The sequence below is a fragment of the Streptomyces sp. V1I1 genome (assembly GCF_030817355.1).
Classification (GTDB): Bacteria; Actinomycetota; Actinomycetes; order Streptomycetales; family Streptomycetaceae; genus Streptomyces.
In genome coordinates this window covers 4,487,406-4,543,446 of record NZ_JAUSZH010000001.1, presented here as the reverse complement: position 1 = coordinate 4,543,446, position 56,041 = coordinate 4,487,406, and the positions used below count along the sequence as shown (strand labels likewise).

The following is a 56,041-nucleotide window of genomic DNA, read 5'->3' as shown; positions in this document are numbered from 1 at the left end:
CCATCGGGGTCTTCGCGCCGTGGGACTCCTCCCAGCGGTCGGCCGCGATGTGCAGCCCGTACCGGGACAGGACCCTGGCCCGGCGCATGCCGAGCTCTTCGGCGAGCGCCGCGATCGCGCCGCGGCCGTTGTCGGCGGTGGCGTCGACGGGCCTGCGGTCGGTGAGCTCGGCGTCCTCCGCCTCGACGCGCTCGGCGAGGTCGTGCGACGGCACGGACTCGGCCACCACGGAGTTCGGCGGGGGCGCGTCCTCGCCCGTGAAGCCGGGCTCCAGGCGCAGATCCTCCGCCTCGGTGGGCAGCAGATCGCCGGGGCCCAGGTCACCGGGCCGCAGACGCTCGCTCCACGGCACCCACTCGGGCGCGAGCAGCGCGTCGGGACCGGGCAGCAGGACGGTTTCGTCGAGGGTGACGACCTTGGCGCGGGAGGCCCGGGCGACGGTCACCGCCCAGCGCCAGCCCCGGTAGGCGAGTTCCGTGCACTCGAAGAAGTGCGTGACGACGCGGTCTCCCTCCGCGACGACAGACACATGCTCGCCGACCACTCCCGGGGCCGCGGCCTCCTCGGCCGCCGCCCGGGCGAGGTCTACCGCCTCGGCGCACTGGCGGTCAGGGGTACGGCTTCGCGTCGCAGCACTCACAGGTCTCGCTTCTCTCCTACGCCGTCTCACGGGTGCGCCGGCCGATTCACGAGGTACGGGCCGCAGGCGGAGCGGACCAGAGGGCCGCATCGACGTCCGCGCCCAGACCAACCTGTCTCGGGCACACCTACCGTCATCCATTCTGCGGGATGCCGAAGAGGCGCGCGGCCGAGAACAACCGCCGGTGGCGCGCTACGCACGCTACCCCCTCTGCCGCTCCCCGCCCACCTGCCCGCCCCAACAAGGGGCGAACAACCCGGCACCTCGGTTCGGCTCGGCGGGGCTTGGGGCACTATGACGGGGTGACAGCCGTGAGGTCGTCAGAGGGAACCGGCCGGCTCGGAAGAGCAGGCCGGGCGGTCGGCCGTGCCCTGCATCTTCCGTTCACCGGCACCGCGCGCGGCATCCGCAAGGCGACGCATGCGCACGGCGCGGGCGAGTCGGGCCTGGGAAAACTGATCGAGCTCCACGCGGTGAACGGCGCGGGCGATGTCATGATCACCGTCGCGCTCGCGTCGACGGTTTTCTTCTCCGTGCCGACGGACGAGGCGCGCGGCCGGGTCGCGCTCTATCTCGCCGTCACGATGGCGCCCTTCATTCTGCTGGCCCCCGTCATCGGCCCGCTTCTGGACCGCATCCCGCACGGCCGCCGAGCGGCGATGGCGGGCGCGATGCTCACCCGCGCGCTGCTCGCGCTGACGATGTCGGGGGCGGTGGCGACGGGCGGGCTCGAGCTGTACCCGGCGGCGCTGGGCGTGCTGGTCGCGTCGAAGGCGTACGGAGTGGTGCGCAGCGCGGTCGTGCCGCGGCTGCTGCCGCCGGGCTTCTCGCTGGTCAAGGCGAACTCACGGGTGACGCTGGCGGGGCTGCTCGCGACGGGTATCGCGGCGCCGATCGGGATCGGGTTGCAGCAGATCGGGCCTCAGTGGCCGCTGTACGGGGCGTGCGTGCTGTTCATCCTCGGCGGGTACTGGGCGTTCACGATGCCGCACAAGGTCGACTCGGCGAAGGGCGAGCGCAAGGCACACATGCTCACGCACGGGGAGAAGAAGCCCAGTCTGCGTACGGTCGGGCCGTCCGTACTGCACGGGCTGCAGGCGAACGCGGCGCTCCGTGCGCTGTCCGGGTTCCTGATCTTCTTCCTGGCCTTCCTGCTGCGGGAGCATCCGCTGGCAGGGCAGAGTGCGGCGGTCTCGCTGGGGATAGTTGGCGTCGCTGCGGGCGTGGGCAACGCGCTCGGCACGACGGTGGGGGCGTGGCTGAAGGCCCGCGGCCCGGAGGTGATCATCGCGACGGTGCAGGCGGTGGTGCTGACCGCGGCGATCACGACGGCGGCGTTCTTCGGCGCGGGCATGGTGGCGGTCCTGGGCGCGACGGCGGGCCTGTGCCAGGCCCTGGCGAAGCTGTCCCTGGACGCGCTGATCCAGCGGGACGTCCCGGAAGAGGTCCGCACGTCGGCGTTCGCGCGCTCGGAGACACTGCTCCAGATGGCCTGGGTGGCGGGCGGCGCGATCGGCATCGCACTGCCGCTGAACGGCACGCTGGGCATGTCGGTGGCGGCGGGAATCTTGGCACTGGGATTCCTGACGACGATCCGCGGCCTGCTGGTGGCGGCCCGCCACGGCAGCCAGGCGCGCCCGCGGCTCGCCTAGTCACCGGGACTTCGCCCCGGACCCCGATGCGGGTCCGCCGTGGGCCCGGCGGGGACGCGGCGAGGACGCGGCGACAGGCTCCGCGCCCGCGGCTCGCCTGCGGCGCTTTCCCCACCCCGCCCTCCCCCAGAGCTTCGCCCGGGTGGGGGTGCCCCCGGCGAAGCCAGGGGGAGTACCCCCATCCCGTAACCGGGGCTCCGCCCCGGACCCTCCCCCTACGCCCTGCGGGCGTGGGGGGACCCTCACTCCTCAAACGCCGGAGGGGCTGAAAAGGTCGGCCGAACATTCAAGCCCGTTGGGGTCCCCCCGGACGAAGTCTGGGGAGAGATTGAGGACAGACCCGCACACCGGGACGGCCCGCCCCGGCGTGACGCGCGGCAAGGTGACCCCCGCGTGGCGAGAGCCGGTGCGACCGATAGCCTTCGAGCCATGACCGTTGCGTTCTTCTCGGGCAAGCGCCGCCGGGCCGCTGCCGCTCTCGGTGCCGTCTCCGCCGGGCTCCTCGTCCTTTCCGCATGCGACAAGCCGACCCCGCTCGCGACCGTGACTGTCGGGACGGAATCGGTCCACACCGAGGCGGCCTGCTACAACGACGGCAAGCCGATCAAGGAATCGCTGCTCCAGCGCTGCCTGACCCAGAAGCCCGCCAAGACCGTCAAGGTCGCCTTCGACGACAAGGTCCGCATGGGCGTCGACCCGGAGATCGCGGACAACGGCTGGACCCTGCTCTTCGGTGGCCAGCCCGTCGAGCAGGAGCCGTACAAGAACTCGTACCGGACCATCCCCGGCAACGCCTTCTTCTCCTCGCAGACCGGCGAGCCCACCAGCAAGACCGCGGTCAGCATCATGGAGACCAAGGGCAAGAAGGTCATCGGTATCTGGCACTTCCAGTTCGAGAAGGCCTCCTGACCCGGAGGGTCGTGCCGTGCGCGTACTGGTGGTGACCGCAGTGGCGGCGGAGGCCGACTCCGTCGCCGCGGGGCTCACCGGTCCCGTACGTGATGCCCGGCAGCTGCCCGGCGGGTACCCGCTCTCCCGCCACGCCGGCATCGATGTGCTCATCGCCGGCGTAGGACCCGCGGCCGCCGCCGCGGGCACCGCGACCGCCCTCGCCACCGGTGCGTACGACCTCGTCGTCTCCGCCGGGATCGGCGGCGGCTTCCCGGCCCACGCCGCCGTCGGCGCCCTCGTCGTCGCCGACGCGATCGTCGCCGCCGACCTCGGCGCCGAGACGCCCGACGGCTATCTCCCCGTCGACGAACTCGGCTTCGGCCGCTCCGCGCACGTGCCGCCCGCCGAGCTCGCCGCCCGCATCGCCAAGACCCTCGACGCCGTGCACGCGCCCGTCCTCACCGTCTCCACCGTCACCGGCACCGCCGCCCGCGCGGTCGAGCTGACCCGCCGTCATCCCCGCGCCGCCGCCGAGGCGATGGAAGGCTTCGGGGTCGCGGAGGCCGCCGCCGCGCACGCCGTGCCGGTCGTCGAGATCCGCGCGATCTCCAACCCCGTCGGCCCGCGCGACCGTGCCGCCTGGCGTATCGGGCAGGCGCTGGAGTCGCTGCGGTACGCCTTCCAGCAGCTCGCCCCCGTCCTCGATGAGGAGCCGACCCATGAGTGACGCTTTGCAGATCGCGTACTCGCCCTGCCCGAACGACACCTTCGTCTTCGACGCGTGGGCGCACGGCCGGGTGCCCGGCGCGCCCGCCATCGATGTGACGTTCGCGGACATCGACATCACCAACGGCATGGCGGAACGCGGCGAGTTCGATGTGCTGAAGGTGTCGTACGCCGTACTGCCCTGGGTCCTCGACGAGTACACGCTGCTGCCCTGCGGCGGGGCGCTCGGCCGCGGCTGCGGTCCGCTCGTACTGACCAAGGAGCCGGGGAGGGACTTGGCTGGGCAGACCATCGCTGTGCCGAGCGAGCGCTCGACGGCGTATCTGCTGTTCCGGCTCTGGGCCGCGGACGTCGTCCCGGGTGGTGTCGGCGAGGTCGTCGTGATGCCGTTCCACGAGATCATGCCGGCCGTGCGGGACGGCAAGGTCGACGCCGGACTCGTCATCCACGAGGCGCGGTTCACCTATCAGAACTACGGGCTGCACTGCCTCGCCGACATGGGCGAGCACTGGGAGTCGACGACCGGCCTCCCGATCCCGCTCGGCGCGATCATCGCGAAGCGCTCGCTGGGCGCCGAGACGCTGAAGCTACTGGCCGAATCCGCTCGCACGTCCGTGCGCATGGCGTGGGACGACCCGGAGGCCTCCCGTCCGTACGTACTCGAGCACGCCCAGGAAATGGACCCTGCCGTGGCTGACCAGCACATCGGGCTCTACGTCAATGAGTTCACCGCGGACCTCGGCGATGACGGGCTTGCGGCGGTACGGGGACTGCTGACCCGCGCCGCGGCCGAGGGACTCGTACCGCCCCTCGGCCGCGATGCGCTCAGTTTCGGATAGCTGCTAGACGTCCAGCTGGTCCGCCACCGCCCGCAGCAGGCCCGCGATCTTCTTGCCCTGCACCTTGTCGGGGTACCGGCCGCGCTCCAGCATCGGCGTGATGTTCTCCAGCAGGGTCGTCAGGTCCTGCACGATGGAAGCCAGCTCGTCCGGCTTGCGCCGCTGGGCCGCCGCCACCGAGGGCGTCGGGTCGAGAACTGTCACCGAAAGCGCCTGGTCACCGCGCTGGCCCGCTACCACGCCGAACTCGACGCGCTGGCCGGGCTTTAGCGACTCGACCCCTTCGGGGAGCACCGACGAGTGAACGAAGACGTCGCCGCCGTCGTCGCGGGAGAGAAAGCCGAAGCCCTTCTCGCTGTTGAACCATTTGACCTTGCCGGTAGGCACGTCTGTCCTCGTCCTCGTACTCGTTGGGGCGCTGGGGCACCGGAACTTGGGCACCGAAAAACGGTCCTGGATAGCACTACAGCGGGTCGCCTGACCCGCCACCCCCAAGGCTAATGGTCCCGGGGCTGGTGACAAGACGTCGCCGAACGGTTCCTACGCGCAAGGAACTACCCTGGCCGAATGACTGCTACTCCTCCCGCCCCTGGTGACGGGCTGGTGCGCGTCGGCGTGATCGTCTTCATCGTCGGCGCCGTGGCCACTCTGGTCACCGTGGCCCCGCTGTTCCTGGGGACCGAGCCGTTCCCGTCGGTCGCGTACGCGGTGTGCATGCTGATGGGCGTCGGGTTCCTGATCGCCGCGGCGGGCGTACTGCGCTCGATCGCGGCGCAGCGCCGTCAGGCCAAATCCGCACTGTAGGCGCGTAGCCAGGCGGGGAACGCGGTCAGGTCGTCGATGATCACGTCCGCGCCGGCCGCGCGCAGTTCGGCCGCGTCGCACGGCCCGGTCGGCACGGCGACCGAGAGCGCTTCGGCCGTGTGCGCGCCCCGTACGTCTCCGGCGTGGTCACCGACGTACACACTCGCGCCGTGCTCACGCTGGGGGTCCCCCCGCCGAAGGTAGGGGGAGCCTCCGCCTTGGCCTCCGCCCACAGCCAGCCGATGACCTCGTCCGGGGCTATCCCGAGATGGGCGAGGTGCAGCTTGGCGTTCGGCTCGTGCTTGGCGGTGACGACGATCGCGCGGCCGCCGAGCTCCTGTACGGCGGTCACGGCCTCGCGGGCGCCGGGCAGGGCGAGGGTCGGCTCGATCGCGTATGTGGGATAGATCTCGCGGTACCGGTCACCCATCCCCTGGACCCGCTCATCGGGGAACCAGTGCGCCAACTCCTGCTCCAGGGGCGGCCCGAGCCTCGTCACAGCCAGGTCGGCATCGATCCAGACACCGGTCTCGGCGGAGAGCGCCCGGTAGGCGGCGTGGATGCCGGGCCGAGAGTCGATGAGCGTCATGTCGAGGTCGAAGCCGATGGTGAGCGGGTGCGTAGCCATAGGGGCCATTGTGCCCATCCGGGCTCCAAGACCCCGCCGTTTAGACTTAGCCAAGCCTTACCAACCGTGGGGTTTTTTTGTCCTTCTTGTCCCACTTGTTCTTCTGATTGGTCTTCATGTCAGCCAGACGCGCGCTCGTGGTCCGCCGCATCGGCTGGACGGCGGCAGCCGTCGTGGCCCTGTTGTTCGCGGTCCTGCTCAGCCTCGCGGTCGGAGCTCGCGCCATCGCGCCGTCCGCCGTCCTCGACGCCCTGCTGCACGGCGGGCACGGTGACGCCGAAGTCGTACGGCAGTTGCGGGTGCCGCGCACGCTGATCGGCGTGATGGTCGGGGCGGCGCTGGCCCTCGCCGGCACGGTCCTGCAGGGCATCACCCGCAACCCGATCGCCGATCCCGGGATCCTCGGCATCAGCCAGGGCGCTTCGGTGGGTGTGGTGCTGGCCATCGCCTTCGCCGGGATCCACACGCTGACGGGGTACGTGTGGTTCGCCTTCGCCGGCGCCGCTTTCGCGTCGGTGGCGGTGTACGCGATCGCGTCGAGCGGCCGCGGCGGCGCGACCCCGGTGAAGCTGGCGCTGGGCGGCGCGGCGATCAACGCGCTGCTGGTGTCGGTGACGATGGCAGTGCTGACGACGAAGGCCGCGGCGCTGGACGAGTTCCGCTTCTGGCAGGTCGGCTCGGTGGCCGGGCGCGACGCCGAAGTGGTCGGCCAGATCTGGCCGTTCCTGATGGTGGGCGTGGTGCTCGTGGCGTCGGTCGCGCGCGGCCTTGACGCGCTGGCGCTGGGCGAGGACGTGGCGAAGGGGCTGGGCCAGAAGGTCGCGACGGTACGGATCGTGGGCGGCGTGGGGGCGACGGTCCTGACGGGCGCGGGCGTGGCGGCCGCGGGCCCGATCGCCTTCATCGGCCTGGCGGTCCCCCACATCGCCCGCGCGATCGTGGGCGGCGACCACCGCTGGGTGCTGCCGATGGCGGCGCTCATCGGCCCGGTGATGCTGCTGGTGTCCGATGTGATCGGCCGGGTGATCTTCCCTCCGAGCGAGATCCCGGCGGGCGTGATGACGGCGCTGATCGGGGTGCCGTTCCTGGTCACGCTGGTCCGGCGGAAGGCGGTGCCGGCATGAGGATCGGTGAGCGCGGGGGTCGGGGCGCCGGTGCGGGGGTGCGGGTTCCGCTGCGCGGAGCGGTTCCCCTACCCTCCCCCTACGCCCTAGCGGGCGTGGGGGGACCCCCACTTCCCGAACTTGGGGCTCCGCCCCGGACCCCGTACGGCCTTCGGCCGTGTCCTCAATCGCCGGACGGGCTTATCAGCCTCGCCGGGCACAATCCAGCCCCGCCGGCGATTGAGGCGCGGCGTCTGGGGCAGCGCCCCAGCATGGGCCCGCGCCCTGTCAGGAGCGCCGCATGAGCGGTGAGACCGTGACCGTCCGGCCCCCCGGGTACGGGCTCGTACGGGCAGGCCGCGGGACCTTCCTCGTTCATCGACGGGCCGCCGTCGCCGCCGGCGTCCTCGGCGTCGTGCTCGCCGCCGTCTGCGTCGCGTACCTCTGCGTCGGCGAGAGCTTCGTCGCGCCCGGGGAGGTGCTGAAGGTCCTCGCCGGACAGGACTCACCCGACGAGCTCGTCGTCGGCACCCTGCGGCTGCCCCGCATGGTCACCGGGCTCCTCGTCGGCACCGCCTTCGGTGTCGCGGGTGCGCTCATCCAGACCGTCGCGCGCAATCCCCTCGCCAGCCCCGACATCATCGGGATCAGCCAGGGCGCGAGCGCCGTCACCGTCGGGGCGATGACCTTCGGGGTCACCTCGTACACCGTGCTGCCGTACCTCTCCGTCGCCGGCGGCATCGTCGCCGCCGCGCTCGTGTACGTCTTCGCCTGGCGCGGCGGGCTGCATGCCACCCGGTTCGTGCTCATCGGCATCGGCTTCGCGATCGCGCTCCGGTCGGTCACCACCCTGTTCATGACCAAGGGCGACTATCTCGTCGCCCAGCAGGCCCAGATCTGGATGACCGGCTCGCTCAACGGCCGTGGCTGGGAGGAGGCGGCCCCGCTCGGCTGGACGCTGCTCGTGCTCGTGCCCGCGGTGCTGTGGGCCGCCCGCGCGCAGCGGACCGTGAGCATGGACGACGACACGGCGACCGCGCTCGGAGTGCGGCTCGGGCGCGTACGGCTCGGGCTCGTGCTCCTCGGAGTCGTCCTGGCGTCCGTGGCGACCGGCGCGGCCGGACCCGTCGACTTCGTGGCGCTGCTCGCACCGCAGATCGCCCGCCGGACGACCCGGACCGCGCAGATCCCGCTGCTCTGCTCCGCGCTGATGGGCGCGGTCATCGTCGTACTCGCCGATCTGCTTGCGCGAAAGCTCCTGGCGCCCACCGAGCTGCCGGTGGGCGTGCTGACGGCCGCCGTCGGCGCCCCGTATCTGATCTGGCTGATCGTCCGTAGTCGTACCGCTGGAGGCAAGGCGTGAGCAGGCTCACCGCGCGCGAGCTGACGCTCGCCTACGAGGACCACAGGGTCGTGCACGAGCTCGACCTGGCCGTCCCTGACGGGCAGGTGACGGTGATCGTGGGCCCGAACGCCTGCGGCAAGTCGACGACCCTGCGCGCCCTCGGGCGACTGCTGAAGCCCCGGGGCGGGGCCGTGCTGCTGGACGGCCAGGAGCTGTCGAAGATCCCCACGAAGAGGATCGCGCAGTCGATCGGGCTGCTGCCGCAGTCCCCCGTCGCCCCCGAGGCGATCACCGTCGCCGACCTCGTCTCCCGCGGCCGCCAGCCCCACCAGCACTGGTGGCAGCAGTGGTCGCAGGAGGACGAACGCGCGGTCACCGACGCCATGGAGCGTACGGACGTCCATGCGCTCGCCGAGCGGTCGGTGGACGAGCTGTCCGGCGGGCAGCGGCAGCGCGTCTGGATCGCGATGGCGCTCGCGCAGCAGACGGATCTGCTGCTCCTGGACGAGCCGACGACGTATCTCGACATCGCCCACCAGGTCGAAGTGCTGGATCTCGTACGGCAGTTGGCGCATCCGACTCCTGTCGGTTCGCGCGGGCGCACCGTCGTCGCCGTGCTGCACGACCTCAACCAGGCCGCGCGGTACGCCGACCACCTGGTCGCCATGAAGTCCGGCCGGATCGTCGCGGAGGGCCACCCGAAGGAGATAGTCACCGCGGATCTCGTACGCGAGGTCTTCGGCCTTGACTCGGTGGTGGTCCCGGACCCGGTGACGGGGTCGCCGCTGGTCGTGCCGGGCGCGCCGTACTCGCCCTCCCGCGTCGCCGATGTCCCCGCCCCTGCCACCTCCCGCTGAAAGGCTCCGTCACCCATGACCGGAAACCTCCGCCGCCGCACCCTCGCCGCCGGCTCCGTCGTCCTCGCGGGGGCGCTCGCCCTTACCGCGTGCGGCTCCGGCTCCGGCAACGACAGCAAGGACACGTCGCCGGGCGCCGGCGGAACCCACACCGTCAAGACGGCCATGGGCGACGTCCAGGTCCCCGACGCGCCGAAGCGCGTAGTCGTACTCGACACGGCAGAGCTGGACTCCGTGATCACTCTGGGCGTGAAGCCGGTCGGCGCCGCGCACGCCGACGTCGAGTCGGGCTTCCTCAGCTACCTGCCCAAGGACCAGGTCGCGGGCGTCAAGGACGTCGGCGCGATCACCCAGCCCAATCTGGAGGCCGTCGCCGCGCTCAAGCCGGATCTCATCCTCACCAGCAAGGTCCGCGACGGCGACAAGTACGACAAGCTCAAGGCGATCGCTCCGACCGTCATGACCGAGAGCACCGGCCACCCCTGGAAGGAGAACTTCCAGGTGCACGCCGACGCGCTCGGCAAGAAGGACGAGGCCGCGAAGGTCGTCTCCGCGTACGACGCCCACGCGAAGAAAGTCACCGACGCCGTCGGCGGCAAGGAGAAGGCCGCGGCCACCAAGATCAACGTGGTGCGCTTCGTCGAGGGCGCGGACATCCGCATCTACGGCAAGCAGAACTACATCGCGACGATCCTCGCCGACGTGGGCCTCGGCCGCCCCGCCATCACCGACAAGGCCAAGGACGGCTTCTCGTACGACGTGAGCCCGGAGAAGATCGACCTCGCGGCGGCGGACGTCATCTTCCACTCCACGTACGGCGACCCGAAGAAGGCCAAGCAGACGCAGACCCTCGGCAGCGGTCTGTGGAAGAACCTGCCGGCCGTCAAGAACGGCACGGTCTTCCAGGTCGACGACCAGCTGTGGATCCAGGGCATCGGCTACACCGCGGCCGGCAAGATCCTCGACGAACTGCGGGCCGACCTCACGAAGTAGGCGCGCCCTAACGCCTCCGCGCCCGCCACACCAGAAAGAGCGCGGAGGCGACGGCAGCCCCCTTCACCACCCACGGCCAGGTGCCGGCGAGCGCGTCGCGCATCCCGTCCTGCGGGATCGGCTCGCCCCAGCGCCCGTTGACCCGGCCCCACAGCCAGACGAGTCCGCCCGCCACGACCGCCCCGGGCAGGCCGACGACCGCCCACTTCGCCTCGGTGCGGGACAGCCGGCGCGAGGCGTAGGCGAGGAGCCAGCCGCCGCCGAGGGCGAGCCAGGAGCCCAGCACGGCGCCGGCGACCAGCAGAGCGGCGGCGAGCAGCAGGAACGGGTTGGCGAGGGCGGGCCTCGGCCCGGCCGCTTCGGTACGGCGGCGAAGCCGCGGACGCCACCGGCGCGGTGCGGCGTCCGCCTCCACCGCGTCGACGCCCTCGTCCCCGTCCTCGTACTCCTCGTCCGGATCCTCCGCCTCGGCGGCCGCGGCCAAGTCCTCCTTGGACGGCGGGGGTTTGAGTATTTCGGGGATCTCCACGCCGCCGACGAACCCGGCCACGCTCTCGCCCGCCCCGAACGGCCCCGGGTCGATCCGCCACCAGTCGGGCTCGCTGCCGGAGGGGCCGAGCTCGTCCATTCCCGCGAGGTGCGGGGGCGACGCGCCGGTGGAGGCTCGTGGGGCCTCGGGCTGCCCGGGAGCCGCGGACTTGCGCGGCCGCGGGATCCGGCGGCGCACGCGCTGCTCGGGCACGGCGGCCCACGGCGGCGCCGGTACATGTGCCTGTGATCCTGCCGAAGGTCCGTCCTCGGACGCGGACGCCACGACCTCGTCCGGCGTACCGATCCGCCCGAGAATCCGGCGTACCGCCGCCGGGCTGTCCGAGCCGAACTTCGCCCGCTGCCGGTCGATCTCGTTCCGTAGCGACGAGACCAGCCGCATCCGGGTGTTGGACGGCAGCTGATGCTGCTGGGCCAGGTCGCCGACCCGGCTCAGATAGTCGTAGACGAGCTGATCGCTCTCGATCCCCACCGGCGTTTCCCCTGACGTTCCTGCCCGGCCGCCCTGTATCCCCGGGCCCGCCCTGTCCCCGACCGTAGCGCTCCAGGGACTACCGTGGGGCGGATGGGGACCATGCCCGAAGGAAGCAGTCCGAGCACTCCGCGCACGCTCGCCGAAGCGCTGCGCACCCGCGGTGACGAGGATCTTGCCGCACTGCTGCGCGCCCGCCCCGACCTGCTGAGCCCCGTGCCGAACGATCTGACGCAGCTCGCCACGCGGGCCGGCACGCGTGCCTCCGTCGTACGCGCGCTGGAGCGGCTCGACCGGTTCACGCTGCAGACCGCCGAGGCGCTGGCGGTGGCCCCCGACCCCGCCCCGTACGAGACGCTCGTCGCACTGCTGACCGGCGACGAGGGCGACCCGGCTATCGAGGCGGCCCTGCCGCGGGCGGTGGACGTGCTGCGCGGGCAGGCGCTGGTGTGGGGCGGCGACGACCGGCTGCGGCTGGTGCGCACCGCGCGCGAACTCCTCGCCCCGTCGCCGAACCGTCCGTCCCCGACCGGCCTCGGCCCGACCGTCGCCGAGGCCACGGCCGGGATGTCGCCGGGCCGGCTGCAGGAGATCCTCGCGGCGGCCGGGCTGCCGACCACGCACGATCCGGTCTCCGCGGTCGCCGCGCTGACCTCGCTGTTCACCGACCGCTCGCGGATGGCGGCGCTGCTCGACACCGCCCCGTCCGAGGCTCTGACGGTGCTCGACCGGCTGGTCTGGGGCCCTCCGTACGGAGAGGTCACGGCGAACCCCACGCCGCCCGTGCAGTGGCTGCGCGACCGCGGGCTGCTGCTGCCCACGTCGCTGCGGACGGTCGTGCTGCCGCGCGAGGCGGCGCTGCATCTGCGCGGCGGCCGCACCCACCGCGCGCCGGAGCCGGAGCCGCCCGCGGTCAGGCCGGCCGCGACGGCGTCGATGACCCAGGGCCGTCCACAGGTTGTGGACAGTACGGCGGCGGGCCAGGCCTTCACCGCGCTGTCGACGGTCGAGGACCTGCTTAAGGACTGGCACGAGGGCGGGCCGGCCGTGCTGCGCTCGGGCGGCCTTTCGGTACGTGACCTCAAGCGCACCGCGGCCGCGCTGGACACAACCGAGCAGATGGCCGCGTTCTGGCTCGAACTCGCTTATGCGGCGGGCCTGTTGGCGGCGGACGGCGAGGCGGACGAACGGTACGCGCCGACGCCGGCGTACGACGACTGGCTCACGCTTCCGGCGGCCGAGCGGTGGGCGCGGCTCGCCGCGGCCTGGCTCACCGCGACGCGCACGGCGGGCCTGATCGGCGGCCAGGACACGAAGGGCCGTACGCTCTCGGCCCTCGGCCCCGACCTGGACCGCTCAGCCGCGATCGAGGTCCGCCGCCGCATCCTCGACCTGCTCGCCGGGCTCCCCGCGGGCACGGCCCCCGACCCGGAAACGGTCCTGGCCCGCCTCCGCTGGGAACGCCCCCTCCGCGGCACCGGAACACAGGACCTGGACACGAACGCGGCCCGGAACGCGGCGACCGCCGTCCCGACAGACCTGCGCTCCCGCATCGCGGCCTGGACCCTGACCGAGGCGGAGGTCCTGGGCGTGACGGGCCGCGGGGCACTGTCGACGCACGGGCGTGCGCTGCTGGGGCACGCGCAGTACGGTCTCGACGCCCAAGCCGCCTCCGCGGGGAACGGGGATGCCTTCGCGGGGAACGGGAAACCCGCCCCGGGCGCCCAAACCGCCTCCGCCGCCGCGCTCGCGCCGCTTCTCCCCGAGCCCCTCGATCACATCCTTCTCCAGGCCGACCTCACCGCCGTCGCCCCCGGCCCCCTTCAGCGGCCGCTCGCCGAGACCCTCGCCGTGCTCGCCGACATCGAGTCCAAGGGCGGCGCCACGGTCTACCGCTTCACACCCGCCTCCGTACGCCGCGCGCTCGACGCCGGAAAGTCCGCCTCCGACCTGCACACCTTCCTGGCCACGCACTCCCGCACACCCGTGCCGCAGCCGCTCAGCTATCTCGTCGACGACGTGGCCCGCCGCCACGGCCATCTGCGGATCGGCTCCGCGTCCGCCTACGTACGCTGCGACGACGACGCGCTGCTCGGCGAGATCCTCGCCGACAAACGGTCCCAGGGCCTGCGGCTGCGCCGCCTCGCCCCCACCGTCCTGGCCGCCCAGGCCGACCCGGCGACGCTGCTGGAAGGGCTGCGCACCATGGGGTACGCGCCCGCCGCCGAGTCCGCGGAGGGCGACGTCCTGATCACCCGAGCCCACGCCCGCCGCACCCCGCCCCGTACCGCGCCCGTCCCGGTCCCGGACGGCCCGCCGGTGCCGGACGGGACGCTGCTCGGAGCGGCGGTGAAGGCGATCCGCGCGGGCGACATGGCCGCCACGGTCGTACGCAAACCCGTCCCGGAGCCCGCGAGGAACGGCGAACTCCCCCGCACCACGTCCGCCGAGACCCTGGCCACCGTGCAGGCCGCGGCGATGACCGGCGCCGCCCTCTGGATCGGCTACGTCAACGCGGACGGCGCCGCCAGCCAGCGCGTCATCGCGCCGGTGCGCGTGGAGGGCGGGTTCGTCACGGCGTACGACCACACGGCGGACGAGGTCCGCACATACCCCCTGCACCGCATCACCGGCGTCGCCGAACTCGCGGACGACCCCGCCTGACGGCTTTCTCGGGCCTGACGGCTGTCGCGTGCGCGAACCGGCGCCCCAGCAGCAGATAGCCGAGCAGCGCACCCGACGTGTTGAGGATCACGTCGTCCACGTCGAAGGCCCGCCCCTGCACCACCGCGCCCTGCGCCAGCTCCACCAGCGCCATCACCACCACGGTGAGCGCGATCACCCGCACCAGCCGCATCGACCGCGGTACGAAGACGGGCAGCAGCACCCCGAAGGGCACACCGAGCAGAAGATTGCCGCCGACCTGCTTGCACGCCGCGAGGAAGGTGTACTCCTCGGCGTACTGCCTCAGCGACGAGCCCGGACGGAGGTTGGCCGTGGCGATGTCCGCCGAAGCGTGCGAAGGGGCGAGGGTCAGCCGGGCCAGTACGGCCGAGAAGACAACCAGTGCCACAAACGCCACCACCATGGCGCAGACGCGCAATGCTGTTCTGCCCCTCGCCGTACGGGGCTGTGCTCCCGTAGTCATGGAGGTGCGGATACCCCCGCCGCCCCCGGACAGGCCCGTACGTCGGCGGTGAACAGCGCCACACCTGGCCTGCTGGACCGCTCGATGCGGCAGACTGGAGGTTTGGCCTTACCGAAAGGGCGCAGGTGTGAACGGTCCCCTCATCGTCCAGAGCGACAAGACTCTCCTCCTCGAAGTCGACCACGAGCAGGCGGACGCCTGCCGTCGCGCCATCGCGCCCTTCGCGGAGCTGGAGCGTGCCCCCGAGCACATCCACACCTACCGGGTCACCCCGCTCGGCCTGTGGAACGCCCGGGCCGCCGGGCACGACGCCGAGCAGGTCGTCGACGCGCTCGTGGCGTACTCCCGCTACCCCGTCCCGCACGCCCTCCTCGTAGATGTCGCCGAGACGATGGCCCGCTACGGCCGGCTGACCCTGAGCAAGCACCCCACCCACGGGCTCGTGCTCACCACCACCGACCGTCCCGTCCTGGAGGAGATCCTCCGCTCCAGGAAGGTCCAGCCGCTGGTCGGGGCCCGGATCGACCCGGACACGGTCGCCGTGCACCCCTCCGAGCGCGGGCAGATCAAGCAGACGCTGCTGAAGCTGGGCTGGCCCGCCGAGGACCTCGCCGGGTACGTCGACGGCGAGGCGCACCGTATCGAGCTCGACGAGACCGGCTGGGCCCTGCGCCCGTACCAGAAGCAGGCCGTCGAGGGCTTCTGGCACGGCGGCTCGGGCGTGGTCGTGCTGCCCTGCGGCGCCGGCAAGACGCTCGTCGGGGCCGGTGCGATGGCACAGGCGAAGGCGACCACCCTGATCCTGGTCACCAACACCGTCTCGGCCCGCCAGTGGAAGCACGAGCTGGTGAAGCGGACGTCACTGACCGAGGACGAGATCGGGGAGTACAGCGGTACGCGGAAGGAGATCCGCCCCGTCACCATCGCCACCTACCAGGTGCTGACGACGAAGCGGAAGGGGATCTATCCCCACCTGGAGCTCTTCGACTCGCGGGACTGGGGCCTGGTCGTCTACGACGAGGTGCATCTGCTGCCCGCGCCGGTCTTCAAGTTCACCGCGGACCTTCAGGCCCGTCGGCGGCTGGGGCTCACCGCCACGCTCGTACGGGAGGACGGCCGCGAGTCGGACGTCTTCTCGCTCATCGGGCCGAAGCGATTCGACGCGCCCTGGAAGGAGATCGAGGCGCAGGGGTACATCGCGCCCGCGGACTGTGTGGAAGTACGGGTCAACCTCACCGACGCGGAGCGGCTCGCGTACGCGACGGCCGAGACGGAGGAGAAGTACCGCTACTGCGCGACGACCGAGACCAAGCGGAAGGTGACCGAGGCGCTGGTCGCCAAGCACCGCGGCGAGCAGACGCTGGTCATCGGCCAGTACATCGACCAGCTCGACGAGCTGGGCGAGCATCTGGACGCGCCGGTCATCAAGGGCGAGACGTCCAACGCACAGCGCGAGAAGCTCTTCGAAGCGTTCCGGCAGGGCGAGATCTCCGTGCTCGTCGTGTCGAAGGTGGCGAACTTCTCGATCGACCTGCCGGAGGCGACCGTCGCCATCCAGGTGTCGGGCACCTTCGGGTCCCGCCAGGAGGAGGCCCAGCGCCTCGGACGCGTGCTGCGGCCGAAGGCGGACGGGCACGAGGCACGGTTCTACTCGGTGGTGGCGCGCGACACGATCGACCAGGACTTCGCGGCGCACCGCCAGCGGTTCCTGGCGGAGCAGGGGTACGCGTACCGGATCGTGGACGCGGACGAGTTCCTGAGCCCGAAGTGACGAGTTCCTTCAGCCCGAAGCAGCGCCGGGCTGAAGCACGCCCTAGTCGAGGCCGACCAGCACCGGGCCCAGCACCGCAAGCACGTACTGCACCTTTACGGTGTGGGCCCGGGCCGCGCGGGTCATCGCGCTCTGCGGGACGAATACGCCGCCGAGGCCGGTGAGGCCGGACAGGGCGAGCGACCACATGCCGGCGTTGAACAGCGCTCCGGCGCGGCCGTCGCCCCCGACCGCGTCGGTCAAGGCGAGTACGAGACAGAGCGCGAAGGCGAAGAAGAGCAGGACTAGCCCGATGCCGGCGCCGAAGCGGACGGAGCGGCTGGAAGGGGCGAAGGGGTCGTCCTGGGTCTGTGCGTCGAGTACGGGCGTCGTCGTCATGCTCTCCATCCAAGGGGGCGGGGTAGGGCCGGAGCCTCCGTGGACGTACTCAGACCGCGCCCGTGCGCGTACTCACGTCGCGCCCACTCAAGTCCTTCGCGGCAGTGACGCGCAGGCCCGGCACGAGAACCGGCGCCGGCGGCACTCGCTCGTGCCGCACGGCCAGTGCCAGCAGCGCCAGCCCGAGCAGCGGATACGGCGACGCCAACGCCTGCTGCCACCAGGGGAGTTGGAGGTCGGCAGCGCCCTGGTGCGGTACCAGCCACAGGGTGCGCGCCAGGAAGACCGCGGCGACGGCCGCCGCCGTGCGGTGCCGGCCCTCCGCGATCAGCACCGCCAGCAGCGGTACGCACCACACCCAGTGGTGCGACCAGCTGATCGGCGAGACGAGCAGCGCGGTGAGCGCGGTGAGCAGGACGCCCCGGGCCCCGCCCGCCGCGCGGCGGGCGATCCACAGGCCCGCAACGGCGGTGAGGGCGGCGGCCAGTGCCCAGAGTGGCCCCGGCTCCGGGGTGTGCAGCGCGCGGGCGAACAGTCCTTGCAGCGACTGGTTGTCGACGATCCACGCCTTGCCCACCCGGCTGGTCTCGAAGATGCGCCGGGTCCAGAAGTCGACGCTGGCGTGCGGGAGTACGAGCGCGCCCAGCAGCACGGTGCCGATGAAGGAGGCGAGAGCGGTGAGCCCGGCCCGTACCCGCCCGGTGATCAGCAGATAGAGGATGAACACGGCGGGCGTGAGCTTGACGCCGGCCGCGACGCCGAGCGCGAAGCCCTTGCCGATGGCTTCCTCGTCCCGGGACAGGTCCCACAGGACGAGGCAGACGAGGGCGAGGTTGATCTGCCCGAAGAGGAGCGTCTGGAAGACCGGTTCGAGCCAGAGGCCCGCGGCGACGGCGGCCATGACCAGCGGCGGGCGCGCGGGCAGTCCGGCGAACCGGCAGGAGAGCCGCACCAGCAGGGCGAGCAGCAGCACGTTCCCGACGACGAAGACCACCTTGAGCGCCGGGACGGGCAGCCAGGTGGTCGGTACGAAGAGGATGGCCGCGAAGGGCGGATACGTGGCGGGCAGTTGCCACTCGGTGACGGTGAATCCGTAGAGATCGGTGCCGTTCGCGACGGCTGCCCCCTCGGCCCGGTACACGAGGGTGTCGGCCATCGGGATGCGCTGGTCGATGCAGAGCGCGGCGAGCGCGGTGAAAGAGAGGGCGAGAGCGAGGGCGGTTACTGCGGTGAGTAAACGCGGGGTCACGTTCCGGTACTTCACGGCCGCGACCCTACTAGGGGGTCGGTGGATCCGGTGTCAGGACCAAGGGGTCGGTGGATCCGGTGTCAGCGGCGGCGGACGCCCGCCTCCTCGGCGTACTCCCCAAGGACGGCGACGCTGAACACGGCGCTTGCATAGACCTTGACCGCGCGCAGTGCGTTGCCGAGGAGGTGCGGGGAGTGCGGGGTGGAGCCGGTGGCGGTCGCTCCGTGGTGTGGGTGGGGGATGTGGGCTGGGGTAAAGGTTGCTGTACTCATGTCTCCATGATGGGCTCCGGGCCTGCTGAGCACATCGATCTGCGGACTGAACCGGGCGCCTGCCCGCGTACGACTCCAGGCATAGGCCGTCCCCTACGGGGAGGACGCGGGGGTGGGCCCGCGGAAAAAATCATTCGCCCGCCACCGGCCCGCTGACTAGAATCGCCGCTCTTGCCCGCCTCCCCCGAGGAGCGCCGCCGCCCGGACGGAAACCGGCCGGTCCGCCATGTCGTGATCCACGCAGCACCCGCCGGAGGCAAACCCGTGCCCGCGCACGCCCCAAACCCTGCCCCACCCGCCCCTGATCCGCTCGCGGACCCGCTCGCGCGTGAACGTGCCCACCTCACCGCCTCGCGTGCCGCGCTCCGCGCGATGCGCGAGGACGTCCAGGCCCTCGACATCCGCGACGTTACGGCGAACTGGGTCAACGCCGCCGTCCTGCAGGCGCAGATCGAGGGGCGTATCAAGGCGCTGGCCGACCTCTCCCACACCCCGCTCTTCTTCGGCCGCCTCGACTATCTGCACACCACCCAGGAAGGGCAGCGCTTCTACATCGGCCGTCGGCACGTCCATGACGCGGACGGCGACCCGATGGTCATCGACTGGCGCGCACCCGTCTCGCAGCCCTTCTACCGGGCGTCCAGGAAAGACCCGCTGGACGTCGGTCTGCGCCGGCGCTTCGGTTACACGAGCGGCGAGCTCACGGCGTACGAGGACGAGCATCTGACCGACCCCGCGGAGCAGAACCGGACCAGCAAGCTGCTCCAGGCGGAGATCGAGCGCCCGCGCGTGGGCCCGATGCGGGACATCGTCGCCACCATCCAGCCGGAGCAGGACGAGATCGTACGGTCGGGCCTGTCCGGCACGGTGTGCGTGCAGGGCGGCCCGGGCACCGGAAAGACGGCGGTGGGCCTGCACCGGGTCGCGTATCTGCTGTACGCGCACCGGGAGCGGCTGGCCAGGACGGGCACGCTGGTCATCGGCCCGAACAAGTCCTTCCTGCACTACATCGAGCAAGTGCTGCCCGCGCTGGGCGAGTTGGAGGTGAAGCAGGCAACGGTCGACGACCTGGTGGCGCATGTGGAGGTCCGGGGCGCGGACGAGGCCTCGGCGGCGGTCGTCAAGGGCGACGCGAGGATGGCGGAGGTGCTGCGGCAGGCGGTGCGTTCGCATGTGACGATGCCTGCGGAGCCGCTGATGGTGGTGCGGGGCTCGCGGCGCTGGCGGATTCCGGCGTACGAACTCGAAGAGATCGTACGGGAGTTGCTCGACCGGGACATCCGCTACGGCGCGGCCCGCGACGCCCTTCCGCAACGTATCGCGCACTCGGTGCTGGTCCGGATGGAACAGGCAGGCGAGGCGCCGGACGACCGGGTGCAGGACGCGGTGGCGCGCAATCCCGCGGTGAAGACGGCGGTGAAGGCTCTCTGGCCACCGGTGGACCCGGCGAAGCTGGTGCTCCGTTTGCTGTCCGACCCCGACTTCCTCGCCACACACGCCGAGGGTGTCCTGAGTCCGGACGAGCAGAAGACGATCCTGTGGACGAAGCCGGCGCGCGGTGTCCGGTCGGCCAAGTGGTCCCTGGCGGACGCGGTGTTGATCGACGAGGCGAACGACCTGGTGCAGCGCACGCACTCGCTGGGCCATGTCGTGATCGACGAGGCGCAGGACCTGTCGCCGATGCAGTACCGCGCGGTGGGCCGCCGCTGCACGACCGGCTCGGCGACGGTCCTGGGCGACCTGGCGCAGGGCACGACCCCGTGGGCGACGGCGAGTTGGGCGGAGGCCCTGTCCCACCTGGGCAAGCCGGACGCGACGGTCGAGGAGCTCACTGCCGGCTTCCGGGTCCCCCGAGAGGTGATCGCGTATGCGTCGCGGCTGCTGCCGCACATGTCACCTGGCCTGGCGGAGGTGAAGTCGGTCCGCGAGTCGCCGGGCTCGCTGTCGGTCCGCGAGGTCGAGGCCACGGACCTGAACGCGGCGGTGGTCGCCGCGTGCGCCGAGTCACTGGACAACGAGGGCTCCATCGGCCTGATCGCGGCGGACGCCCGCATCCCGTCGCTGGCCGAGGCCCTGACGTCGGCGGGCCACTCGTATCTCTCCCCCGGCGAGGAAACAACGGCCGAGTCCCGCCTCACCCTGGTCCCGGCGTCGCTCGCCAAGGGCCTGGAGTACGACTACGTAGTACTGGACGAGCCCGCCGCGGTCGTCGACGGCGAGCCCGACGAGCGGACCGGCCTGCGCCGGCTGTATGTCGCCCTCACCCGAGCCGTGTCAGGGCTGATCCTGCTGCACGCCGCCCCGCTGCCCGCCCAACTGGGCCGGTAGGGGCGGCTCATACCGCGGGCGGCGGGGCTGGGCGGGCCGACCGCTGCCTGCTGTTACGCGGCGCACGAGTGTCGTGCCCGGCACCTGGCCGGTACCAGACACGACACTCGACTTCAGGTTTCCGACAGAGGGTTTCCCGGCCGTCGGTGCCTCTCGCGCCTCAGGGGGTGGGCTGCGGGACGATCAAGGTCCAAGGAGTGGTCCAGGTGAGGCGGTAGCAGACTCGCGATCCGGGCGCCGCGGCATCCGGGGAGCAGTTCGGCGTCCGTCTCCGCCGCCAAGGCAGGCGAACCGACCGCCTGAGAACCAGCTACATCAGGCGAGCGCCTCGCGCCACTCCGCCACCGCCGCCGGGTCCACCGGGCCGTCCCAGCCGCCCGGCCGGGCCGCCCCACCGATGTGGAACCCGTCGATGCCCGCCGCCCGGAGCACGGGCAGGTGGTCGAGGCGGAGGCCGCCACCCACCAGAATCCGCGGGCCGTAGCCGGGCTCGTTCCGCCGCGCGGCCTCGGACAGCAGCGTGGGCAGGCCGTCGTCCACACCCTGTGCGGAGCCGGCGGTCAGATAGGTGTCCAGGCCCGGCAGGTCCGCGAGCTCCTTGCGCAGCGCATCGCGGTCCGCCGCCCGGTCGATCGCCCGGTGGAACGTCCACCGGCATCCCCCAAGCGCCGCCACGACCCGTTCCACCGTCACCAGATCCGGGTTCCCGTCCTCGTCCAGGAACCCGAGTACGAACTCGTCCGCGCCCTCCGCCCGCAGCTCCCCCGCCGCCCGCACCAGCGCGTCGACGTCGCCCGCCGCGAACCCGTCGGACTGGCGCAGCATCACGCGCAGCGGGATGTCGACGGCCGCCCGGATCCGGGCGAACGTCTCCCTCGACGGCGTCAGCCCGTCCGCCGCCATGTCGGTGACCAGCTCGAGTCGGTCCGCCCCTCCGGACTGGGCCGCGACCGCGTCCTCCGCGTCGAGAGCGATCACCTCCAGGACTGCACGGTTGCTCATGTGACCCCATTCCTTCAGGAAGACGACTACAGGGACTACAGGCCTTACAGGTCTAGTCCAATACCCAGCCTAATGCGCATGTACCGCGAAGGCATCAGCGCGATCCAGCCCGCCCGTCCCCTCTGTGCGGAGCAGCTCATAAAGTCAGCTGCATGACCGACGACTCCGTGGACCTGCGCGCCCGCTGGTCCCAGACGCTGCTCGCCGCCCGCGAAGGCGCGAGCGGGCCGGACCCGCTGCCGTACGCCGAGAATCTGCTGGCCCGCTGGTCGGAGCCGCAGCGCCGGTACCACACGGTCGACCACCTGGCGGCGGTCCTGAGCCACATCGACGTACTGGAGGAGTACGCCACCGCCCCGGACCTGGTCCGCCTCGCGGCCTGGTTCCACGACGCGGTCTACCTCCCCGACCGCTCGGAGAACGAGGAACGCTCCGCCCGCCTGGCCGAACTCGCCCTCCCCGAGGCGGGCCTGTCCCCCGCGCATACCGCGGAAGTCGCCCGTCTGGTCCGCCTGACGATCACCCACGCGCCCGATCCGGGCGACGCCAACGGCCAGGTCCTGTGCGACGCGGACCTGGCGATCCTGGCGTCGGGCCCGGAGCGGTATGCGGCGTACACGGCGGCGGTACGGGAGGAGTACGGCTTCGTCCCGGACGAAGCCTTCCGCGAGGGCCGCGCGGCGGTGCTGCGCCAACTGCTCGACCTGCCACGGCTGTTCCGCACGCCGCACGGGGAGCGGGAGTGGGAGTCCGCCGCCCGTCAGAACCTGTCGCTGGAACTGGAGTTGCTCACACGCTGACGGGGCTAAGGTGACCCCTTGCGTCTGCGCAGCCCCGCCATCGTCAGCAGTTCGACCACCTCGCGGCTCGACACCTGCACCGCGCCCGCTGCCACCGCGTCCCCGTACCGGTGCGACGGCACGTCGTAGTGGTCCCGCTCGAAGGCGCGCGGCGGGCAGCCGATCGACGCCGCGAACGCGTGCAGTTCCTCGTACGAGACATCGCTGACCAGGTGCGACCACATCTGGCCATGGCCCGGCCAGGTCGGCGGGTCGATGTAGACAGTCACGAAAGGCCGCCTACGGGGGCCACCACGACGCCCGCCTTCGCACAGACCCAGTGCGGGTCCGGGCCCAGTTCCGGTTCGACGTCCAAAGCGTGCGGATCGCCGGCGTCGCAGACCGGGCACAGCGGCCACCGGCCGTACCGCTCCAGCAGCGCGTCCTGGACGTCCTGGGCGACCAGGCCCGCGACGTACTCGACGCCCTCCGGCCACTGCTCGACCCACCAGCGGCGGTGCGTCACCGCCTCCTCGACCAGCGACACGACCCCGGCGTCCGCCACATCGCGGGCGGCCAGATCGGCGAGGACCAGGGCGCGCGCCGCGTGCAGAGCCTGCTCCAAGGGGTTCGCGTCTTCCATGGAGCAATTGTCACCCCATGCGCCACGGCTGTGACCTCAGGGGGTTGACGATGAACGAAGGGCGAAAATATCTTTCAAGGGTGACCAATCCAGTGAAGGAAATTTTCAGCGGCGACGCTCCACCCGCCCCCGCCGCCCTCGCGGCCAAGGTGCGCACCCTCGCGCCGTCCATGACCCGCTCCATGCAGCGGGTCGCCGAAGCCGTCGCCGACGATCCGGCCGGCTGCGCGGCCCTTACGGTCACCGGTCTCGCCGAGCTCACCGGCACCAGCGAGGCCACCGTGGTCCGCACCGCCCGCCTCCTCGGTTACCCCGGCTACCGCGATCTGCGCCTCGCGCTCGCCGGGCTCGCCGCCCACCAGCAGTCCGGCCGGGCCCCCGCCGTCACCGCCGACATCGCCGTCGACGACCCCATCGCGGACGTGGTCGCCAAGCTCGCGTACGACGAGCAGCAGACCCTCGCCGACACGGCCGCGGGGCTCGACACCGTACAGCTGGGCGCGGCCGTCGCCGCCGCCTCGACCGCCCGCCGCATCGACATCTACGGCGTCGGTGCGTCCTGTCTCGTCGGCATGGACCTCGCCCAGAAGCTGCTGCGCATCGGCCTGATCGCGCACGCCCATGCCGACCCCCACCTCGCCGTCACCAACGCCGTGCAGCTCCGCTCCGGCGACGTCGCCATCGCCATCACCCACTCCGGCTCGACGGGCGACGTGATCGAGCCGCTGCGCGTCGCCTTCGACCGCGGCGCGACGACGATAGCGATCACCGGCCGCCCGGACGGACCGGTGTCGCAGTACGCCGACCATGTGCTGACCACCTCCACCGCGCGGGAGAGCGAGCTGCGCCCGGCCGCGATGTCGTCCCGCACCAGCCAACTCCTCGTCGTCGACTGCCTGTTCATAGGCATCGCGCAGCGTACGTACGAGACGGCGGCGCCTGCCCTCGCCGCTTCGTACGAGGCCCTCGCCCACCGGCACAGCCCTCGCACCCGCTAAGCGCTCCCAACCCCCCACGGACCGAGAAAGCAGAGCCGCTTTTCATGACCTCCGCCCAGGACTACTCCAAGCTGCGCGCTCAGCTGGCCACCCTCACCACCGAGGCGTTCCGGCCCGAGCTCGCCGACATCGACCAGCTGCCCACCCTCGAGATCGCCCGGATCATGAACGGCGAGGACGAGACCGTCCCCGCCGCAGTCGCCGCGCAGCTGCCGCGGATCGCCGCCGCGATCGACGGCACCGCCGAGCGGATGTCCCGCGGCGGCAGGCTGATCTATGCGGGCGCGGGCACGGCGGGGCGGCTCGGCGTACTGGACGCGAGCGAGTGCCCGCCCACCTTCAACACCGATCCGGACGAGATCGTGGGCCTGATAGCGGGCGGCCCCTCCGCCATGGTCAAGGCGGTCGAGGGCGCGGAGGACAGCAAGGAGCTGGCCGCCGCCGACCTGGACGCGCTGGAACTGACCGCGGACGACACGGTGGTCGGGATTTCCGCGTCGGGCCGCACGCCGTACGCCATAGGCGCGGTCGAGCACGCCCGCGCCCGCGGCGCGCTCACCATCGGCCTGTCCTGCAACGCGGACAGCGCGCTCGGCGCGGCCGCCGACCACGGCATCGAGGTAGTCGTCGGACCCGAACTGCTCACCGGATCAACGCGGTTGAAGGCCGGTACGGCGCAGAAGCTGGTCCTCAACATGATCTCGACGATCACGATGATCCGGCTCGGCAAGACGTACGGAAACCTGATGGTCGACGTCCGCGCCTCCAACGAGAAGCTGCGCGCCCGCTCGCGGCGGATCGTCGCGCTCGCCACCGGCGCGTCGGACGAGGAGATCGAAGCCGCGCTCGCGGCCACCGACGGCGAGGTGAAGAACGCGATCCTGACCATCCTCGGCTCGGTCGACGGCCCCACGGCGGCCGACCTCCTCGCCAAGTCTCACGGCCATCTCCGCGCGGCGCTGCAATCAGCCGGTACGCATTGAACTTCCCCCTGAACTTCCCCCCACAGCAAGGCACCCCCCACCCATGGCAACCGACTCCGCAGACAAGAACAGCGCCATCGCCGCCGCGATCCTTCCCCTCGTCGGCGGCGCCGGGAACATCTCCTCAGTCGCCCACTGCATGACCCGCCTCCGCCTCGGCCTGCACGACCGTTCCCTCGTGCAGGACGAGGCTCTCAAGGCTCTCCCGGCCGTCATGGGCGTGGTCGATGACGACACGTACCAGATCGTGCTTGGCCCGGGCACGGTCGCCCGGGTCACCCCGGAGTTCGAGGCACTGGTGGCGGCGGCGCCTGGGACCGCCGCCGGTGCCGGACCCAGGACCGCCGCCGGTGCCGGACCCGGGACCGCCCCGGGGACCTCACCCGGGACCGGCCCCAGGACCGGGCCCAGGACCGCCCCCGGGACGGCCGAGGACCTGGCCGCCCACGGCGCCGCCATCAAGGCGGCCCGTAAGGCGAAGAACTCAACGCCCTTCAAGCTCTTCCTGCGCCGTATCGCGAACATCTTCGTACCGCTGATCCCAGCCCTCATCGGCTGCGGCATCATCGCCGGTCTGGGCGGGCTGCTGACCAACCTCGGCCTGCTGCCGGCCCTGGTCCCCTCGCTCGCCGCGATGGCGTCCGGCTTCATGTCGCTGATCGCGGTCTTCGTCGGCTACAACACGGCGAAGGAGTTCGGCGGTACGCCGATCCTGGGTGGCGCGGTCGCCGCGATCATCGTCTTCCCGGGCGTCGCGAACATCGAGGCCTTCGGCCAGAAGCTCTCCCCGGGCCAGGGCGGCGTGCTCGGCGCGCTGGGCGCGGCGGTGCTCGCGGTGCACGTGGAGAAGTGGTGCCGCCGCGCGGTGCCTCAGTCGCTCGACGTCCTTCTCACCCCGACCCTCACGGTCCTCGTCTCCGGCCTGGTCACCATCTTCGGCCTGATGTTCGTGGCCGGTGAGGTCTCCACCGCGATCGGCGACTTCGCCGACTGGCTGCTGGCCAACGGCGGCGCGGGCGCGGGGTTCGTACTCGGCGGCCTCTTCCTCCCGCTGGTCATGCTCGGCCTGCACCAGGCGCTGATCCCGATCCACACCACGCTGATCGAGCAGCAGGGCTTCACGGTCCTGCTGCCGATCCTCGCGATGGCGGGCGCGGGCCAAGTCGGCGCGGCGGCGGCGGTCTATCTGCGGCTCCCCCGCAACACCTCGATCCGCAACACCATCAAGTCCGCGCTCCCGGCCGGTTTCCTGGGCGTGGGCGAGCCGCTGATCTACGGCGTCTCGCTCCCGCTGGGCCGCCCGTTCGTCACGGCCTGCGTCGGCGGGGCGTTCGGCGGCGGCTTCGTCGGCCTGTTCAACATGCTGGGCGACAAGGTCGGTTCCACGGCGATCGGCCCTTCGGGCTGGGCCCTGTTCCCGCTCCTCAACGGCAACAGCGGCCTGGGCGAGACGATCGCGGTCTACGCGGGCGGGCTGCTGGTCGGCTACGCGGGGGGGTTCGTCGCGACGTACTGGTTCGGCTTTACGAAGCGGATGCTGGATGAGCTCAACGGCGCGGAAGCGCCGCCGCGGACCGCGCCCACGAAGGAACCGACCCCGGTCAACCCATAACCGGGGCTCCGCCCGGTTCACCTTGCGAGAGACTAATAGGTCTGACCTGGGGAAACGGGCAGTTTTCGAGGTAGCGTGCACCCCTGGGCGCCTGACATCGAGACCGGACCGTTACCGTTCCAGGGTCAGGCGCGTCAGTGCTCGCGCGGCCGGACAGGTGCGCGGGTGGCAGCGTTGCGCCACCACCACAAGCCACGGCAGGCAGGCTCAGAGAGCGCGAAGAATGCCCCGCACTGTGCGCACCAGGGCAGCCCGTTCTCAGGGTCCACAGGGCATCCGGCGCGACAGTGGGGGCACTCTTCCATGCGTCCTACCTCAGATCGAACTCTCCGGCCTTGACGGCTGCGGCGAGCGTCGCCCATCCGTCCGTCGTCATGGTGACGATGGTGTCGGGCCGCTCAGAGTCCCGCAACGCCACGACACCCGGAACGTTCAATGCAACCTGCGGGCAGTTGTTCACCTTGGCGTCACGGCACGCCTGCGTGCCGATGAACTCGAAATCGGGTGCGTCCATGGTGCCTGTCCCTTCCCTCTGAAGGCGGGGAATCGGTCCCCGCGCCGTATTGCAGAGCGCCCCCAACTGCGGTAGCAGCAAGCACAGTTGGGGGCGCGGCCCGTACCGGACGGCGGCGACCGGTACGGGGGCATTCGTTGCGGCCCTTGCCCGGAATGGCCGCCATCGGGCTTCTTGCTGGGGCGCCTGGGCGCCTACTCGTCGCGCGTCACGCGCGCATGGTCGGTCACGACACGGCGGAACACGTCATGCCCAGTGCTGCTGGTATGGCGTAGACACCAGGCCTGTGCCGCTTCCTGGTCGTCCAGGGGGCCGGAATTCTCGGCACAGTTGGGCGCAGTGCAGAACGCCTCGAACGTGACTCCGCCTTCCGGCACGTGCCGGATGGTGTGGTTCACGAATCGGATTACTGAGCGGGTCATGATTCCCCCAGGGCCTGGCGAGTTGCCTTGCACGGCGGGCATGAGCAGGGCGGGAATCCGAATCCCTTATCCGACGGATTGCCGGGGGGACACAGGTGCGTTGCCTTGCCCTGAACTTCCGTCCGGGCGCCTGTCTCGCCATTGATCCGATACACAGCAATCGTGATGGTGGCCACGTGATTAGGCGCCCTTTCCGGTCACCGCATCGCGCGATTTTTCGCCCAGCGAGACGAGCACGTAGGGCCGGACCATGGTCAGGGGCCGTTCCCAGGGGGCAGGCGGGAACCACTGCGCGCGAGGCTCCGGCAGGGTCGGCACGCATGGGGCGCGCCTCGCTCGATGCCTGCGGGCTGCGACCAGTCGGGCGCCGCAAACGTCCGGCGTCGGCTGCCGCTTGACCCGCGGAAATACAGGCTGGACGGACGGAACGGAGTGCCTGCGATGCCTGCCCAGCTCTCGCCGGCCTAGCAGTACCCCGCTCACCCAAACGAGTGCGCGGGCGATATGATCTGTCACTGTCGTCGCTCCTTCGAAGCGTCGGCCACGCCCCAGGACCGTTAGCGCGGTCGCTGGGGTACTTGCGTCGGACCACGCTGCCGACCCTTGGACAACTGCACCACGGCAGAACTGCCGCATTGATGCGGCATGTTGGCGGCACCCGGTACCCTGACCAGGGCAGATGGCATCCCGGACGGGAGAGCGGCATGGCAGGCAAGCGGCAGCGTCTAGCACAGCGCCGGAAGGCGTGCGGCCACACGCAAGAGCAATTCGCGGATGCCCTGAAAGTGGATCGCACTACGGTGCAACGCTGGGAGCGGGGGGAGGTTGACCCCCAACCGCATCAGCGCCCGAGAATGGCAAGGGTCCTGCAACTCACGTCCAGAGAATTGGACGAATTGCTAGCCTCCGATGTACCCCCGCCGGTACTTGATGATTCCTGGATTTCGCATGGCTCCCCTGTCGAAGATGACGAAATGGACGCCTGGGAGTTGGCGCGACGGGTACAGGCGAGCGACGTCGGGTCAGAAACCCTCGCTCGCCTAGAGCGCGCCTTTGATGAGTTGGCCACGGCCTACCCGGCGTCTCCGCCACAGGAACTCTTGAAGCGCGTAAGGCGCCACTCATCCTATGTCGTGCGCCTACTCGATACGAAAAAGACGCTAGCCGAACATCGGCGTTTGCTGGTCGTTGGCGGTTGGCTGTCGCTGCTAGGCGCGACGCTCCATATCGACTTGAAACAATCCGATGCCGCAACGGCCAGGCTGCAAGCGGCCGCAACTCTCGCCCAGCAAGCGGAACATAGAGAGATTGAGGCGTGGTGCTTTGAAACCGACGCGTGGCGCGTGCTGACAGATGGTGACTACGTGCGCGCACTCGAACTCTCGGAAATTGCCCAGGACGTTGCGCCTGCCGGAACCTCTGCTCTGATTCAAGCAACTGCCCAGGAGGGGCGCGCGCGGGCGAGGCTTGGCCACGGCAAAGAAACGTATGCAGCAATCGAGCGGGTAAAGAAAATGGCTGCCTCGCTCGGTACGTCGGAGCGCCCCACAGAGCACCATTACCAGTACGACCCTGCAAAGGCACTCGCCTACACAGCAACTACCCTCGCGTGGCTGGGCGATGCTGCGGCAGAACCCTACGCACGCGAGGTTATCGCGCGCCTCAGTCCATCCAATGACATCACCAAATGGCCGCGTCGAGTAGCGTCGGCCAATATCGATCTGTCGCTAGTTCTCCTCGCGGACAACCGCCTAGACGAAGCTTGCGCCTCCGTACAGAAAGCCATACTCAGCGGGCGCGTAGTTCCGTCGAACCACTGGCGAGCGTTGGAAGTCGTCAAGGCCGTTGAGGCGAAAAAACTACCGGAAGCGTCCGACCTGCGCGAGGCATACGAAGATTTACGGGCCATCGAAGCATAAGAGGGGCAGCAGCGGTGAGCTGCGGAAGCGTGTTGAAGTCGTGTACCGGACGGGTGTCCACACAGGGCACGGCCAGATTGAGAGCGAAACCAGCGAATACGCCACCGTCCAAAAGGATGACGGTAGGTGCGTCCTGATTCCTCAAGAGGACATCGTGGTAAAGCGCCTGCCGTAAACGCGGAAAGGCCCCGGTACCGCCTCGCATTTGCGGGACGATACCGGGGCCTGATGCATGCCTGGTGGATTGGACGCGTTGGTCACCATGCCTTGCGGCGAAGCTCGTGAAGACGCAGGGCACGGCGCAGGTGTTCAATCCGGATAGTGGCCGGGCTAGCCGCATGGCGCTGCACGGTTTTCATAGCCATGTCGCGTCGTCGCGAGGACGGGGAGGCTGAGAGCCGCTGTGGTGAAGCCGGATGTCCGGCTGCCGAGGATTCGCATGGGAAGACCCTCGCGGAACCACGGCCGGGCTCCCACCGGGCTTCCCGGCCTCTAGGGGGTGGGGCCTTCCCCACCCCGGCGGATGGGAAGCCCAACTGTGACCTGACCGTTCTACCCTCCCCTCATGGTCAGCGAAGATCGGAAACGCGTCCTCGACCCCGAGCGGGACGCAGCAGCCCTGAAGGCCCTCACACACCCGTTGCGCATCCGGCTGCTCGGGCTGCTACGTCAGGACGGCCCCGCCACCGCGAGCGAACTCGCGGTCAGGACCGGGGAGTCCTCCGCCTCCACCAGCTACCACCTGCGGGTCCTCGCCAAGTACGCGTTCGTCGCGGAGGCCCAGCAGCGCGACGGGCGGGAGCGGCGCTGGCAGGCGGTGCACTCCGTCACCGCGTGGAGCAACGCGGCGATGGAGGGCTCGCCCGGCAGCCGCGCCTTCGTCAACGTCTCGCGCCGGGTTCAGATCGAGCACCTGGAGCGTTCCCTCGGCCGGCACGAGGCGGATGTCGCGGCAGGCCGGCTCGGCCAGGAGTGGGTGGAGCCGTCGGGCATCACCGATCTGGTCCTGCGGCTGACCCCCGAGTCGCTCACCGAGCTGTGGGAGGTGTTCGACCGTACGGCGGAGGAACTGGCAGCTCGCGACGAGGGTGATCCCCGCGCCGAGCAGGTCGTGCTCGTGGCCGCCGGACTCCCCCTCGCGTCATGACCGGGCCCCTGGACGCCCGTACCGCGCGCCGCCGCTTCGTCGCCGTCAACTTCCTCTTCTGGCTGCCGGTTGGCCTGTACATACCCTCGCAGGTGCTGCTCCTCACCGAGCGCGGCATGGGCCTCGCGGTCGTCGGCGGGCTCTTCGCCGTGCACTCCCTCACCGTCTCAGCCCTCGAACTGCCCACCGGCGGCCTGTCCGACGTCATCGGCCGCCGCACCGTGCTCGCCGCGGCGGGCGTGCTCAACCTGGTCGCCCTCGTCCTCCTGGCCCTGGGCACCACCGTCTGGGCGCTCGCCGTCGCCATGGCCCTGATGGGCTCCGGCCGCGCCCTGTCGAGCGGACCCGCCGAGGCCTGGTACGTCGACACCGTGCAGGCCCACTCCGGCCCCGGCGCAGAACTGCGCACGGGGCTGGCCCGCGGCGGCACCGCCTCCGCGGCCGCGCTCGCCGTCGGCACCCTGCTCGGCGGCGGTCTGCCCCTGCTGCTCGGCCTCGGCCCGGACCTGGGCGCACGGCTGACCACCGCCACCTCCGGACTGGTGCTGCCGCTCTCCGTGCCCGCGCTGCTCGGCGCGGGCGTCGGACTGGTCTTCGTGGCGTACGTGTTGACCGCCCTGCCCGAGCCGCCCCGGCCGCGGCCCACCTTGCGCGATGTGCTGCGCGGCGTACCGGCCACCGCGCTTGACGGACTGCGCCTGGGCGCGCGGGACTTCCTGATCCGCCGAGTGCTGCTGACGGCCGGCGCGACGGGCTCGGCCCTGGCCACCATCGAACTGCTCACGCCAGGACGCGCCGCCGACCTGACCGGCACCCCCGAGTCGGGCGCGGTGCTCTTCGCCTCGCTCGCCTGCGCCGGATTTGTCTGCACCGCTCTCGGCAACCACTGCGCACCACTGACCGCACGGCTGACGGGCAGCGGCGAACGCGCCGTCATGGCGGGCATCGGGCTGAGCGCGACGGGCCTGCTGCTGCTCGGCCTGACCGTCCTGTGGAACGGCCCGGCCGCCCTCACCCTCGCGGCCACCGGCTACGCCCTGGTCTACTTCGGACTCGGCGCGGCGGGCCCGAACAAGAACGACCTGCTGCACCGCCGCGTCGACAGCACAGGCCGGGCCACCGCCCTGTCCGTACAGTCCCTCGCCCTGCAATCGTCCGGCGCCCTGGCGGGCCTGGTCGCCGGTGCCCTGCCGGCCGGGCCCCTGCCCTGGCTGCCCGGCGCCGCACTTCTGCTGGCGGGTGCCCTGCTGTGGGTCCGCCGCTCCGGGCAAAAGCCCGAGGGCGGCACCCCCCTGGGAGTGGGGGTACCGCCCTCGGTCCGTACAGCGTGAACTGCCGATCCGCGCAGGATCAGAAGTCCATGTCACCGCCCGGCATGCCGCCCGGAGCGGCCGCAGAGGCCTTCTCCGGCTTGTCGGCGATGACGGCCTCGGTGGTCAGGAACAGCGCTGCGATCGACGCGGCGTTCTGCAGCGCGGAACGCGTAACCTTCGCCGGGTCGATGATGCCCTCGGCGATCATGTCGACGTACTCGCCGGTCGCGGCGTTCAGACCGTGACCGATGGGCAGGTTGCGCACCTTCTCGACGATGACGCCGCCCTCGAGACCACCGTTGACGGCGATCTGCTTCAGCGGGGCCTCCAGCGCGAGCCTCACGGCGTTGGCGCCGGTCGCCTCGTCACCCTCGAGCTCGAGCTTCTCGAAGACCGAGGAAGCCTGGATGAGAGCCACGCCACCACCGGCGACGATGCCCTCCTCGACGGCGGCCTTGGCGTTGCGCACCGCGTCCTCGATGCGGTGCTTGCGCTCCTTGAGCTCGACCTCGGTCGCGGCGCCGGCCTTGATGACGGCCACGCCGCCGGCCAGCTTCGCGAGGCGCTCCTGGAGCTTCTCGCGGTCGTAGTCCGAGTCGCTGTTCTCGATCTCGGCACGGATCTGGTTCACGCGACCGGCAACCTGGTCGCTCTCACCGGCACCGTCGACGATCGTGGTCTCGTCCTTGGTGATGACGACCTTGCGGGCGCGGCCCAGCAGGTCCAGGCCGGCGTTCTCGAGCTTGAGGCCGACCTCCTCGGAGATGACCGTGCCGCCGGTGAGGATGGCGATGTCGTTCAGCATCGCCTTGCGGCGGTCGCCGAAGCCCGGAGCCTTGACGGCAACGGACTTGAAGGTGCCGCGGATCTTGTTGACGACCAGGGTCGACAGGGCCTCGCCCTCGACGTCCTCGGCGATGATCAGCAGCGGCTTGCCCGACTGCATGACCTTCTCCAGCAGCGGAAGGAGGTCCTTCACGTTGCTGACCTTGGAGTTGACGATCAGGATGTACGGGTCGTCGAGCGACGCCTCCATACGCTCCATGTCAGTGGCGAAGTACGCCGAGATGTAGCCCTTGTCGAAGCGCATACCCTCGGTGAGCTCCAGCTCCAGACCGAAGGTCTGGGACTCCTCGACGGTGATGACGCCTTCCTTGCCGACCTTGTCCATGGCCTCGGCGATGAGCTCGCCGATCTGGGTGTCGGCAGCGGAGATGGAGGCCGTCGAAGCGATCTGCTCCTTGGTCTCCACGTCCTTGGCCTGCTCGAGCAGGGCGCCGGAGACGGCCTCGACGGCCTTCTCGATGCCGCGCTTGAGGGCCATCGGGTTGGCGCCGGCCGCCACGTTGCGCAGGCCCTCGCGGACGAGTGCCTGGGCGAGGACGGTCGCGGTGGTCGTACCGTCACCGGCGACGTCGTCCGTCTTCTTGGCGACTTCCTTGACCAGCTCGGCGCCGATCTTCTCGTACGGGTCCTCGAGCTCGATCTCCTTGGCGATGGAAACACCATCGTTGGTGATCGTGGGGGCGCCCCACTTCTTCTCGAGGACGACGTTCCGGCCCTTGGGGCCAAGGGTGACCTTGACGGCGTCGGCGAGCTGGTTCATCCCGCGCTCGAGACCGCGCCGTGCCTCCTCGTCGAACGCGATGATCTTGGCCATGTGAAGTGGTCCTCCCGGACTGGGGTGGATTCTCCGGACCGCGCTGGCGCCCGCGACGGACGGCCTGCAAGCCCTGTGGTTCCTTGCCCCACCTGGCCTGCGGACCTCACCGACACGGTCCTCGTTGTCACTCTCACTGTCAGAGTGCTAACGCAATGATTAGCACTCGACCCCCGAGAGTGCAAGCGGCTTCGAAGAAGCCTCGACGAGGGGTAGTGGTCGGTGGGGGCACCTCCCAGCGGTAGTTGGGGGGAGGGAGGGCGCAGCGGCTTCGAAGAAGCCTCGACGCGAGGGCGCAGACGCACGAGGGGCCCGCATCCCTCGTGGGATGCGGGCCCCTCGGCGTGAGTGCGTCGGTGGCCGATCGCGCCGAGATCAGACGGCGAGCTTGACCATGTCCGCCTGCGGACCCTTCTGGCCCTGCGAGATCTCGAATTCAACTCGCTGACCCTCTTCAAGGGTGCGGTACCCGTCCATCTGGATCGCGCTGTAGTGGACGAAAACATCCGCACCACCGTCGACCGCGATGAAGCCGTACCCCTTCTCCGCGTTGAACCACTTGACGGTGCCCTGAGCCATGCCTAACTCCCCTATTACTGGCCCTTGCGCAGGACCGCACTTCGCGGACCCGGGTCAGACCTCCACCCCTTGGGTGTGCGCCGGAACGCGTCGACCGCGGCTGAATGTATCTGTCCAACTGCCGTCTGCAACAGGTCAATCGGACGAGAAATCTGCGCAAGCCCGAACGGATAATTCATGTGAATTCTGTGAATTCCGGGGCAAGTCGGGCCCGACAAAAGGCGCCTACGCGACAATTCGATCGACCACTTTGGCTGACTCTTGTCGCGCGGCGACGCATTCTCATATGCGTCCGGCACGAGCAGCGGAGGGGGCTTCCCAAAGCCTACCGCGCTCAACCCTATGGAATTGCCCCCTCCGCTTCTCTTGCGGAGGGGGCAATACCGGTAACTCTGCGAAGTCAGCAGCCGCCGGCGACAGCCGGAATGATCGAGACGCCCGCACCGTCCGGTGTCGCGGTCTCCAGACCCTGCTCGAAACGGACGTCGTCGTCGTTCACGTACACGTTGACGAAGCGACGCAGCTTGCCCTGGTCGTCCAGGACACGCGCGGCGATGCCGGTGTGGTTCTTCTCCAGGTCGGCGATCACCTCGGAGAGGGTCGCGCCCTGAGCCGAAACCTCGGCCTGGCCGCCCGTATACGTACGGAGAATGGTGGGGATGCGGACGTTGACGCTCATGCTGCGTGCCTTCCTTGAGTCTCGGGTGGTCGGTCAGCCTGCCAGGCCGGCGTCGCGGAACGCGTCCAGGCTCGGGCGGATCGTCGCGGTCGGACCGGTCGTCGGCGCCACCGCGTCCAGCGTCTTGAGGCCGTCACCGGTGTTGAGGACGACGGTGGTGAGCGCCGGGTCGAGCACACCCTGTTCGATCAGCTTCTTCGTGACACCCACGGTCACGCCACCCGCCGTCTCCGCGAAGATGCCTTCCGTACGGGCGAGCAGCTTGATGGCGTCGACGATCTGATCGTCGTTGACGTCCTCGACCGCCCCGCCGGTGCGGCGCGCGATGTCCAGCACGTACGGGCCGTCCGCCGGGTTGCCGATCGCCAGCGACTTGGCGATGGTGTTCGGCTTCTGCGGGCGTACGACGTCGTGCCCGGCCTTGAAGGCCGTCGACACCGGCGAGCAGCCCTCCGCCTGGGCGCCGAAGATCTTGTACGGCTTGTCCTCGACCAGACCGAGCTTGATCAGCTCCTGCAGCCCCTTGTCGATCTTCGTGAGCTGCGAGCCCGAGGCGATCGGAACCACGATCTGGTCGGGCAGCCGCCAGCCGAGCTGCTCGCAGATCTCGTACGCCAGCGTCTTGGAGCCCTCGCCGTAGTACGGGCGGAGGTTGACGTTGACGAAGCCCCAGCCCTCGCCCAGCGGGTCGCCGATGAGCTCGGAGCAGAAGCGGTTTACGTCGTCGTAGTTGCCCTCGATGCCGACCAGCTCGCCGCCGTACACCGCGGCCATGACGACCTTGCCCTGCTCCAGGTCGTGCGGGATGAACACGCAGGAACGGAAGCCGGCCCGCGCGGCGGCGGCGCCGACCGCGCCCGCCAGGTTGCCGGTGGACGAGCAGGACAGGGTGGTGAAGCCGAAGGCACGCGCGGCCTCGACGGCGATGGCGACGACACGGTCCTTGAAGGAGTGCGTCGGGTTGCCGGAGTCGTCCTTGATGTACAGGCCGCCGGTGACGCCCAGCTCACGGGCGAGGTTGTCGGCCTTGACGAGCTTGGTGAAGCCGGGGTTGATGTTCGGCTTGTCGGCCACGTCGGCGGGGACGGGCAGCAGCGGGGCGTACCGCCAGATGTTGTCCGGACCCGCTTCGATCCGCTTCTTCAGCGCCTCGGGGTCTTCGCCGGGGAGGTCGTACGCGACCTCGAGCGGCCCGAAACAGGAGGCGCAGGCGAAGATCGGGCCGAGCCCGAAACGCTCTCCGCACTCGCGGCACGAGAGCGCCGCGGCGGGACCGAGGTTCACGGGAGTGGTGCTTTCGACAGTCTGCACAGCCATGGAGGCGAGGCCCTTTCTCCTCATCTTCCCCGTGGCGCATTTCGCCACGAGACGGAATTGGCACCTTCCCCACCGTGACCTCGCGGTCGGCGGGAGGGTTGCCGGGGCTTCAACGGGCCGTTCCCTCTGCCCCTCTGGATGAGCGGTATTCGATTGTCAGCGTGACGACCCCCGACATGCGACGGTCATCCGCGTTGTTCAAGACTGTAACCGAAGGCCCGGATGGTTGAGATAGTCGTCCGAACCTCGAGATGGATCATCCGACCGGAAGTCTAGGGAGACGCGCACGTGCTCGATGAGGTGGAGCGCTGGCTGGTCCGGCGGTCCTGGGCCGCGGCCGACCGCCCACTTGACCTGCTGCTTACCGCCAAACGCTCGACGACGGTCAGCGTGGTGCTCCCCGCCCTGAACGAGGAGGCGACGGTCGGCGAGATCGTCACCGTGATCCGCCGCGAGCTGATGGAGGCCGTGCCGCTCGTCGACGAGCTGGTCGTCGTCGACTCGGGCTCGAGCGACCGTACGACCGAGGTGGCCGCGGCGGCCGGAGCTCGCGTGGTGCACCGGGACGCGATCCTGCCCCGAATACCCGCGGTCCCCGGCAAGGGCGAGGTGCTGTGGCGCTCGCTGCTGGCGACCAGCGGCGACATCGTGTGCTTCGTCGACGCGGATCTGCGGGAGTTCTCCGCGGACTTCGTCTCCGGGATCGTGGGCCCACTGCTGACCGACCCCGATGTGCACTTCGTCAAGGCGATGTATGACCGGCCGCTCGGCGACCGCGCAGGTCAGGGCGGCCGGGTGACCGAACTGGTGGCGCGTCCGCTGCTGAATCTGCACTGGCCGCAGCTGGCCGGGTTCGTCCAGCCGCTGGGCGGGGAGTACGCGGCGCGGCGCTCGCTGCTGGAGCGGCTGCCCTTCCCTGTCGGTTACGGCGTGGAGCTCGGCCTGCTCGTCGACGCGCTGCACACGGTGGGCCTGGACGCGCTGGCGCAGGTGGACGTCGGCTCGCGCAAGCACCGTCACCAGGACGGGCAGGCGCTGGGCCGGATGGCCGCGGCAATCTACCGTACGGCTCAACTCCGGCTCTCCCGCGGCCACTTGGTGCGTCCTGCGCTCACGCAGTTCGAGCGGGGCGAGGGCGGCTTCGAGCCGCGGACGTACGCGGTGGACACGGAGGAGCGGCCGCCGATGCGCGAGATCGGTGAGTACGCGGCGCGTCGCGCGGCATAAGCATGGATCGCTGGTCGTTTTGTCTACATTTCCCAGTTATGGGCATGAGAGACGTACGACACACGAGGACGGCACGACCAATGACGTACACACGTTTGAGCGTTTGTGGGACGGGCTAGGTTTCGCGACATGGTCTCCGAGCACGCTGCTGCCCAGGTCCTCGTCGCGTCGAACCGCGGCCCGGTCACATACACGCTGAGCGAGGACGGTTCGCTCGACGCGCGCCGCGGCGGGGGCGGGCTGGTCTCCGGCCTGTCGGCCATCGGCTCCGAGGCGGCGGCGCTATGGGTGTGCGCCGCGCTCGGCGACGGCGACCGCGAGGCGGTACGGCGCGGGGTCGGCGAGCCCGGGGTGCTGATGCTCGACATCGACGAGGCCGTCCACTCCGACGCGTACAACGGCATCGCCAACTCCGTGCTGTGGTTCGTCCACCACATGCTGTACCAGACGCCGCTGGAGCCGGTCTTCGATAAGGAGTTCCGCCGGCAGTGGGCGTCGTACGAGACCTACAACCGGGCCTTCGCGGACGCGCTCGCGGCACAGGCCGCCGAGGGGGCGGCCGTCCTGGTGCAGGACTACCACCTGGCGCTGGTGCCCGGCATGCTCCGCGAGCTCCGTCCCGATCTGCGGATCGGGCACTTCACGCATACGCCGTGGGCGCCCGTCGACTACTTCCGGATGCTGCCCGACGACATCGCGGAGCAGTTGCTGCGCGGCCTGCTCGGCGCGGACCGCGCCTGTTTTCTGACCCGGCGGTGGGCCGATGCCTTCGTCTCCTGCTGTACGGAGCTGTTGGGCGGCACCGGCAGCACGGAGATCGGGGTGCACGGGCTCGGTGCGGACGCGGACTTCCTGCGGGAGCGGGCGCACCGGCCGGACGTGGACGAACGGCTGGCCACGCTGCGTGAGCAGGTCGGCCCTGGGCGCAAGACCATCGTGCGCGTCGACCGCACCGAGCTGTCCAAGAACATCGTGCGCGGGCTGCTGGCGTACCGGCAGCTGCTGGAAACCCGCCCCGAGTGGCGCGAGCGCGTGGTCCATGTCGCCTTCGCCTACCCCTCCCGGCAGGACCTGGCGGTCTACCGCGAGTACACGGCGGAGGTCCAGCGCCTGGCGGACGAGATCAACTCGGCGTACGGGACGAAGACTTGGATCCCGGTCGAGCTCCATGTGAAGGACGACTTCGCGCGCTCGCTCGCCGCGTACCGGCTGGCGGACGTGGCTCTGGTCAACCCGATCCGGGACGGCATGAACCTGGTCGCCAAGGAGATCCCGGTCGTCTCGGACGAAGGCTGTGCGCTGGTGCTTTCGCGGGAGGCAGGGGCGTACGAGGAACTGCGCGAGGACGCGGTGACGGTGAATCCGTACGACGTGTCGGGCACGGCGGACGCGCTCCACGTGGCGCTGACGATGCGGGACGACGAACGGTCCCGGCGCACCAAGCGGCTGGCGGCAGCGGCAACCGCGCTGCCGCCGCAGAAGTGGTTCCTGGACCAGCTGCGGGCGCTGCGCGAGGGCGCGTAGGAGGCCCGGGTCGTGCGCGCCTTGCGCGAGGGCGCGTAGGAGGCCCTGGCACGCACAAACCCGGACCGGCGCGAGCGCGAACGGCTGCCCGGGCCGGCTAGAGGTGCTGGGCCAGCGAGCCCAGGAACTCCACCACCGCAGGCGGCCCCGGCAGCAGCAGGTCGGCGCGGTCCGCGAGTTCCGGGACCTCCGTGCTGCCGCTGCACACCAGCAGGCCGGGCACGCCGTCCGAGCGGAGCTTCTCGACGGCCGCGAAGGCGGGCAGATCGCCGAGGTCGTCACCGGCGTACAGCACGGCCTCGGCTTTCACCTCGTGTACGTACTCCGCCAGGGCCACGCCCTTGTCCATGCCGGGCGGGCGCAACTCCAGGACCATGCGGCCCGGCTCCAGGATCAGTCCGTGGCGCGCGGCGAGCTCGGCGAGCGGGCCCCGCAGCGCCTCGAACGCCGCCTGCGGGTCGGAGGCGCGGCGCGTGTGCACAGCGACCGCCTGGCCCTTCTCCTCGATCCAGGTGCCCTGCCACGCTCCGACGGCGTCCAGGACACCGGGCAGTTCGGCGCGGGCAGCCGCGACCCCGGGGTGCGGGGCGGGGGTTTTGACCGTGCTGCTGACGGCGTCCCAGCGCTCGGCGCCGTAGTGACCGAGGACGACCAGGTGGTCCAGGCCCGGCACTCCGGCGAAGCCGCCGTACCGGACCGCCACACTCGCGGGCCGTCCGGTGACCACTGCGACAGAAGCGACTCGTGGCGCGAGCGCGGCGAGCGCGGGGACGGCGCCGGGGTGGGCCCGGGCCTGTTCGGGGTCGAGCACGATCTCGGCGAGCGTGCCGTCGAAGTCGAGGCCGACGACTGCCTTCTGCGGCCGGGCCAGAATCGCGGCCAGGCCGTCGCGGCCGGCGGGGGTGGACGGCGTCGGCAGGGGATGCGCGTGCGAAGAGCTGCCCATGCCCCGACCCTATCGGCGACTTCGTCTGTCGTCCCTGACACGGCGAAGCCGATTGACGGTTACCGGGTCATGGGCGAGGGCGCGCTCGTCGTCGATCAGGGCGTTGAGGAGCTGGTAGTAGCGGACCGGGGAGATGCCGAGCTGCTCCCTGATGGCGCGCTCCTTCGCGCCGGGCCCCGGCCAGGACGTGTGCTCCATGGCCAGAACGGCACGGTCGCGCTCGGAGAGCACCTCGCGCGCCCCCCGCGTCTCGATCTCCTCGATCTCCTCGATCTCCTCGATCTCCTCGATCTCCTCGATCGCCTCGTCGTCGGTCATACGATCCAACATATCGGCGGCGCGGCACCCCGGGCTTCCTACTCCGCCTACTCCGCGTTCTCCGCGAGGGTGGCGTCCCGGCCGATCTTGCCGAGGACGGATGCCGGGACGCCTTCAGGCTCGACGGCCTGGCCGATGTTCTTCTTGATGTTCTCGCTGACCGCCGCCCACGACGTCTTGCCGACCGGCGGAAGCACCGAGGTGGGGAGCTCGTCCAGGAACTCCTTGAGGTCCTGGTGCTCCGGGTCCTTCTCCATCGCCTCGGACGCGGAGACCGTCACCGGCAGCAGATCGTTCTGACCGGCGAAGTCGAGGACGTTCTTGTCGCTGAAGACGAAGTCCAGGAACTTGCCGACCTCGGCCCGGTGGCCGTTCTGCTTGAAGCCCATGATCCAGTCGGCGACGCCCATCGCGGCCTTCGGCTTGCCGTTGCGGCCGGGCATGGCCACCTTGCCGACCTCGATGTTGGCCTTCTCCGCTTCCTGCATCAGGGAGGGGTGGCCGTTGAGCATGCCGACCTCGCCGCGGGTGAAGGCGGCGAACGCGTCCTTGCGGTTCAGCTTGGCGGGGGCGACCGGGCCGGTGAGCTCGGCGTCGACGAGGTTCGTCTTCAGCCACTTGAAGGTGGCTATGTTCTGCGCGGAGTCTATGGAGTACTTGCCGACCGGGTCGGTGTATCCGTCGCCGCCGCTGAGCAGCCACATCATGGTCTCGGCCTGGGCCTCCTCGGGCCCCAGCGGCAGGGCGAAGGGGTACTTCGCGTCCGTGTTCGCCTTCAGCTTCTCCGCGTCTTTCCTGAGGTCGTCCCAGGTCTTCGGGTCTTCCTTTATCCCGGCCTCTTTGAAGAGCTTCTTGTTGTAGAAGAGCAGCCGGGTGGAGGCGACGAACGGCAGACCGTACTGCACGCGCTTCATCTCGCCCGCGTCGGTGAGCGGGGTGAGGAAGTTGGACTGTACGGGGATGGAGAGCAACTGGTCGGCGGAGTACAGCTTGCCCGCCGCTGCGTAGTCGGCGTACGCGCCGATCTGGGCGATGTCGGGGGCCTTGCCTGCCTTGACCATCTCGGCGACCTTGCGGTCGACGTCGTTCCAGGACTCGATCTGGACGTCGATCTTGATGCCGGGGTTCGTGGACTCGAACTCGGTGGCGAGGTCGGCCCAGTACTTCTTGCTGCTCTGGCCGCCGGCCACGTCGTAGTCGGCCGCCACCAGTTTGAGGGTGACATCGCCGGAACCGCTGGAACTGCCACAGCCCGAGAGGGCCACCGTCATGCCAAGTGCGGCGATCACCGCGGTCAGACCCAAGAAGCGACGCTGCACCGCTCTTCCCCACCCTCTGCTGTTGCGTGCCCGTGTCGTCCCAGCCGGTCCCCCGTGATGTCCTCTGAGATGAGCTGCGATTTTCCACCATGTGGACGGATGAGGTCTACTCCAATGCATATCACTTCTACAACGCCTGCCCCTGGGCCGGCGGGCATTGCCCGGGTACGCCGCGGCCTGCTAAGCACGTGGCGGCACGAAGTGGTCGGTGTGCCGGTCCCGAGTTACGCGTACGTCGCTAGGAGCCTTGCCGCATGTCCCGTACCGCAGCAGAGATAGCCACCCAGCCCGCCTGCTGGCGCCGAGCGGCCGAAGCCGCCGCCGCCTTCGAAGGACTGCCGGAGCCGGGTGAGCGGGTCGCCGTCACCGGGTGCGGTACGTCCTGGTTCATGGCGATCGCGTACGCGGCGCTGCGGGAGGCGGCGGGGCTGGGCGAGACGGACGCCTTCGCCTCGTCGGAGTTCCCGTCGGGGCGTACGTACGACCGCGTCGTCGCGATCACTCGCTCGGGGACGACGACGGAGGTCCTGGACCTGCTGACCGAACTGCACGGCAAGGTGCCGACGCTGGCGCTGACCGCGGACCCGAAGACGCCGGTGATGGACGCGGCGGACGCGGTGGCGGTGCTGGACTGGGCGGACGAGGAATCGGTGGTCCAGACCCGTTTCGCCACGACCGCGCTGGCCTTCCTGCGGGCCGGTCTGGGTGACGTCCCCGGGGTGAAGTCGGTCGCCGATGCGGCGGTCGACGCGGAGCTCGCGCTCACGGAGCCGCTGCCGGAGGCGGTGGTCGGGGCGGAGCAGTGGACGTTCCTGGGGCGGGGCTGGACGTACGGGCTCGCGCTGGAGGCGGGCCTGAAGATGCGCGAGGCGGCGGGCGCGTGGACGGAGTCGTACCCGGCGATGGAGTACCGCCACGGCCCGATCTCGATCACCGGCCCGGGCCGGGTGGCGTGGGTCTTCGGCGCGCTCCCGGAGGGCCTGTCCCTGGACGTGGCGCGGGTCGGCGGCACGCTGGTGGCCCGCCAGGAGGCGGACCCCCTGGCGGACCTGATCCGCGCGCAGCGGCTAGCGGTGACGCTGGCGGAGTCGCGGGGCTTCGACCCGGACCGGCCGAGGAACCTGACGCGCAGCGTGATCCTTTCCTGACGGGTCCACGCGGTGCGGGTGGGGGTGCCGCTGCGCGGGGCTTGTCCCCTGCCCCGCCCCTTCCCGGCTGTGTCAATTTGCGGCTCCGCCGCGTGGGGGGGCGCTGCCCCCAGGCCCCCCTGGCGGGGGAGGAAGACGTGGGGGCTGACGCCCCCACACCCCCGTGCCACTCCAGCGGCTTCGCCGGGGAGCCCAGGAAGGCGGGGCTAGCCTCCGGCCGCTCGGGCGGCTTCGCCGGGGAGCCCAGGAAGGCGGGGCTAGCCTCCGGCCGCTCGGGCGGCTTCGCCGGGGAGCCCAGGAAGGCGGGGCTAGCCTCCGGCCGCTCGGGCGGCTTCGCCGCCGAGCCCACAAGGCGGGGGCTGAGGCACCCCTCGGGCGGGCCCGGACCGGGTGCCTGCTGGTGGGGAGGGGCCGTGCAGGGTCGTCCCCGCAGGGGATCGGCGGCCGGACGCGGTGATCAACACGGACCCCTTGATGCCGCCGACCCCGAGGAGTCGAGCCCGGAGGGGCACCGGAACCCGCACCACACGACACCGGGCAACCCCGCAGCCCGCACCGCGCACCCCCGCACCCAGCCCGCAGCCCGCACCGCGCACCCCCGCGACCCGCACCGCATCCGCACCGCGGACCCCCGCACCCCATGCCGCCGTTTGTATGGCGGCGCAACAATCCGGCGCAGTGGACTAGACCTGTCCCCCGTCCACCCTTCAGACTGTCCACGTGAGACACGTCATCGCCCTCGATGTGGGCGGCACCGGCATGAAAGCCGCCCTGGTCGGGGTGGACGGCACCCTCCTGCATGAGGCCCGTCGCCCCACCGGGCGCGAGCGCGGGCCGGACGCCGTCGTCGAGTCCATCCTTCGCTTCGCCGCAGAGCTCCGCTCGTACGGCCAGGAGCACCTCGGCCAGAGCGCGCTCGCCGCCGGCGTCGCCGTCCCCGGGATCGTCGACGCCGACCACGGCATCGCCGTCTACGCCGCCAACCTCGGCTGGCGCGACGTACCGCTGCGCGCCCTCGTCGCCGACCGCATCGGCGGCGTCCCCGTCGCGCTCGGGCACGACGTCAGGACCGGCGGGCTCGCCGAGGGACGGATCGGGGCCGGCAAGGGCGCCGACCGGTTCCTGTTCGTGCCGCTCGGCACGGGGATCGCCGGCGCCATCGGCATCGCCGGGCGGATCGAGGCCGGCGCCCACGGTTACGCCGGCGAGATCGGCCACATCGTCGTCCGCCCCGACGGGCCCGACTGCGGCTGCGGCCAGCGCGGCTGCCTCGAGACGCTCGCCTCCGCCGCCGCGGTGACCCGCGCCTGGGCCGAGGCGAGCGGCGACCCGGACGCGGACGCCGCCGACTGCGCGAAGGCCGTCGAGTCCGGCGACCAGCGGGCCGTACGCGTCTGGCACGACGCCGTCGACGCCCTCGCCGCCGGCCTCGTCACCGCGCTCACCCTGCTGGACCCCCGCACACTGATCATCGGTGGCGGTCTCGCCGAGGCGGGGGAAACCTTGTTCACACCACTGAGGGCCGCCGTCGAGGAGCGAGTGACGTTCCAGAAGCTGCCCGCCATCGTCCCGGCAGCCCTCGGGGACACCGCCGGATGCCTGGGCGCGGGGCTGCTCGCCTGGGATCTGCTCGCCACCGACTCGGAGGTAACCGCCTAATGGCCGCACGCGCCACAAGCGCCGCACGCGCCGAAAGCACCGTTCTCGCCGGCGCCCGGGTGGTCCTGCCGACCGGGACCGTCGAGCACGGACGGCTCATCGTCGAGGGCACGAAGATCGCCGGCGCCGCGCCCGCGGACGCGCCTGCCATCGACCTGACCGGCCACTGGGTCGTCCCCGGCTTCGTCGACATCCACAACCACGGCGGCGGCGGCGCCTCCTTCACCTCCGGCAGCGCCGAGGACGTGCTGAAGGGCGTGCGGACCCACCGCGAGCACGGCACCACCACGCTCGTCGCGTCCACCGTGACCGGCGAGATGGACTTCCTCGCCCACCGCGCCGGCTTCCTCTCCGAGCTCGTCGAGCAGGGCGACCTCGCCGGCATCCACTTCGAGGGACCCTTCATCTCGCCGTGCCGCAAGGGCGCCCACAGCGAGGAACTGCTGCGCGACCCCGACCCGGCGGAGGTGCGCAAGCTGATCGACGCGGCACGCGGCACCGCGAAGATGGTCACCCTCGCCACCGAACTGCCCGGCGGCATCGACTCCGTACGGCTGCTCGCCGAGCACGGCGTGATCGCCGCGATCGGCCACACGGACGCGACGTACGAGCAGACCGTCGAGGCGATCGAGGCGGGCGCGACCGTGGCGACGCACCTGTTCAACGCGATGCCCGGCCTCGGCCACCGCGCTCCGGGCCCGATCGCAGCGCTCCTGGAGGACGAGCGCATCACGGTCGAGCTGATCAACGACGGCACGCATCTGCACCCCGCCGCCCTGGAGCTCGCCTTCCACCGCGCGGGCGCGGGCCGTGTCGCCTTCATCACGGACGCCATGGACGCGGCGGGCTTCGGCGACGGCCGCTACCAGCTCGGCCCGCTCGCGGTCGACGTCAAGGACGGGGTCGCCCGGCTGGTCGACGGCGGCTCGATCGCCGGCTCTACGCTCACCCTGGACACCGCATTCAGGCGCGCGGCCACCATCGACAGGCTGCCGGTGGAGGACGTCGTCCAGGCCATCTCGGCCAACCCCGCGAAGCTGCTCGGCGTGTACGACAAGGTCGGCTCGCTGGAGCCGGGCAAGGACGCCGACCTGGTGGTGCTCGACGCGGAGTTCACGCTCAAGGGCGTGATGCGTAAGGGCGAATGGGTGGTTGAGCCCCAAGTGGGGTGATTTCTGCGTAACTTATGGCAAGGCGGTTGGCCCGGGGGTCTGGGCCAACCGCCTTCGGTTTGGCATGATCAGGGCCCGTACGAACACGGCAAGCGCGTTCTGTGGGGGGTGACACGGGTGATTCTGACGGTCACGCTCAACACCGCCCTGGACATCACGTATTCGGTCCCCGCGCTGACCCCGCACGCCAGCCACCGCGTCGGGGAGGTCCGCGAACGCCCCGGTGGCAAGGGCCTCAACGTCGCCCGCGTGCTGGCCGCGCTGGGCCACGAGAGCGTCATCACCGGCTTCGTGGGCGGTCCCGTCGGAGCCGTACTGCGCGATCTGCTGGCCCCGCTCACGCCGCACGACGCGCTCGTCCCGATCGCCGGGACCACGCGCCGCACGCTCGCCGTCGTGGACGACGCGAGCGGCGACACCACCCAGCTGAACGAGGCGGGCCCCACGGTCAGCCCCGCCGAATGGGCCACGTTCCTCTCCTCGTACGACTCCCTCCTGCGAGAGGCCCGGGCCGTCGCCCTGTGCGGCAGCCTGCCGCCGGGCATCCATGTGGGCGCGTACGCCCAACTGATCCGCCTGGCCCGCGCCGCGGACGTCCCCGTGCTCCTCGACACCAGCGGCGAACCGCTGCGCCGCGGCATCGCCGCCCGCCCCGACCTGGTCAAGCCGAACGCAGACGAGCTCGCCCAGCTCACCGGCTCCCGCGAGCCGCTGCGCGCCGCCCGCGACGCCCGCCGCCGCGGCGCGCACACGGTGGTCGCCTCGCTCGGCCCGGACGGCGTGCTCGCGGCCACCCCCGAAGGCGTCTGGCAGGCGATCCCGCCCGCCCCGGTGAAGGGCAATCCGACGGGCGCGGGCGACTCGGCGGTCGCCGGGCTGCTCTCCGGGCTCGTGGAGCGGCTGCCGTGGCCGGACCGGCTGGCCCGTGCCGTCGCCCTGTCCGCGGCGACCGTGCTGGCCCCGGCGGCGGGCGAGTTCGACGCCGTGGCGTACAAGGACCTGCTGCCACGCATAGCGGTGACAGAGCGCGTGGCCGCGGCGTGAAAGCCCACCGCGAGCGCACAATCGGGCCCAGCTGTCCGGGAATTGGGGGGCACCATGCCGCTTGTCAGCACTGGTGAACTCGTCTCGGCCGCAGCGGCAGGCAGCCGCGGCATAGCCGCCTTCAACGTCATCACGCTGGAGCACGCGGAGGCGATCGCCGCCGGGGCCGAGCAGGCCGGCGCGCCCGCGATCCTGCAGATATCCGAGAACGCGGTGAAGTTCCACGGCGGAAAGCTCTCCGCTATCGCCGCAGCCGCATCCGCCGTCGCCCGCGCATCCACCGCCCCGCTCGCCCTCCACCTCGACCATGTCGTCTCCGCGGACCTGCTGCGGGCGGCGGCCGACGAGGGCTTCAGCTCGGTGATGTTCGACGCCTCGAAGCTGCCGTACGACGAGAACGTCAAGGCCACGGCGGACGCGGTGCGCTGGGGCCACGAGCGCGGCATCTGGATCGAGGCGGAGCTCGGCAAGGTCGGCGGCAAGGAGGGCGAGCCCCCGCTCGACGCCCACGCCCCGGGCGTCCGCACCGCCCCGTCCGAGGCCGCGGCCTACGTCGCCGACACGGGCGTGGACGCGCTGGCCGTAGCGGTCGGCTCGTCCCACGCGATGACGCAGCGCACGGCGTCCCTGGACCACACCCTGATCACCGACCTGCGGGACGCGGTCCCGGTTCCCCTGGTCCTGCACGGCTCCTCCGGCGTCCCGGACGAGGAGATCCGCCGCGCGGTCGCCGCCGGCATGGTCAAGATCAACGTCGGCACGGCGCTCAACACGGCGTTCACGGGCGCGGTCCGGGCCTTCCTGGAGGCCAACCCGTCGACGGTGGACCCCCGGAAATACCTCGTCCCGGCTCGCGAAGCGATGGCCGGGACGGTGGCGGGTTTCCTGCGGACGATCCGAACGGATCAGAACGTGATCAGCCGTTCCTGACCTCGAGCCAGTCGAGAATGGCGTTGCACTGGTTGCCCTGCTCGCAGGAAATCTTGATCTCGTTCTCGCCCTGCTTCAAGGTGACCGGCGCCCACGTGGTCTGCCAGTTCTTGTCCCAGGCCGGGTCCGTGGACTTGATGAAGTTCTTCAGCCCCAGCGGGTTGCTGTTCGCCTTGCCGTTGATGGTCAGCGTGGCGTTGGCGTCCTGCGCCGGGATGGCGTAGCGCACATACAGCTTGTACGCGCCGGGCGACGTGACCTTCGCCTTCCAAGTGACCGAGGCGCCCACCGAGTTGAAGCCGGTCACAAACGCACCGCCCGAACCCTCCGCACCCTCGATGTCCTTCGCAAGCGCGGCAGGGGCTCCGAGCTGCAATGTCGCCGCATCCTGCTTCGGCAGCGGCTCCTGCACGTCCTCCGAGGCGGACGGCTCATCGCTCGGCTTCACGGACTGGCCCGCCGTCGCGCCGCCGTTCCCGCCCGACCGGTCGCCCGCCTTGTCGTCCTCGCCGCCGGCCGTCATCAGCGCCACGCCGATGGCGATCACCACGACCGCGACCACCGCGATCGCGCCGATCAGCAGGCCCTTGGTGTTGGGGCCGCCGCTGCGGCCGCCACCGTGGCCGCCACCGTGGCCGTTGCCTTGCTGCTGGGGCACGGTCTGGCGGGTGGGGGCGCCGCCGGGGTAGGTCTCGGGCGCCGCGTACTGCGCGGTCGGCTGGCCCTGCGGTGCGTACGCCTGCTGCGGCACCTGGCCGTACTGGCGCTCGCCGACCGTCCGTACCTGGTTGTACGAGGTTCTGGGGACCCCGGGCTGCGCGGCCGGACCCGGATAGCCGTAGCCGCGGCCCTGGCCGGGCGGTGTCGCGCCCGCTGCCCGTCCGTCCTCGTACAGGTAGCCGAACGGATCGTCGTCCTCGGGCGTGCTCGCGCCGTTGTTACCGGCCGTCATCCCTAGTCACTCCTTACCATGTCGTCAGCACATCGCCGACGCGGGCGAGCCTACCCGGTTCGGAGTAACCCAGAGGGTGTCGTTGCCCTCAGCCGGCCCGCCGGTGCACCTTCGCCCGGGACCGCTTCTCGATGTACATCCGCTGGTCAGCCGATTGCAGGACCTCTTCCACGGACATCCCGCAGCTCGCCCAGCCGATCCCGAAGCTCGCCCCGACGCGAACCCCCCTGCCGCCGACCCGGATCGGCAAGATGATCGCGTTCCGCAGGCGAACGGCCAGGTCGGCGGCGTCCGCCGCGCCCAGGCCGTCGGCGAGGACGACGAACTCGTCACCTCCGAGCCGGGCGACGGTGTCGTTGTCGCGTACGAGGGTGGTGAGCCGGCGCGCGACCTCGACCAGCACCGCGTCACCCGTCTGGTGCCCGAACCGGTCGTTGATCGACTTGAAGCCGTCCAGGTCGCAGAAGAGGACCGCGAGCCCCTTCGTCCCGTCGTCGATCTCGCTGTCGGGCGCGACCGCGTGCACATGGTGGTCGTACGGCACGCCCGTCGTCTCGAAATCGAAGCCGTCACCGCCGAAGATGTGCTCCGTGTCGGACTCGTAAGCGGCGTCGAGCGCCTCGATGGCCGTCTCCCGCGCCGCGTGCGGCCGCTCGCACAGCCGGGAGCTGAGCCGGGCGCGCAGCTCCGCGCTGTTGGGCAGGCCGGTGAGCGAGTCGTGCGAGGCGCGGTGGGCGAGCTGCAGCTCGTGGCGCTTGCGCTCCTCTATGTCCTCGACATGGGTGAGCAGAAAACGCGGCCCGTCCGCGGTGTCGGCGACGACGGAGTTACGCAGCGAGACCCAGATGTACGTACCGTCCCGGCGGCCGAGACGCAGCTCGGCGCGGCCGCCCTCCGCGGACGTACGCAGCAGGGTGCCGACGTCCTCGGGGTGGACGAGATCGGCGAAGGAGTACCGGCGCATCGCGGCCGCCGGGCGGCCGAGCAGCCGGCACAGGGCGTCATTGGTGCGCAGCAGCCGGCCGTGCTGGTCGCCGCCCATCTCGGCGATGGCCATGCCGCTCGGCGCGTATTCGAAGGCCTGCCGGAAGGACTCCTCGCTGGCGCGCAGGGCCTGCTGCTCGCGCTCGAGTCTGACCAGGGCGCGCTGCATGTTTGCTCTCAACCGGGCGTTGCTGATCGCAATGGCCGCCTGCGACGCGTACATCTGGAGCGCTTCCTGGCCCCAGGGTCCGGGGCGTCGTCCATTGCGCGGCCGGTCGACGGAGATGACGCCGAGGAGCTCTCGACCGCCACCCGATGCGTACATGGGGGCGTACAGCCGGTCCTGCGGGTGCCACTCGTCCTCGAAGCGGGGATCGGGGCCTTCGGTGTGCCACTGCGGGACGTCGTCCTCTATGAGCACCCAGCCCTCGGTGTGCGGGATGAAGCGGAGCTCGCCCCAGGCCTCACCCATGGACAGCCGCCGCTCCCAGGAGGGGCGCGAGCCGACCCGTCCGGTGATCAGGGCTTCCGCGGCGGCGCTGCCGGCGAACGCGGCAACGACGAGGTCACCGTCGGGGCGTACGAGATTGACGCAGGCCAGTTCGTAGCCGAGTCCTGCGACGATGCCGTCGGCGACGGTCTGCAGAGTGTCGGCCAAGCTCCGGGCCGTGTTGAGGTCCGCGACGACCTGGTGCAGCTGCCGCAGGGTCGCAAGACGGACGTAGGGCTCCGACTCGGTCTCCATCGCTCGCTCTCCCCGAGACCTCGACAGCAAACTCCAGGGTTCTCATCGGCTTTCATGTTTCGGTATCACGGCCACTGAATCACAGCGAGCTGTCCACTCGGTACACAGGGTCAACAATTACTGCACTCTGTGACTCAAGTCACATCAGATGATGAAGGGTTGCGAGCGCGGGGTTGGAGCGCTCCATGTCTTTCTTGAAAGCAAATCCGGGTACGCCGGTCATGCGCCCGGCGTGCGCCGTTTTCGCGCCGGTCCTGTATCGGTCCGGCGCCGTCGTCTATCGGTCCCGCGCCGTCCCGTCCAGGTCCTGCGCCGGTCCTAGGACTTGGCTGGTCCCCTGGGCCGATGCGGGGCCGGGCGGCCGAGGTTAGCGTTCTCGTGTGTTGCAGACGACCTCTACTTCCGCCACTGATGCCATCCCCCATGCTGAGGGGGTGAGCAACGAGGAGTTCCGCGCCGCCATGTCCCGGCTGGCCGCGGGTGTGGTGCTGGTGACCGCGCACGACCCCGACGACGGCCCGCGCGGCGAGGACGTCGGCATGACCGCCACCGCGTTCATGTCGGTGTCGCTGGACCCCCCGCTGGTGCTGGTGAGCCTGCGCAACGGCTCGCGCATGGACGACCTGCTCGCTGAGCAGCCGCTGTGGGGGGTGTCGGTGCTCTCGGAGAGCCAGCGGCACGTCGCCGGGCGGTTCGCGATGAAGGGACGGGTCAGCGACCGGCTGCTGTTCGAGGACATCCCGTACACACGGGGCGAGGTGAGCGGAGCGCTGTTGGTCCGGGGCGCGCTGGCGACGCTGGAATGCAGTACGGAACAACGGATCGAGGCGGGCGACCACACACTGGTGATCGGCCGGGTGCTGGCGGCGTCGCTGCCGAGCGGGGACGGGGGGCCGCTGCTGTATTTCCGTGGCCGGTACCACCAGTTGGGCTGAGGGGCTTTCCCCCGACCCACCCCTTCCCAGTCCCATTCCTAGTCCCAGGTTTCCTAGGCCCAGGTTTCCTAGTCCCAGGCGCGGCCCGTGCGACCCCGTTTCGTTTCTGCGCGTTGCTTCTTCTCGCGCAGGCGGCGCTCATTGATGCCGCGCGGGATCTTCGTCGCCCGTCGGGGTCGCGGTGGCGGCGCCGTCGCCTCTGCGAGCAGCGTCGCCAGGCGGACCGCCGCCGTCTCGCGGTTGCGCCACTGCGAGCGGTGCTCCGACGCACGTACGGCGATCACCCCGCCGACCAGCCGGCCCGCGAGCCGCTCCAGCGCGCGGTCCTTCCAGACCTGCGGAAGCGCCTCGGTCTTCGCGAGGTCGAAGCGGAGCTCCACCTGCGAGTCGCTGGTGTTGACGTGCTGGCCACCCGGTCCCGACGACCGCGAGAAACGCCACATGAGCTCGGCCTCCGGCAGGGAGACCGAACCGCGGATGATGTAGGGCCCGGACATGCCTCCATGGTCGCGTGCCCGCGCCGTTCGCGTCACCCGCTTTTCCGCGACTCGGCAAGGACGAGCACGGCAAATAAAGAAAGGCGGGTGGAACCTGGCAGTCCCCTGCCTGCGTTATGACGGGTGACGGTAGCTTCGGGAGTGCTCGAAGCCCGCACACCACCACGAAGGGGACTTCCCAATGGCAGTAAGCCTGTCCAAGGGCGGCAACGTCTCGCTCACCAAGGAGGCACCGGGCCTGACCGCCGTCACGGTCGGCCTTGGCTGGGACGTCCGCACCACCACCGGCACCGACTTCGACCTCGACGCCTCCGCCATCGGCGTCAACCCCGGTGGCAAGGTCGCCTCCGACGCCCACTTCGTCTTCTTCAACAACAAGGCGACGCCCGACCAGACCATCGTCCACACCGGTGACAACCGCACCGGCGAGGGCGGCGGCGACGACGAGCAGATCAACGTCAACCTGGCGGGTCTGCCGGCCGACGTCGACAAGATCGTCTTCCCGGTCTCGATCTACGACGCCGTCAGCCGCAGCCAGAACTTCGGCCAGGTGCGCAACGCCTACATCCGCATCGTCAACCAGGCCGGCGGCACCGAGCTCGCGCGCTACGACCTGAGCGAGGACGCCGCCACCGAGACCGCGATGGTCTTCGGCGAGCTCTACCGCAACGGCGCCGAGTGGAAGTTCCGCGCGGTCGGCCAGGGTTACGCCTCGGGGCTGGAGGGCATCGCCCGCGACTTCGGCGTCAACCTCTGACGTTCACCGCGGTGTTCAGGGAGCCCCCGGCCGCGGCCGGGGGCTCCCTGCGCTCCCCGCGCGCTCTCGGCTACGGCCGCGCCGGCTTGTCCTTGCCGTACAGCCAGGTGTCCCACACCGCCCTCCTCAGGTCCTTGCCGGACTGCTCCTCCACGTACGCGGTGAAGTCGGCGGTCGAGGCGTTGCCGTGCCGGTGCGCCGTCGCCCAGCCCCGCAAGATCTTGTAGAACATGTCCTCGCCCACCGTCTGGCGGATCTTGTGGATGACCATCGCGCCCCGCCAGTACACCGGCGGGTCGGAGACCTCGGCGGCTGACGGCGGATCAGCAGGCGGGAAAGCCCAGTTGTCCTCGTCGGCGAAGGCCTCCTCGAAGCTTTCCTGGGCCGGGGTGTCCTCGAAGTCCTCCGCCCAGATCCACTCCGCGTACGTGGCCAAGCCCTCGTTGAGCCACATGTCCTTCCAGGACGCGGGCGTCACGGAGTTGCCGTACCACTGGTGCGCGATCTCGTGGACGAGCGTCCCGACGTCGAATTGTTCCGCCGGGAAGACGGGCCTGGTCTGGGTCTCCAGGGCGTACTTGATCTCGTTCGTCGGGACGACGATCGCGCCGATGGAGGAGAAGGGGTACCGACCGAAGTTCTCCGTAGCCCACTTCATGATCTCGGGGATGCGGGCGAGCAGGTCCGCGCTCTCGTCGGCCACAGCCGGGTCGACGGCGGTGAGGACGGAGAGGCCGGAGGGCGTGAGGGAGCGCTTCACGTCGTACGCGCCGATGGCGAGCGTGGCGAGGTAACTGGCCATCGGCTCCTTCGACTTCCAGGCGAAGGTGGTGCGGCCGCCGGTCGTGCGCTCGCTCATCAACTCCCCGTTGGAGATGGCCTTCAGCCGCTCGGGGACGGTGACCGTGATGTCGTACGCGGCCTTGTCGCTCGGGTGGTTGTTACTGGGGAACCACGCCATCGACCCGGTGGGCTCGCCGACCGCGAGCGTGCCGTCCGCGGTCTTCAGCCAGCCTTCCACGTCGCCGTCCTCCTCGTCGCCGCCCTCGTTGACGATCTTCTGCGGCTCTCCGGAGTAGCGGACGACGGTACGGAAGGTCTTGCCCTTGTCGATGTCGCGGTGCGGGCGCAGCGTCAGCTCGTCGCCCGCCTGGTTGGCGGCGGCCTTCTTGCCGTCGACGGTGGCGCTGTCGACGGTCAGCTCGTGGAGGTCGAGATTGAAGGCGCTCAGGTCCTGGGTGGCGCGGGCGGTGATCTCGGCGGTGCCCTTGAGGCGGCCGGTCTTCGGCTCGTAGTCGAGGTTCAGGGCGTAGTGCTGGACGTCGTAACCGCCGTTGCCGAGATCGCGGAAGAGCGGGTCGCGTACGCCTGATGCGCCCGGCTTGCCGTGCACGGCGGCGCCGCCGTCGGTACAACCCGCGAGGAGGAGCAGGGCGACGGCGGGCGTCAGGGTGCGCAGCGTCAGGGTGCGTAAGCGAGTTCGCTGATCCACGCAGTTGATCCTACGGGGGCGGGTGTCAGCAGCGATTGCTGCCGTAGCCCGGCGGGGCGGGCGGGCAGGGGCGGGCGGGCTCGGGGTGGGGCGCCCCCCATGACACCATCACCCCGTGCTCGACATCGGCTACTCCCTCTCCCGTCGCTTCCCCGACCCCCCGCAGACCGACTACCGCCGCGCGGACGTCCAGGCGCTGCGGCACGACCTGTTCTGCGGGGACGTCTATCTCGCCGACACCAAAGAGGACCGCGAGGTCTCCACAGCCTGGGGATGGGTGCCGGTGCTCGACTTCGCCTGGGCGTTGTGCGACATCGTCGAGCAGCTCGACCGCGACCCGCTCGGCAGCCGCGCCGCGAAACCCCAGTACGCCGAGCTGGACTTCACCGAGTCCGCCGACCGGATGCTCTTCGAGCGGCGCTTCGGCTGGGTCGATGTGGAGGCCGACTGGATGCCGGGCGACGAGCCGCCCCTCACCTTCAGCCACGCCGAGCTGCGCCGCGAGGCCCGCGACTTCCTGCACGATCTGATCGCGGATCTGTCCGACATGCACGAAGGGCTCGACGACAACCCCGTCGTCTGGGACCTACAGGCCCGCTTCCCGCGCCTGTAGCACGGCGGCCAGACGGCAAGGCGGACAGGGGACAACAGCGGCTCTTGACCTCAAGCGGGCTTGAGGTTGAAGGGTGTTGCCCGTAGCCACCGAGTCAGCTCACGAGTCTGCTCAGAGGAGCCCGCCATGCACGCCATCCGCCTCCACGCCTTCGGCCCCGCCGAGAACCTTCGCTACGAGCGGACCGAAGACCCCGTCCCCGGCCCCGGCCAGGTGCGGATCGCCGTCGCCGCGTCCGGCGTCCATCTCCTCGACACCGCCCTGCGCGAGGGCATGACCGGCCCCTACCCCGCCCCCGTCGAGCTGCCCACCATCCCCGGCCGCGAGGTCGCGGGCATGGTCGAGTCGCTCGGTGACGGGACCGACCCGGGCTGGCTCGGCAAGCGGGTTGTCGTCCACCTCGGCATGGCCCCCGGAGGCTACGCGGAGCTCGCCGTCTCCGACGCCGCCCGGCTGCACGAGATCCCGGGCAACCTCGACGAGGCCGAGGCCGTCGCGATGATCGGGACGGGCCGTACGACGATGGGCATCCTGCAGTTCACCGACCTCGGCCCCGACGACATCGCTATCGTCCCGGCCGCGGCCGGCGGCATCGGCACGCTCCTCGTGCAGTACGCGAAAAACGCCGGCGCCCTCGTCATCGGCCTCGCGGGCGGCCCCGCCAAGGTCTCCCGGGTCGTCGAGAACGGCGCCGACCTGGCCGTCGACTACAGGGAGGCACACTGGCCCGACCAGGTCCGCGGCTACCTCGGCGAGCGCCGCGCGACCGTCGTGTTCGACTCGGTGGGCGGGGCGACCGCCCACACCGCCGTCGACCTCCTCGGCAAGGGCGGCAAGCACATCGTCTTCGGCTGGTCGGGCGAGGGCCTGCACGACGGTGCGCCGCTGACCTTCACGGACGAGGAGCTGGCGGAGCGCGGCATCACCTCCGAGGGCGTGCTCGGCCCGGTGATGATCGAGAAGGCGGGCGGCGACGTACGCACACTGGAAGAGCGGTCCCTCGCCGAGGCCGCGTCGGGCCGGCTGCGCCCCGCCGTGCAGCGCTTCCCGCTCGCCGAGGCGGCCGAGGCCCACCGCGCACTGGAGACCAGGGGCACGATGGGCAAAGTCGTCCTGATCCCGCAAACGCCATGAATCCCGTAGACGCAATGAACCCCGTAAACGCTATGAACCGAGAACGCTATGAACCGAGCTTGGTGAGCGCCCCGTCGGTCAGCCGGTAGACCGTCCACTCGTCCTGCGGCTCCGCACCCAGTGCGCGGTAGAAGTCGATCGACGGGGTGTTCCAGTTCAGCACGGACCACTCCAGACGCTCGTAACCGCGCTCCACACAGATCCGCGCCAGCTCGGCCAGCAGCGCCTTGCCGTATCCGCCGCCGCGCAGCACCGGCCGTACGTACAGATCCTCCAGATAGATGCCGTGCACCCCGCGCCACGTCGAGAAGTTGAGGAACCAGAGCGAGTAGCCCGCGATCTCCCCTTCCGCCGTCTCCGCGATATGCGCGAAGGCGGCGGGCCGCTCGCCGAACAGCGCCTCGTGCAGCTGCTCCTCGCTCGCCCTTGCCTC

At 70.7% G+C, this 56,041-nt stretch carries 54 protein-coding genes, 1 pseudogene and 1 riboswitch (2 of these 56 only partly in view); of the genes and pseudogenes, 30 read left to right on the top strand and 25 right to left on the bottom strand.

What is annotated here, in order from left to right:
• On the bottom strand, positions 1-640 hold the 5' portion of the coding sequence (locus QFZ67_RS21495) for a DUF3027 domain-containing protein (RefSeq protein WP_307662699.1). It extends 296 nt beyond the left edge of the window; the window shows 640 of its 936 coding nt (coding positions 1-640); its start codon is at positions 638-640; its stop codon lies beyond the left edge, outside the window.
• A 302-nt stretch (positions 641-942) separates the two neighbouring features.
• Here QFZ67_RS21495 and QFZ67_RS21490 point away from each other — a divergent pair, with 302 nt between their 5' ends.
• The 4 genes from QFZ67_RS21490 (at position 943) to QFZ67_RS21475 (ending at position 4,748) form a co-directional block, all read left to right on the top strand.
• The gene (locus QFZ67_RS21490; RefSeq protein WP_307662698.1) at positions 943-2,292 is read left to right on the top strand and encodes an MFS transporter; all 1,350 of its coding nucleotides are present in this window, start codon (positions 943-945) and stop codon (positions 2,290-2,292) included.
• 429 nt (positions 2,293-2,721) lie between these two features.
• Complete coding sequence (locus QFZ67_RS21485) at positions 2,722-3,201, top strand: DUF2771 domain-containing protein (RefSeq protein WP_307662697.1); 480 nt, start codon at positions 2,722-2,724, stop codon at positions 3,199-3,201.
• A 16-nt stretch (positions 3,202-3,217) separates the two neighbouring features.
• The gene (locus QFZ67_RS21480) at positions 3,218-3,910 is read left to right on the top strand and encodes a futalosine hydrolase (RefSeq protein WP_307662696.1); all 693 of its coding nucleotides are present in this window, start codon (positions 3,218-3,220) and stop codon (positions 3,908-3,910) included.
• On the top strand, positions 3,903-4,748 hold the full coding sequence (locus QFZ67_RS21475; protein WP_307662695.1) for a 1,4-dihydroxy-6-naphthoate synthase: 846 nt from the start codon (positions 3,903-3,905) through the stop codon (positions 4,746-4,748). The genes QFZ67_RS21480 and QFZ67_RS21475 overlap by 8 nt, the downstream gene beginning before the upstream one ends.
• Before the next feature lie 3 nt (positions 4,749-4,751).
• Here QFZ67_RS21475 and QFZ67_RS21470 read toward each other — a convergent pair whose 3' ends face one another.
• Entirely contained in the window at positions 4,752-5,135 is a 384-nt protein-coding gene (locus tag QFZ67_RS21470; protein ID WP_307662694.1) for a cold-shock protein, read from the bottom strand.
• Positions 5,136-5,315: 180 nt separating this feature from the next.
• Between QFZ67_RS21470 and QFZ67_RS21465 the strand changes: the two genes are divergently transcribed.
• A complete protein-coding gene (locus tag QFZ67_RS21465) occupies positions 5,316-5,552 on the top strand; it encodes a hypothetical protein (protein WP_307662693.1) in 237 nt (78 codons plus the stop codon).
• Here QFZ67_RS21465 and QFZ67_RS21460 read toward each other — a convergent pair.
• Positions 5,531-6,189 (bottom strand): annotated as a pseudogene (locus QFZ67_RS21460) (HAD family hydrolase). The gene QFZ67_RS21465 and the pseudogene QFZ67_RS21460 sit on opposite strands and share 22 nt — an antisense overlap.
• Positions 6,190-6,296: 107 nt before the next feature.
• Between QFZ67_RS21460 and QFZ67_RS21455 the strand changes: the two are divergent.
• The 4 genes from QFZ67_RS21455 (at position 6,297) to QFZ67_RS21440 (ending at position 10,478) form a co-directional block, all read left to right on the top strand.
• The gene (locus QFZ67_RS21455; RefSeq protein ID WP_307662692.1) at positions 6,297-7,304 is read left to right on the top strand and encodes an iron ABC transporter permease; all 1,008 of its coding nucleotides are present in this window, start codon (positions 6,297-6,299) and stop codon (positions 7,302-7,304) included.
• A 280-nt stretch (positions 7,305-7,584) separates the two neighbouring features.
• Entirely contained in the window at positions 7,585-8,646 is a 1,062-nt protein-coding gene (locus QFZ67_RS21450; RefSeq protein ID WP_307662691.1) for an iron chelate uptake ABC transporter family permease subunit, read from the top strand.
• Complete coding sequence (locus QFZ67_RS21445) at positions 8,643-9,485, top strand: ABC transporter ATP-binding protein (RefSeq protein WP_307662690.1); 843 nt, start codon at positions 8,643-8,645, stop codon at positions 9,483-9,485. Before QFZ67_RS21450 ends, QFZ67_RS21445 begins: the two co-directional genes overlap by 4 nt.
• A 15-nt stretch (positions 9,486-9,500) precedes the next feature.
• Positions 9,501-10,478 (top strand): ABC transporter substrate-binding protein, encoded by a 978-nt coding sequence (locus tag QFZ67_RS21440; RefSeq protein WP_307662689.1) that lies wholly within the window; start codon positions 9,501-9,503, stop codon positions 10,476-10,478.
• A 7-nt stretch (positions 10,479-10,485) separates the two neighbouring features.
• Here QFZ67_RS21440 and QFZ67_RS21435 read toward each other — a convergent pair whose 3' ends face one another.
• On the bottom strand, positions 10,486-11,499 hold the full coding sequence (locus QFZ67_RS21435) for a hypothetical protein (protein ID WP_307662688.1): 1,014 nt from the start codon (positions 11,497-11,499) through the stop codon (positions 10,486-10,488).
• Between the two features lie 93 nt (positions 11,500-11,592).
• Here QFZ67_RS21435 and QFZ67_RS21430 point away from each other — a divergent pair, with 93 nt between their 5' ends.
• Positions 11,593-14,163, top strand: coding sequence for a helicase C-terminal domain-containing protein (locus QFZ67_RS21430; protein WP_307662687.1), 2,571 nt, complete (start codon positions 11,593-11,595; stop codon positions 14,161-14,163).
• Here the strand turns inward: QFZ67_RS21430 and QFZ67_RS21425 are convergent.
• Complete coding sequence (locus QFZ67_RS21425) at positions 14,126-14,647, bottom strand: VanZ family protein (RefSeq protein ID WP_373430081.1); 522 nt, start codon at positions 14,645-14,647, stop codon at positions 14,126-14,128. The two genes, QFZ67_RS21430 and QFZ67_RS21425, sit on opposite strands and share 38 nt — an antisense overlap.
• Before the next feature lie 127 nt (positions 14,648-14,774).
• Between QFZ67_RS21425 and QFZ67_RS21420 the strand changes: the two genes are divergently transcribed.
• Positions 14,775-16,418 (top strand): DNA repair helicase XPB, encoded by a 1,644-nt coding sequence (locus tag QFZ67_RS21420; protein WP_307662686.1) that lies wholly within the window; start codon positions 14,775-14,777, stop codon positions 16,416-16,418.
• 42 nt (positions 16,419-16,460) lie between these two features.
• Here QFZ67_RS21420 and QFZ67_RS21415 read toward each other — a convergent pair whose 3' ends face one another.
• From QFZ67_RS21415 to QFZ67_RS21405, 3 genes are all read right to left on the bottom strand, one after another.
• The gene (locus tag QFZ67_RS21415; protein WP_307662685.1) at positions 16,461-16,796 is read right to left on the bottom strand and encodes a hypothetical protein; all 336 of its coding nucleotides are present in this window, start codon (positions 16,794-16,796) and stop codon (positions 16,461-16,463) included.
• 49 nt (positions 16,797-16,845) lie between these two features.
• Complete coding sequence (locus tag QFZ67_RS21410) at positions 16,846-17,952, bottom strand: glycosyltransferase 87 family protein (protein WP_307665909.1); 1,107 nt, start codon at positions 17,950-17,952, stop codon at positions 16,846-16,848.
• Positions 17,953-18,125: 173 nt separating this feature from the next.
• Complete coding sequence (locus QFZ67_RS21405) at positions 18,126-18,317, bottom strand: hypothetical protein (RefSeq protein ID WP_307662684.1); 192 nt, start codon at positions 18,315-18,317, stop codon at positions 18,126-18,128.
• Between the two features lie 264 nt (positions 18,318-18,581).
• Here QFZ67_RS21405 and QFZ67_RS21400 point away from each other — a divergent pair, with 264 nt between their 5' ends.
• Positions 18,582-20,645, top strand: a complete 2,064-nt coding sequence (locus tag QFZ67_RS21400) for a UvrD-helicase domain-containing protein (protein ID WP_307665908.1) — start codon at positions 18,582-18,584, stop codon at positions 20,643-20,645.
• A 315-nt stretch (positions 20,646-20,960) separates the two neighbouring features.
• Here the strand turns inward: QFZ67_RS21400 and QFZ67_RS21395 are convergent, their stop codons facing one another.
• A complete protein-coding gene (locus tag QFZ67_RS21395; RefSeq protein WP_307662683.1) occupies positions 20,961-21,647 on the bottom strand; it encodes a copper homeostasis protein CutC in 687 nt (228 codons plus the stop codon).
• 152 nt (positions 21,648-21,799) lie between these two features.
• Between QFZ67_RS21395 and QFZ67_RS21390 the strand changes: the two genes are divergently transcribed.
• On the top strand, positions 21,800-22,447 hold the full coding sequence (locus tag QFZ67_RS21390; protein ID WP_307662682.1) for a hypothetical protein: 648 nt from the start codon (positions 21,800-21,802) through the stop codon (positions 22,445-22,447).
• A gap of 5 nt (positions 22,448-22,452) precedes the next feature.
• Here QFZ67_RS21390 and QFZ67_RS21385 read toward each other — a convergent pair whose 3' ends face one another.
• Both QFZ67_RS21385 and QFZ67_RS21380 read right to left on the bottom strand, forming a co-directional pair.
• On the bottom strand, positions 22,453-22,716 hold the full coding sequence (locus QFZ67_RS21385) for a DUF4031 domain-containing protein (RefSeq protein WP_307662681.1): 264 nt from the start codon (positions 22,714-22,716) through the stop codon (positions 22,453-22,455).
• Entirely contained in the window at positions 22,713-23,069 is a 357-nt protein-coding gene (locus tag QFZ67_RS21380; protein ID WP_307662680.1) for a hypothetical protein, read from the bottom strand. Before QFZ67_RS21380 ends, QFZ67_RS21385 begins: the two co-directional genes overlap by 4 nt.
• A gap of 80 nt (positions 23,070-23,149) precedes the next feature.
• Between QFZ67_RS21380 and QFZ67_RS21375 the strand changes: the two genes are divergently transcribed.
• The 3 genes from QFZ67_RS21375 to QFZ67_RS21365 are packed head-to-tail and all read left to right on the top strand — an operon-like array spanning position 23,150 to position 26,662.
• Positions 23,150-24,067, top strand: a complete 918-nt coding sequence (locus QFZ67_RS21375) for a MurR/RpiR family transcriptional regulator (protein ID WP_307662679.1) — start codon at positions 23,150-23,152, stop codon at positions 24,065-24,067.
• Positions 24,068-24,111: 44 nt separating this feature from the next.
• Positions 24,112-25,050 (top strand): N-acetylmuramic acid 6-phosphate etherase, encoded by a 939-nt coding sequence (gene murQ, locus QFZ67_RS21370; protein WP_307662678.1) that lies wholly within the window; start codon positions 24,112-24,114, stop codon positions 25,048-25,050.
• A gap of 43 nt (positions 25,051-25,093) precedes the next feature.
• A complete protein-coding gene (locus QFZ67_RS21365) occupies positions 25,094-26,662 on the top strand; it encodes a PTS transporter subunit EIIC (RefSeq protein ID WP_307662677.1) in 1,569 nt (522 codons plus the stop codon).
• 310 nt (positions 26,663-26,972) lie between these two features.
• Here QFZ67_RS21365 and QFZ67_RS21360 read toward each other — a convergent pair whose 3' ends face one another.
• The gene (locus QFZ67_RS21360; protein ID WP_307662676.1) at positions 26,973-27,176 is read right to left on the bottom strand and encodes a DUF397 domain-containing protein; all 204 of its coding nucleotides are present in this window, start codon (positions 27,174-27,176) and stop codon (positions 26,973-26,975) included.
• A 194-nt stretch (positions 27,177-27,370) separates the two neighbouring features.
• Complete coding sequence (locus QFZ67_RS21355) at positions 27,371-27,574, bottom strand: hypothetical protein (protein ID WP_307662675.1); 204 nt, start codon at positions 27,572-27,574, stop codon at positions 27,371-27,373.
• Between the two features lie 728 nt (positions 27,575-28,302).
• Here QFZ67_RS21355 and QFZ67_RS21350 point away from each other — a divergent pair.
• The 3 genes from QFZ67_RS21350 (at position 28,303) to QFZ67_RS21340 (ending at position 31,995) form a co-directional block, all read left to right on the top strand.
• Entirely contained in the window at positions 28,303-29,517 is a 1,215-nt protein-coding gene (locus QFZ67_RS21350; protein ID WP_307662674.1) for a helix-turn-helix transcriptional regulator, read from the top strand.
• A 565-nt stretch (positions 29,518-30,082) separates the two neighbouring features.
• Positions 30,083-30,664: a helix-turn-helix domain-containing protein gene (locus QFZ67_RS21345; RefSeq protein WP_307662673.1), complete on the top strand. Its 582-nt coding sequence runs from the start codon at positions 30,083-30,085 to the stop codon at positions 30,662-30,664.
• On the top strand, positions 30,661-31,995 hold the full coding sequence (locus QFZ67_RS21340) for an MFS transporter (protein ID WP_307662672.1): 1,335 nt from the start codon (positions 30,661-30,663) through the stop codon (positions 31,993-31,995). The genes QFZ67_RS21345 and QFZ67_RS21340 overlap by 4 nt, the downstream gene beginning before the upstream one ends.
• A 19-nt stretch (positions 31,996-32,014) precedes the next feature.
• Here QFZ67_RS21340 and groL read toward each other — a convergent pair whose 3' ends face one another.
• The 4 genes from groL to thrC all read right to left on the bottom strand — a co-directional run bounded on the left by groL (position 32,015) and on the right by thrC (position 36,212).
• The gene (gene groL / locus QFZ67_RS21335) at positions 32,015-33,637 is read right to left on the bottom strand and encodes a chaperonin GroEL (protein ID WP_307662671.1); all 1,623 of its coding nucleotides are present in this window, start codon (positions 33,635-33,637) and stop codon (positions 32,015-32,017) included.
• Positions 33,638-34,012: 375 nt separating this feature from the next.
• Complete coding sequence (locus tag QFZ67_RS21330; RefSeq protein ID WP_005315736.1) at positions 34,013-34,216, bottom strand: cold-shock protein; 204 nt, start codon at positions 34,214-34,216, stop codon at positions 34,013-34,015.
• Positions 34,217-34,616: 400 nt separating this feature from the next.
• Positions 34,617-34,895, bottom strand: coding sequence for a MoaD/ThiS family protein (locus QFZ67_RS21325; RefSeq protein WP_307662670.1), 279 nt, complete (start codon positions 34,893-34,895; stop codon positions 34,617-34,619).
• 33 nt (positions 34,896-34,928) lie between these two features.
• On the bottom strand, positions 34,929-36,212 hold the full coding sequence (gene thrC / locus QFZ67_RS21320) for a threonine synthase (protein WP_307662669.1): 1,284 nt from the start codon (positions 36,210-36,212) through the stop codon (positions 34,929-34,931).
• A 17-nt stretch (positions 36,213-36,229) separates the two neighbouring features.
• Positions 36,230-36,357: riboswitch (SAM riboswitch) on the bottom strand.
• Positions 36,358-36,500: 143 nt separating this feature from the next.
• Between thrC and QFZ67_RS21315 the strand changes: the two genes are divergently transcribed.
• Positions 36,501-37,439 (top strand): glucosyl-3-phosphoglycerate synthase, encoded by a 939-nt coding sequence (locus QFZ67_RS21315; protein WP_307662668.1) that lies wholly within the window; start codon positions 36,501-36,503, stop codon positions 37,437-37,439.
• A 129-nt stretch (positions 37,440-37,568) separates the two neighbouring features.
• On the top strand, positions 37,569-38,963 hold the full coding sequence (locus QFZ67_RS21310; protein WP_307662667.1) for a trehalose-6-phosphate synthase: 1,395 nt from the start codon (positions 37,569-37,571) through the stop codon (positions 38,961-38,963).
• A gap of 97 nt (positions 38,964-39,060) precedes the next feature.
• Here QFZ67_RS21310 and otsB read toward each other — a convergent pair whose 3' ends face one another.
• Genes otsB through QFZ67_RS21295 form a run of 3 tightly spaced genes read right to left on the bottom strand, consistent with a single transcriptional unit; the run spans position 39,061 to position 41,498 of the window.
• Positions 39,061-39,909, bottom strand: coding sequence for a trehalose-phosphatase (gene otsB, locus QFZ67_RS21305; RefSeq protein ID WP_307662666.1), 849 nt, complete (start codon positions 39,907-39,909; stop codon positions 39,061-39,063).
• 9 nt (positions 39,910-39,918) lie between these two features.
• On the bottom strand, positions 39,919-40,227 hold the full coding sequence (locus QFZ67_RS21300) for a DUF3263 domain-containing protein (RefSeq protein WP_307662665.1): 309 nt from the start codon (positions 40,225-40,227) through the stop codon (positions 39,919-39,921).
• Between the two features lie 47 nt (positions 40,228-40,274).
• A complete protein-coding gene (locus tag QFZ67_RS21295; protein ID WP_373430235.1) occupies positions 40,275-41,498 on the bottom strand; it encodes an ABC transporter substrate-binding protein in 1,224 nt (407 codons plus the stop codon).
• Positions 41,499-41,800: 302 nt separating this feature from the next.
• On the opposite strand from QFZ67_RS21295, the gene QFZ67_RS21290 reads away from it, so the two are divergent.
• The 5 genes from QFZ67_RS21290 to QFZ67_RS21270 all read left to right on the top strand — a co-directional run bounded on the left by QFZ67_RS21290 (position 41,801) and on the right by QFZ67_RS21270 (position 47,499).
• The gene (locus QFZ67_RS21290; protein WP_307662663.1) at positions 41,801-42,694 is read left to right on the top strand and encodes an SIS domain-containing protein; all 894 of its coding nucleotides are present in this window, start codon (positions 41,801-41,803) and stop codon (positions 42,692-42,694) included.
• A 720-nt stretch (positions 42,695-43,414) separates the two neighbouring features.
• Complete coding sequence (locus QFZ67_RS21285) at positions 43,415-44,353, top strand: ROK family protein (RefSeq protein ID WP_307662662.1); 939 nt, start codon at positions 43,415-43,417, stop codon at positions 44,351-44,353.
• Complete coding sequence (gene nagA, locus QFZ67_RS21280; protein WP_307662661.1) at positions 44,353-45,525, top strand: N-acetylglucosamine-6-phosphate deacetylase; 1,173 nt, start codon at positions 44,353-44,355, stop codon at positions 45,523-45,525. The genes QFZ67_RS21285 and nagA overlap by 1 nt, the downstream gene beginning before the upstream one ends.
• Positions 45,526-45,642: 117 nt before the next feature.
• The gene (locus QFZ67_RS21275; protein ID WP_307662660.1) at positions 45,643-46,569 is read left to right on the top strand and encodes a 1-phosphofructokinase family hexose kinase; all 927 of its coding nucleotides are present in this window, start codon (positions 45,643-45,645) and stop codon (positions 46,567-46,569) included.
• Between the two features lie 54 nt (positions 46,570-46,623).
• Positions 46,624-47,499: a class II fructose-bisphosphate aldolase gene (locus QFZ67_RS21270; protein ID WP_307662659.1), complete on the top strand. Its 876-nt coding sequence runs from the start codon at positions 46,624-46,626 to the stop codon at positions 47,497-47,499.
• Here QFZ67_RS21270 and QFZ67_RS21265 read toward each other — a convergent pair.
• Both QFZ67_RS21265 and cdgB read right to left on the bottom strand, forming a co-directional pair.
• Entirely contained in the window at positions 47,486-48,451 is a 966-nt protein-coding gene (locus tag QFZ67_RS21265; RefSeq protein ID WP_307662658.1) for a CBM35 domain-containing protein, read from the bottom strand. The two genes, QFZ67_RS21270 and QFZ67_RS21265, sit on opposite strands and share 14 nt — an antisense overlap.
• An 88-nt stretch (positions 48,452-48,539) precedes the next feature.
• A complete protein-coding gene (cdgB, locus tag QFZ67_RS21260; protein ID WP_307662657.1) occupies positions 48,540-50,180 on the bottom strand; it encodes a diguanylate cyclase CdgB in 1,641 nt (546 codons plus the stop codon).
• Positions 50,181-50,560: 380 nt separating this feature from the next.
• Here cdgB and QFZ67_RS21255 point away from each other — a divergent pair, with 380 nt between their 5' ends.
• On the top strand, positions 50,561-51,115 hold the full coding sequence (locus QFZ67_RS21255) for a flavin reductase family protein (protein ID WP_307662656.1): 555 nt from the start codon (positions 50,561-50,563) through the stop codon (positions 51,113-51,115).
• 68 nt (positions 51,116-51,183) lie between these two features.
• Here QFZ67_RS21255 and arfB read toward each other — a convergent pair whose 3' ends face one another.
• Complete coding sequence (gene arfB, locus QFZ67_RS21250) at positions 51,184-51,612, bottom strand: alternative ribosome rescue aminoacyl-tRNA hydrolase ArfB (RefSeq protein ID WP_307662655.1); 429 nt, start codon at positions 51,610-51,612, stop codon at positions 51,184-51,186.
• 181 nt (positions 51,613-51,793) lie between these two features.
• Here arfB and QFZ67_RS21245 point away from each other — a divergent pair, with 181 nt between their 5' ends.
• Complete coding sequence (locus tag QFZ67_RS21245; protein ID WP_307662654.1) at positions 51,794-52,369, top strand: TerD family protein; 576 nt, start codon at positions 51,794-51,796, stop codon at positions 52,367-52,369.
• A gap of 70 nt (positions 52,370-52,439) precedes the next feature.
• Here QFZ67_RS21245 and QFZ67_RS21240 read toward each other — a convergent pair whose 3' ends face one another.
• On the bottom strand, positions 52,440-53,861 hold the full coding sequence (locus tag QFZ67_RS21240) for a M1 family metallopeptidase (RefSeq protein ID WP_373430078.1): 1,422 nt from the start codon (positions 53,859-53,861) through the stop codon (positions 52,440-52,442).
• A 115-nt stretch (positions 53,862-53,976) separates the two neighbouring features.
• Between QFZ67_RS21240 and QFZ67_RS21235 the strand changes: the two genes are divergently transcribed.
• Both QFZ67_RS21235 and QFZ67_RS21230 read left to right on the top strand, forming a co-directional pair.
• Positions 53,977-54,474, top strand: a complete 498-nt coding sequence (locus QFZ67_RS21235) for a hypothetical protein (RefSeq protein WP_307662653.1) — start codon at positions 53,977-53,979, stop codon at positions 54,472-54,474.
• 126 nt (positions 54,475-54,600) lie between these two features.
• Positions 54,601-55,608, top strand: a complete 1,008-nt coding sequence (locus tag QFZ67_RS21230; RefSeq protein WP_307662652.1) for a zinc-binding dehydrogenase — start codon at positions 54,601-54,603, stop codon at positions 55,606-55,608.
• Positions 55,609-55,654: 46 nt separating this feature from the next.
• On the opposite strand, the gene QFZ67_RS21225 is transcribed toward QFZ67_RS21230, so the two are convergent.
• Positions 55,655-56,041, bottom strand: partial view of a GNAT family N-acetyltransferase gene (locus QFZ67_RS21225; RefSeq protein WP_307662651.1) — the 3' portion only. The gene runs 84 nt beyond the window's last position; only the last 387 of its 471 coding nucleotides appear in the window; its start codon lies off the right edge, out of view; it ends in the stop codon at positions 55,655-55,657.

Coding starts and splice junctions, on each gene's coding strand:
- QFZ67_RS21295 (WP_373430235.1), bottom strand. CDS start 41,498: ATGACGGTGGCCCTCTCGGGCTGTGGCAGTTCCAGCGGTTCCGGCGAT.
- QFZ67_RS21290 (WP_307662663.1), top strand. CDS start 41,801: ATGTCCCGTACCGCAGCAGAGATAGCCACCCAGCCCGCCTGCTGGCGC.
- QFZ67_RS21270 (WP_307662659.1), top strand. CDS start 46,624: ATGCCGCTTGTCAGCACTGGTGAACTCGTCTCGGCCGCAGCGGCAGGC.
- QFZ67_RS21350 (WP_307662674.1), top strand. CDS start 28,303: ATGGCAGGCAAGCGGCAGCGTCTAGCACAGCGCCGGAAGGCGTGCGGC.
- QFZ67_RS21300 (WP_307662665.1), bottom strand. CDS start 40,227: ATGACCGACGACGAGGCGATCGAGGAGATCGAGGAGATCGAGGAGATC.
- QFZ67_RS21430 (WP_307662687.1), top strand. CDS start 11,593: ATGGGGACCATGCCCGAAGGAAGCAGTCCGAGCACTCCGCGCACGCTC.
- QFZ67_RS21245 (WP_307662654.1), top strand. CDS start 51,794: ATGGCAGTAAGCCTGTCCAAGGGCGGCAACGTCTCGCTCACCAAGGAG.
- QFZ67_RS21410 (WP_307665909.1), bottom strand. CDS start 17,952: ATGGCCGACACCCTCGTGTACCGGGCCGAGGGGGCAGCCGTCGCGAAC.
- QFZ67_RS21325 (WP_307662670.1), bottom strand. CDS start 34,895: ATGAGCGTCAACGTCCGCATCCCCACCATTCTCCGTACGTATACGGGC.
- murQ (WP_307662678.1), top strand. CDS start 24,112: ATGACCTCCGCCCAGGACTACTCCAAGCTGCGCGCTCAGCTGGCCACC.
- QFZ67_RS21390 (WP_307662682.1), top strand. CDS start 21,800: ATGACCGACGACTCCGTGGACCTGCGCGCCCGCTGGTCCCAGACGCTG.
- QFZ67_RS21230 (WP_307662652.1), top strand. CDS start 54,601: ATGCACGCCATCCGCCTCCACGCCTTCGGCCCCGCCGAGAACCTTCGC.
- QFZ67_RS21475 (WP_307662695.1), top strand. CDS start 3,903: ATGAGTGACGCTTTGCAGATCGCGTACTCGCCCTGCCCGAACGACACC.
- QFZ67_RS21405 (WP_307662684.1), bottom strand. CDS start 18,317: ATGAGTACAGCAACCTTTACCCCAGCCCACATCCCCCACCCACACCAC.
- QFZ67_RS21450 (WP_307662691.1), top strand. CDS start 7,585: ATGAGCGGTGAGACCGTGACCGTCCGGCCCCCCGGGTACGGGCTCGTA.
- cdgB (WP_307662657.1), bottom strand. CDS start 50,180: ATGGAGACCGAGTCGGAGCCCTACGTCCGTCTTGCGACCCTGCGGCAG.
- otsB (WP_307662666.1), bottom strand. CDS start 39,909: ATGGGCAGCTCTTCGCACGCGCATCCCCTGCCGACGCCGTCCACCCCC.
- QFZ67_RS21455 (WP_307662692.1), top strand. CDS start 6,297: ATGTCAGCCAGACGCGCGCTCGTGGTCCGCCGCATCGGCTGGACGGCG.
- QFZ67_RS21465 (WP_307662693.1), top strand. CDS start 5,316: ATGACTGCTACTCCTCCCGCCCCTGGTGACGGGCTGGTGCGCGTCGGC.
- QFZ67_RS21360 (WP_307662676.1), bottom strand. CDS start 27,176: ATGGACGCACCCGATTTCGAGTTCATCGGCACGCAGGCGTGCCGTGAC.
- QFZ67_RS21365 (WP_307662677.1), top strand. CDS start 25,094: ATGGCAACCGACTCCGCAGACAAGAACAGCGCCATCGCCGCCGCGATC.
- QFZ67_RS21440 (WP_307662689.1), top strand. CDS start 9,501: ATGACCGGAAACCTCCGCCGCCGCACCCTCGCCGCCGGCTCCGTCGTC.
- QFZ67_RS21265 (WP_307662658.1), bottom strand. CDS start 48,451: ATGACGGCCGGTAACAACGGCGCGAGCACGCCCGAGGACGACGATCCG.
- QFZ67_RS21425 (WP_373430081.1), bottom strand. CDS start 14,647: ATGACTACGGGAGCACAGCCCCGTACGGCGAGGGGCAGAACAGCATTG.
- QFZ67_RS21310 (WP_307662667.1), top strand. CDS start 37,569: ATGGTCTCCGAGCACGCTGCTGCCCAGGTCCTCGTCGCGTCGAACCGC.
- QFZ67_RS21330 (WP_005315736.1), bottom strand. CDS start 34,216: ATGGCTCAGGGCACCGTCAAGTGGTTCAACGCGGAGAAGGGGTACGGC.
- arfB (WP_307662655.1), bottom strand. CDS start 51,612: ATGTCCGGGCCCTACATCATCCGCGGTTCGGTCTCCCTGCCGGAGGCC.
- groL (WP_307662671.1), bottom strand. CDS start 33,637: ATGGCCAAGATCATCGCGTTCGACGAGGAGGCACGGCGCGGTCTCGAG.
- QFZ67_RS21345 (WP_307662673.1), top strand. CDS start 30,083: ATGGTCAGCGAAGATCGGAAACGCGTCCTCGACCCCGAGCGGGACGCA.
- QFZ67_RS21380 (WP_307662680.1), bottom strand. CDS start 23,069: ATGGAAGACGCGAACCCCTTGGAGCAGGCTCTGCACGCGGCGCGCGCC.
- QFZ67_RS21395 (WP_307662683.1), bottom strand. CDS start 21,647: ATGAGCAACCGTGCAGTCCTGGAGGTGATCGCTCTCGACGCGGAGGAC.
- QFZ67_RS21340 (WP_307662672.1), top strand. CDS start 30,661: ATGACCGGGCCCCTGGACGCCCGTACCGCGCGCCGCCGCTTCGTCGCC.
- nagA (WP_307662661.1), top strand. CDS start 44,353: ATGGCCGCACGCGCCACAAGCGCCGCACGCGCCGAAAGCACCGTTCTC.
- QFZ67_RS21485 (WP_307662697.1), top strand. CDS start 2,722: ATGACCGTTGCGTTCTTCTCGGGCAAGCGCCGCCGGGCCGCTGCCGCT.
- thrC (WP_307662669.1), bottom strand. CDS start 36,212: ATGGCTGTGCAGACTGTCGAAAGCACCACTCCCGTGAACCTCGGTCCC.
- QFZ67_RS21415 (WP_307662685.1), bottom strand. CDS start 16,796: ATGACGACGACGCCCGTACTCGACGCACAGACCCAGGACGACCCCTTC.